Raw genomic sequence first — 55,672 nt, forward strand, 5'->3', positions numbered from 1 at the left:
GCGGCCACCACCGCCGACGAAGGACTGCGCATGATGATGCTGATCGCGGGATCTTTCCTCGCCGGTGGCCTCGTGTTCGACGTCACACGGTGGCTCGTGCGCCGCAACCGGCCCCCGTCCGACGAGTGACTCCAGCCCGGGCCGTCGTCCGTCAGGGCGACGGCCCGGCACCATTCGCCGACGGCTCAGGCGGAGACGCGACGGACGCGCGACCGGGTCTTCTGCACGATCCAGCACACGACGTAGATCGTGAACGACAGCGTCGTGATGTACGGGCTCACCGGGAGGGTGCCGGCGAGGGCGAGCAGGATGCCGCCGACCGCCGAGACGAAGCCGAACAGCGCGGCCAGCAGCGGCACCGCGACCGGACCCGCTGTGACCCGCATGGCCGCGGCGGCCGGTGTCACCAGAAGCGCCATCACCAGCAGAGCTCCGATGATGTGCACGCTCACCGCGACGATCAGGCCCAGCAGCACCATGAACAGCAGGCTCACCGCGCGGGTCGGCACACCGCGGGCCGCCGCCGACTCCGGGTCGAGCGAATCGAACCGCAGCGGGTTCCACATCACCAGCAGCCCGAGCAGCACGACGAGGCTGATGCCGATGAGCCACCCCAGGTCAGGGCTCGACACCGACACGATCTGACCGGTGAGGAGGCTGAAGCGGTTGGCGCTGCGTCCGTCGTACAGCGACAGGAAGAGGATGCCGAGGCCGAGGCCGAACGGCATGAGCACACCGACGATCGAGTTGCGGTCACGCGCCTTCGCACCGAGCACGCCGATGAGGATCGCCGCGACCAGTGCCCCGCCGAGTGAGCCGAACACCACGCTGCCGCCGAAGAGCAACGCGGCCGCGGCACCGGCGAAGGAGAGCTCGCTGACCCCGTGGACCGCGAAGGCGAGGTCGCGCTGCATCACGAACACGCCGATCAGGCCACCGACGATACCGAGCACCGCACCGGCAATGATCGAGTTCGCGAGCAGGGCGACGAGCTCGCCGTAGTCCTGGAAGGAGAAGATGTCGTCCCACCCGACGGCAGGGACGAGGAGGGCGGCGGCGGTCATGCGGTCCCTCCGTGGTCGTGGTCGTCGTGCAGGTGGTGGGGCTCGGCGTCGGGGACACCCACGACCACGAGCCGGTCGCCCGCTCGGAGCACGAACACGGGTGTGCCGTACAGGTCGCTGAGCACGCGCGTCTGCAGCACCTCGTCCGGGGTGCCGAGCAGGAAGCGCCCGCCGGCGATGTAGAGGATGCGGTCGACCCGGCCGAGGATCGGGTTGATGTCGTGCGTCACGAACAGCACCGCCGCACCGCGCTCGCGCCGCTGGCGGTCGATGATGTCGGTGACGCCCACCTGGTTCGCGAGGTCGAGGTTCGACAGCGGCTCGTCGCACAGCAGCAGGGCCGGTTCGTCGGCGAGCGCCTGTCCCACGCGGAGCCGCTGCTGCTCTCCGCCCGACAGCAACCCCACCCGACGGTCGGCGTAGTGCACGGCGCCGACCGCGTCGAGCAGTGCATCGACCTTCGCGCGGTCGCCGCGGTGCGGGAACGGGAGGCCGAACCGGCTGCCCTGCACGCCGAGCGCCACGAGATCCCTGGCACGCATGCTGGTGTCGGGAGCGATCGCGCGCTGCTGCGGGATGTAGCCGATGCGGGCGCTGCCGCGGTGCACGGGCTCACCTGCCACGCGGATCGTGCCGCGGGAGAGGGGCTGGAGGCCGAGGATGCTGCGCAGGAGTGTCGTCTTGCCCGACCCGGAGGGTCCGAGCACGGCGATGAACTCCCCCGGCTGCACCGTGAGATCGAGGCCCGACCAGAGCTCGCGGTCTCCGCGGTGCAGTGCCCCGTCGGCGATCTCGAGCACGGGCGCCGCGCGGTCGACCGCGCCGCTCACGACTGGACGGCGGCGGCGAGGCTCTGGATCGCGTCACGCATCCACTCAGAGTACGACGATCCGTCCTCCAGCAGCTCCGTGAAGGCGACCACCGGTACTCGGGCGTCGTCCGCGGCCTTCTCGACCCGCTCGGTCTCGGCACCGCCCGTCTGGGCGTTGGTCAGCAGGGCGGTCACCTGTCCGGACGCGATCACATCGAGCGACTCGAGCAGTACCGCCGGCGCGACGTCGCTGCCCTCCTCGACCGACTCGGCGAAGCCCTCGGGCGTCACGTCGGTGAGACCGGCGGCCGCGGCGAGGTAGCCGGGCAGCGGCTCGGTCAGGAACACCGTCTTGCCCTCGGCGGAGGCCTTGAGCGTCTCGAGGTCGGACTCGAAGCCCTCGAGCTCGGCGACCAGCTCGTCGGCGTTGGTCGCGAACGTGTCCGCGCCGTCGGGGTCGAGCGCCGTCAGCTCGTCGGCGATGGCCTCGACCACGTGGATCATCGTGTGCGGGTCGAACCACACGTGCTCGTTGAAGCCCTCGATGTGGTCGTGGCCATCGTGGTCGTGAGCCTCCTCGCCCTCGGCATGCTCGTGGTCGTGCGACTCGGCGGCGGCGTCGTCGTCGGCGTGGGCGTCCTCCTCATGGCCCTCGTTGCCGGGGAAGTCGTGGGAGTACTCGACGGCGGTGACGACGTGCGGGTCCTGGGCGTCCTGCAGCAGGCTGTCGATGAAGGCGTCGTAGCCGCCGCCGTTCTCGACGACGAGGTCGGCTTTCTGGAGCGTGAGCCGGTCGCGGGCGCTGGCCTCGTAGGAGTGCGGGTCCTGGGAGGCGGAGGTGATGATCGACTCGACGTCGACGCGGTCGCCGCCGATCTGCGCGGCGATGTCGCCGTAGACGTTGGTGCTCGCCACGACGGTGATCGTTCCGTCGTCGCCTTGTCCCGACGCGGCGGGGCTGGAGCATCCGGCCAGCGAGAGGGCGGCGACGGAGGCGAGGGCGAGAGCGAGCGCGGGCTTCTTCATGATGCCAGCGTAAACGCTAATGAGAACCATTATCAAATCGAACGCTCCGCGGACGGGAAAGGCGGAGAGCGTGCGACCACGCCCTCCGCCTTTCGTCACCCCCGACTCACCCCACGAGCCCCCGCGGCGCGATCCATGCGGTCGCCTCCGCGGGCAGCGCGGAGCCGTCCAGCGCCACGGTCGACAGCACCGCGTCCTCCGCGGCCGCTCCGAGCTCGAAGGGCTCCGTGCCGAAGTTCGTCACGACCTCCCAGCCGTTCGGACGACGGAACCGCAGCACGTCCGCACGACCCGTCTCCCTCCACTCCAGGCTCTCGCCGGTCTGCAGCAACCGCCGCAGCCGCAGAGCCTCGCGGTAGAGGTTGAGCGTGGAACCGGGGTCGGCATCCTCCACCTCGACCGCAGCCGCGGCGAACCACGCGGGCTGAGGCAGATGCGCGCCGCCCTCGCCGAACCCGTACGAGCTGCCCGACGCCGTCCACGGCAGGGGCACACGGCACCCGTCGCGACCGAGACCATCGAAGTCGGCCCCGCGGAAGAACCCGGGGTCCTGCCGCTGCTCCGGCGCGATGTCGGCCACCTCGTGCAGCCCGAGCTCCTCGCCCTGATACAGGTACGCGCTGCCGGGCAGGCCGAGCAGCAGCAGGGTCGCGGCGTGCGCCCGGCGCAGTCCGCCCTCGCGGTCGAGTCCGTCCTCCGGGCCGCCGGCACGCACCCACTCCGTGCCCTGCTTCACCGCGCGACCGCGCAGCGGAGGAAGGCCGTACCGCGTGGCGTGGCGGGTCACGTCATGGTTGGACAGCACCCAGGTGGTCGACGACCCTGCCGCGTGCGCCTGGGCGAGGTTGTCGGCGATGATGCGCTGGAAGTCGCCCGCATCGAAGTCGGCCACGAGCAGATCGAAGTTGAACGCCTGGCCCAGCCCCTCCGCGGAGGCGTACTTCGCCCGGCGCTCCGGCGTCTCCACCCACGCCTCGGCGACGGCGGTGCGCGGCGGGTCGTACTCGTTGAACACCCGACGCCACTCGGCGTAGATCTCGTGCACGTCGTCGCGGTCGATCATCGGGTGGGTGCCCGAGGAGCGGTCCATCGCGTCGAGCTGGGCGCGCGACGGCAGCGGCTCGGTGAGGTCCTTCGTGAGCATGTGGGCGACGTCGATGCGGAACCCGTCGACGCCGCGGTCCGACCAGAAGCGCAGTGTCGTCAGGAAGTCCGCGCGCACCTCGGGGTGGTCCCAGTTGAGGTCGGGCTGCTCGACCGCGAAGTTGTGCAGGTACCACTGACCGTCGGCTACGCGCTCCCAGGCGCTGCCACCGAAGATCGAGATCCAGTCGGTGGGCGGCTCCGCACCGTCGGGCCCCGTGCCCTCCCGGAAGATGTAGCGCTCCCGCGCGGCCGACCCACGCCCCGCGGCGAGCGCCTCCTGGAACCACGCATGCTGGTCGGAGGTGTGGTTGGGGACGATGTCGACCACGACGCGGATGCCGCGCGCGTGCAGCGCCTCCACCATCGCGTCGAAGTCGGCCAGCGTGCCCAGGCGCGGGTCGACGTTGCGGTAGTCGGCCACGTCGTAGCCGCCGTCGGCGAGTTCGGACGGGTAGAAGGGACTCAGCCACACCGCGTCGATGCCGAGCTCGGCGAGGTAGTCGGCACGGGAGACGATGCCGGGGAGGTCGCCCAGTCCGTCGCCGTCGGCGTCGGCGAAGCTGCGAGGGTAGATCTGGTAGACGGCGGCCTGGCGCCACCAGGTCGCGGTCTTGTCGTCTTCGCGGGTCTCGGTGAGCAGCGAATCGGTCATGAGGGGTTGGAACTCCTTGCTTTCTTGCGGTGGTCGGTGTCAGCCCTTGACGGCACCCTGCGTGACGCCCTCCATCACCCAGCGCTGAGTGAAGAGGTAGGCGACGATCGCGGGGGCCATCGCCATGAGGTACGAGGCGAAGGCGACGTTGTAGTTGTTGCTGAACTGGTTCTGGAAGAGGTTCTGCCGCACCGGCAGCGTCTGCAGTGCCGGGTCGGAGATGATGAGCGACGGCATCATGAAGTCGTTCCAGGCGTAGAGGAACGCGAAGATGCCGACGGTCGCGCTCATGGGCGCGAGCAGCGGGAAGATCAGCCGCCAGAAGGTCTGCCACGTGGTCGCCCCGTCGATGCGGGCGCTCTCCTCCAGCTCGATCGGGATCGACCGCAGGAACGCCGTGAACAGCAGCACGCTGAAGCTCAGCTGGAACATCGTGGCGAGGATGATCACGCCGAACGGGTTGTCGAGTCCGACGCGTCCGGTGAGCTGGATCTGCGGCAGCGCCACGACCGGGAAGGGGATGAACATCGCCGCGAGCAGGTAGAAGAAGGAGTACCGGAACAGCCGGCGGTCCCAGTTGCGCACGATCGCGTACGAGGCGAAGGCCGCGAGCACGATCGTGGCGACGACCGTTCCCGCCGTGACGAGCAGGGAGATGCCGGCACCGACGGGGAACTTCGTGAGGTTCCAGGCCTGCACGAATCCGTCGAAGCTGAACGGCGCGGGGAACGAGAACGCGTTGCCGTCGACGGCCTGACCGGTGGTCTTGAACGCCATCGAGATCGTGACGTACAGCGGGATGAGGACCGTCGCGGTGCAGAGGATCAGGATGATGGTGCCCGACCAGTTGACGCGCTCCATCTTCTCGCGCTTCTTCCGGCCGCCGGCCGGGGCCGTGGTGAGGGTCTGCGTGGTCATCAGAACGTGTTCCTTCCGCGGGTCAGCGAGAGCTGGAAGACCGAGATGAGCACGGCCACGATGAAGAAGATCGTGGCGTTGGCCATCTGGTAGGCGTAGTCGCCGCCGTTGAAGCCCGCGATGATCGTCATGGCCACGCTGCGGGTGGCGGTGCCCGGTCCGCCGTTCGTGAGGCCGACGATGATGTCGTAGGCGTTGAGGAAGCCCTTGAACCCGAGGATCACGTTGATCACGACATACCCGGCGACGAGCGGGATGGTGATGCGGGTGAGCTGCTGCGTGCGGCTGGCCCCGTCGATGCTGGCCGCCTCGTACACCTCGCCCGGCACCGACAGCAGACCGGCGATGTAGATGAGCAGCGTGCCGGGCACGGCCTGCCACGCGGTGACGATGACGATCGCGACCCACGCGAGGTCGGGGTTGGCGAGCAGGCTGGTCTGCAGCCACTCGATCCCCGTCGCGGCCCCCGCCGCGGGCAGCGAGTTGGAGAACAGGAAGTTGAAGACGTAGGCGATGATGATGCCCGAGATCACCATCGGGATCACGAAGATCGTCCGCAGCCCGGTCTTGAAGCGGATGCGGGAGGTGAGCCCGACCGCGAGGAGGAACGCGATCACGTTCACCACGATCACGGTCGCGATGGAGAAGCCGAACGTGAACAGGTAGCTCTGCAGGATCGCGGGATCGCTGAACAGGGCGATGTAGTTGGTGAGGCCGTTGAAGCTCCATTCACCGATGCCGATCGAGTCGGTGAAGCTGAAGAAGATGCCGATCACGCCGGGGACGGTGATCGCGAGCGTGAAGATCACCAGGGTCGGCAGCAGGAAGAGGTAGTAGATCGGCTCGACGCGGCGGGTGTGCCGGCGGAGCTTCCGCTCGCCGCCCGTCACGATCGCGGTGGTGCTGGCACCGGTGTCGGTGGCGGTGGTGGTGGTCATGGCGCGGACTCCTCTGTCTCGGCCGATGCGGAATCCTGCGAGGTCGGGATGGGAGCGCGGAAGGCGATACGGGCCCAGTCGGCGTCCATCGTGCGGAGGATCGACGACGGCGCGGCGCCGAGCACCATGGCCTGCGCATAGTTGAAGATCGGCAGGGTCTTCGGAACGAGCACGGACGGGCCCTGGTAGATCTTGCCGTCGTCGTAGTACGGGATCATGCCCTCGATGCGCGGGTCGTCCGGCGCTGCCGCGTCGGTCGTCGGGGTGAATCCGAGCTGCGAGGCGTTGTACTCCTCGATGTTCTCGGGGAGGTAGAGGTACTCGAGGAAGTCGCGGGCGGCCTCCTGGTGCCGGGACTCCACGGGGATCATCGCCGCGAGGTCCATGTTCACCCGCACCGCGAGGTCGTCGGGATCGTCGGTCATGGGCAGCGGGAAGGTGCCCAGGGGCAGATCGGGAGCGGTCTTCGCGATCTCGCTGAACGCCCACGGCCCCTGCAGGTACATCGCCGCCTCGCCCTTCGCGAAGGCGAGGTTGCCGTCGCCGTAGCCGCGACTCGCGGCGTCGTCATTGGTGTAGTCGTTCGCGAGCTGCATCATCTTGTCCATCGGCTCGGCGAAGTCCTTCTGGAACGACACCTCGGAGTCGGGACCGACGTCGGTGCCCTCGGCGGCGAGGGCGTCGAAGAATTCGAGCACGTCGAGGGAACCGCCGACCGCGTAGTCGTACCAGCCCTGCGCCACGGTCCAGTCGTCTTTGAAGGTGCCGTAGAAGGGGTCGATGCCCGCCTCGCGCAGCTGGTCGCACACGGCGATCAGCTCGTCCCAGGTCTGCGGCACCTCGAGCCCCTGCTCGTCGAAGATCTGCGTGTTGTAGATGACGGAGGCGGCCATGACCGAGTACGGCAGGGCACTCGTTCGGCCCTCGCACGAGCCGTACTGGTCCATCAGCGGCTGCAGGTCGTCGCGGATGCCCGCCGCAGTCTCGGTGTCGGAGAGGTCGGTGAGCGCGCAGCGCTGCACGAACCGGGCGACCTCGTAGTTGTAGTTCGCGAGCATGATGTCCGGCGGGTTGCCACGGACGAAGCTGGCAGAGACGACGTCGACGCCCGAGGTGTCGATCTCGACGCGGACGTCGTTCTGGGAGGCGTTGTAGTCCGCGACCAGGTCGGTCATGAACGGGATGGCCTCGCGCTTGCTGAAGGTGAAGCGGATGGTCTCCGGCCCGTCCCCTGCCGCGCAGCTCGTGAGCGCGACACCGGCGAGAACCAGGCCGAGCGCTCCGGCGATCCCGCGCAGCGGGCGTGTTCGTCGTGCAGACACCGTTGTCCTTCCGTCGGTAGATCTGCGGACTAAATCTAGTGAGCGAATCTAGTCCGTCAGGAGGTACTGTCTCATCTGGGCGACAGAAAGGTCAAGGGGAGTGGCGGAGGTCTCGGCGGGATTGGGCACCGGGCGCGCGAGCGTCGGCGCCGTCCTCGACTTCGCCTGGACCGCCAGCGAGTTCACCGCCACCGAGGCCATGGCCGGCACCTCCCTCACCCGCTCGACCGCGATCGACGCGATCGACACCCTCGTGGGCGCCGAGGTGCTGCGCGAGCTGCCCAACGCCAGGGCCACGGGCGACTACCGCGCCGGACGCCCCGCCCGACGGTTCGCCCTCTCCCCCGACCTCGGCGTGGTGATCGGCGTCGACGCGGGCGACACCCACCTCGCGGTCACGGTCGCCGACCCGCTCGACCGCACGCTCGTGCATCACCGCACCGAGCTCGACCCGACCCAGAGCGCCGAGGCCCGCCGGGCCACGATCGTCGAGCGGATGCAGGCCGCCCGCAGCGAGGCCGGGGTCGACGCGGACCACGTGCTCGCGGTGTGCGTCGGCGTCGCCGCCCCGGTCGACCGCGACGGCATCTCCCCGCCGCACCCCCAGGGTTTCTGGGAGCGCACCAACCCCGGCCTCGCCGCGGCCCTGCACGACTGGGCACCCGTGGTCGAGGTGAAGAACGACGCCCAGCTCGCCGCGATCGCCGAGGGCACGCTCGGCGCCGCGCAGGACTGCCGCGACTACGTGGCCCTGCTCGCCAGCGAACGCTTCGGCGGCGGAGTCGTCGTCGACGGGCACGTGCTGCACGGGGCCCACGGCGGCGTGGGCGAGGGCGTGGTGTTCGACCACATCGTCGGCGTCGGCTCGGCGTTCGGGCTCCGCTATGCCCTGCAGGACCAGGCACGCGCCGCCGTCGAGTCGGGAGAGGCCGCGACCGACGGCTCCCTCGGACGGCTCGTGGCGGACGGCCCCGTGGAGCCACGGCTCGTGCTCACCCTCGCCGCCTCCGGCGACCCCGACGCGCTGCGGGTCGCCGAGCGGGTGGGCGCCACGGTCGCCCGTGTGGTCGGCGTGCTCGGCAGCATGTACGACCCCGCCCGCGTGATCGTGTGCGGCGCGGTGGCCGAGAGCGTGGAGCCGGTGCTCGCCGCCGCCCGCCGCATCCTCCCCGCGGAACTGCACCTGCCGGCGCCCGAGATCCTCGCGTCGTCGCTCGGTGCAGAGGTCGTGTCGGTGGGCGCCGTCGCGACCGCCCGCCGCGCCGCCCGGGAGCACGCCGTGCCGCTGCTCGCGGCCCGGCGCCTGCGCACGACCGCCTAGAGCGCGACCGCCCAGGTCACGGGGTGCGGGGCGACGCCGCCGTCGCCTCCGGCGGCTCGGGAGTGTGCGCCTCGGCGGTCTCGTCCGCGCGCGACTCGACCGCCGACGCCTCGGCGGCCAGGTAGCGGGCGGCAAAGGAGTCGATGCGGCGAGGGGTGGCCGTGAGCGCGACGACCGCCCGGCCGGTGCCCGGCTGCACCGTGAACTGAGCCTGCGACCCCCAGGTGCCCCCGGTGTGCTCGATCACGGGCGCCGGACCCGAGCCCACCAGGAACCAGCAGAGCCCGAGCTGCAGGTCGTCCTTGAGGCGGTGGTGCGGGGTGACGGCCAGGCGCAGTCCCTCGGCGACCTCCGCGGACGCCGGGCCGAGCAACGCGTCCGCCAGCCGCTGCAGGTCGTCGAGCGTGGAGGCGTACATGCCCGCGGCCGGCATCGCGTCCTTCAGGTAGGGCAGCCCGACGCCCTTGCCGTTCGTGGGCCGCTCCACCACATCCGGACCCGCGGTCGGCCGATCGAGTCCGGTCCTGGTCATGCCGAGCGGATCGAGGAGCCGCTCGCGCATCAGCTCCGCGAACGGCACCCCGGTCACGGCGGCGAGTGCGTCGCCCAGGAGCCCGACGCCCATGCTGGAGTAGCGGAAGCGGCCGTCTCGACGCGCGCGTCCGGCGCTGGCCGACAGCAGCTCGCGGTAGTGGTCGTCGTCCACACCGCGCCACGGGTCCTTGACGCTGAACCCCAGCGCGGTGGCGAGTTCGCGTCGCGCGAGCCGCCGCGGCGTGTTCGGCAGTCCGGAGCGATGGGTCGCCAGGTCGAGCAGCGTGGGCGCGGCCCCTCGCCACGGAAGGGGCTCACCGCGCGCGTCGTCGATCGGCTGCTCCGCGTCCACGTCGCCGGCGGCGAGGAGCACGCCGAACAGGGAGCCCGTGAGCGCCTTGCTCACCGAGCCGATCTCGAAGCGCGCGCGTGTCGCCTCCACCGGATAGGCCACCTGCGTCCACTCCCCGGAGCTCCCGCGGAGGGCTGCCGCGACGGAAGCCTCAGCCGAGCCGGCGAGCGTCGCCAGCTCCGTCGCCGGGTCTGCGAACCCCTCGCTGCGCTGCATCGATCATCCCCTGCCGTGTGGTCGTGCGCTGTGCTTCCACCGTAGGGAGGGCCTGCGGGCACGCACATCCACCGGCAGGCGGACCCGCACGAAGGGTCGGCGTTAGTGCTTGATCGGCTAAAGCACTTCTGATGTAGTTGAGTCACTCAAGTAAAGGAGCACCCATGCCCGCATCGCCGACCGTTCCCCCGCGCATGAACGCGATCGTGCTCGACCAGTTCGGAGACGAGGACGAACTCCGGTCGCGCGAGATCGCCGTCCCCGAGATGGGCCCGAGCGACGTGCTCCTCCGTGTGCACGTCGCCGCCGTGGCCTCGTGGGACGCCCTCGAGCGCCGCGGCGATTACGACGGAGTCTTCGGCATCCCGTCGCGCTTTCCCTACGTGCTCGGGTGGGACGCGGCGGGGACCGTGGCGGCGGTCGGCAGCGAGGTCACGCGCTTCGCGGTCGGCGATCGGGTCTATGCGGCATCCACCCCGGTGCCGCGCGGGGGCTTCTACGCAGAGTACGGCGTCGTCGACGAAGAGCACGTCGCGCACGTACCCGCGCGTCTATCCCTCGAGCAGGCGGGCGTGGTGGCGTGGGACGCCCTCACCGCGCAGAGCGGCCTCGATGCACTCGACCTCGACCGCGGACAGACGCTCCTGGTGTTCGGCGCCAGCGGCGGCATGGGGCACATGGCGGTGCAGCTGGCACGCCAGCGTGGCCTGCGTGTGCTCGCGGCGTCGTCCGGCGCGGATGGTGTCGCCCTCTCGCGCGAGCAGGGTGCCGACGCGGTCGTCGACGGTCGCGCGGAGGACGTGCTGGTCGCGGCGAAGGAGTTCGCCCCGGACGGCATCGACGGCGCCCTGGTCACGGCGGGCGGCCCCATGGCGGAGCGCGCCCTGCAGGCCCTCGCGCCGTCGGGGCGGGTGGCGTGGCCGCACGGGGTCCATCCGCTGCCCGTCACCGCGCCTGCCGTGCCGATCCTCTCGTTCGACGGCGACCGCTCGCGAGCCGCGCTCGACCGCCTCAACGCCGTCATCGAGTCGGGGTCGTTCACGCCCCACGTCGCCCGGCGATTCCCGCTGTCGCAGGTGCGGGATGCCCACCGCGCGCTCCGCGATCACTACGTCGGCAAACTGGCGCTGATCATCCGCGACCACGGGCTCCTCCCGCCGGCGGTCGCGGGTCGGCCGTAAGGTGTGTCCGTGATCACCTGCGTCGTGACGTACACGGTCGACCCCGCCCGCATCGAGGCATTCGAGAGGTTCGCCCGCGCGTGGATGGATCTCGTGACTCGCCACGGCGGCATCCACCACGGGTACTTCCTGCCGTCGGAGGGGAAGAGCGACGAGGCGCTGGCGCTGTTCACGTTCCCCTCGCTCGCAGCCTACGAGGTCTACCGCGAGCGCTTCGGCGTCGATCCGGAGTTCATCGCCGCAGACCGGATCCGCGACGAGAGCGGCTGCGTCCTCCGCTACGAGCGCACCTTCATGCGCCCACTGCTGCCCGCGGAGGCTCCCGAGCTTCGCGATTGATTGATCACCTCAAGCGTTTAGGATCGGGGCATGGCAGTCACCCACCGCGTCGCGACCGCGACCACGGAGGCAGAAGAGGTTCTCCTCGACCTGGTGAACGCGTACGAGCAGGCGTTCGACCGCGCCGCCGAATCCGTCGGACTCAGCGCTGCCCAGGCTTGCGTCCTCGGGCGGCTCTCCCGATCCCGGTCGATGGGCGGGCTCGCGGTCGAGCTCGAGTGCGACGCATCGAACATCACGCAGATCGTCCGTCGCCTCGACGGCGCGGGCCTCACCTACCGAGAGGCCGCCGCCGAGGACAAGCGCGTCCGGATGGTGGCCCGCACCCCGAAGGGCGACGCTCTCGACCGCGACTTCGGGCGTGCCTTCTCGTTCGCACGGGAGGCGCTCGCGCGACTGTCCGACGAGGAGCAGGGCCTCCTCACCGCGCTCCTGCGCAAAGCGCTCCCGCCGGCGGGAGACCCGAGGCCTGACTCAGTTATGAGTCGGCCCTAATCCTGATCCAGATCCGTCGCATTTGCGCCAGGCGCAAACTGAGCTCGTCAGGAATACCATGTCGGCGGGATCGTCAAACTAAGTGATCCGATGCGACGCCTGCTCGCTTCGGGGCACTGGAGTCCACCGCTTAGGTATCCGGAATCACTACCGGGATGAGACTCAGGGTCACGATCTGCGCCGCGATGGCTGCCCAGGCGGAGATCGCATCATCCTCTGCCTCGTCAGTAAGCGCCCCTCAGCCCCTGCGGCTCAACGAAGCCGCCGAACACGAACCGGCCAGCGACGCTCTCGGAGAAGAGCCGGGCACTCCCCTCACGTGAGAATCAACCGGCCTCGCCGATAACATCAGCTCAGCTAGCTCGAACAGGACAGTAGAATCGGGGATCGACGCGGTAACGTCGTCCGGCGCCGCAACTGAAGACCATTCGCCGATCAGAGCAGCGCCTCAGACTAGCCGCAACTGACGACCGCGTAGCGGCCGGTTGACGTCGCCGTCTTTACGAGTTGGCCATTGACGTAGATGTTGCAGGTGATGCTGTCGCCGTCCATGATCTGCGCGTTGAAGTTTCGGTACCCTGAGGCCGTCGGCCAAGACATCCGCCACGGAAGTGGGGTGTCACCCGCCTGGCTGATACTAAAGCTGTTCGGCGGAACCCAGGTGACTGTGCCGCGACTCCCGTTCGAAATAACTTCGTACACGGTGGACGGTGGCTCGAGTGTGATGGTCACAGTGCTGCCTGGTTCGACGACGGTGCCCGCGGCAGGGTCTTGACCCGCAACCGCCTGCGAGCTGGACTTCGAGCCAGTCACGGTCAGCTTGGCGTTCGAGAGTTTAGTGGTCGCGGCGAGGTCCGGCATCCCGACGACGCTCGGTATCTGCACCCCCCAGGACAGTGTGACCGTACTGGCCACGGGAAGCTTGCCGTCAATGATCTCCGGTTCGGTCGCCGTCACGACCCAGGAGGGGTCGTACGGGTCGCCAGGGTCAGAGGTCACCACCGCCAGGAACCCGGCGGCCGTGAGCGTGTCCATCGCTCCCTGCAGGTTAGTACCGATAACCGCGGGGGCGTCGACGCGGGGGCGCTCGAGTGTGACCTTAACGTTTGATCCGGCGGTCGAGGTTCCGCGCTCGGCTTGGGTGAGGACCGTCCAGTCCTCGTGTCCGTCGACGACGGTGTCGGAGATGTCAGACGGGAGCACCTCGAGTGCGACTTCGGCGCCTGCGTCGACCGCATCGCCATAGGTCATCCCTTCCATGTCCGGGATCGACACTTCGGAAGGAACCACCTCAAGTGTTATGACCTGGTCCGCATGAACACGCTCGTCACCGGCTGGGATTTGAGAAGTCACCACGCAGAACGTCGGCCCGCGGTCGTCGTCTTCGCAGAACGAAGAGTCCGAGTGGAAGACGCTCCGGAGCGCGACGCCATCAAGCGCCGCCGTCGCGTCCGCGAGGCTTTGCTGTTCGACGACGGGGACCGACACCCGGGTGACTTGGTCGACGATGATTAACGCGACGAGCCCGAGCGCGACCACTCCTACGACGATAACTCCGCCGATAAGGATCGAGCGCTTACGGATCCGGGAACGAATGCGGCGCAAGAGCGTGCCGCGTTCAGTGGCTTGTGCTTCCGGATCGTCACTGGGTACCTGCTTGTCGGGTCCTGCTCCCGAAGACTCATCCACCACCGTTGCTCCTTAGGTCCAGGGGTAGCTGGGGCGGGAGTGCCGGCATGTGCGACCCGGCCCTCCCCTGCTCGCGCGTCATTTAATCGTGACGAAGACGGTGTCGGCGAACATGCCGGGGTTGATGGCGAGGACGCCATCAGCAGGGGTGGGCACCTGGATGGCGTTGTTGCCCGTCGCGGAAGCACCCGTGTAGAGGGTGGACATGGTGTCGAGGGCGTCGGGGGCGACGACGAGCTTGTCGAACGGATTCACCGTCACGCCCGCGGCGGTGACGTACTCCATACCGACAAACGTCGGCATCCCGCCTTCGGGGTCGTCGCCGATGAACGTGACCGTGTAGTTGATGAGGATGTACTCGGTACCCGCGTCGGGCGCCTCGTTGAACATGTTCTCGTTCACGATTTGATCCGTCGCACCAAGCGTGACGGAGTTCACGATGACGGTCCATTCGTCGGAGGAGAACGGGACACCCAGCGGAAGCGGGTTCTCGCGAGTGCCAGCCTCGGCCGGCTTCTCTTCCTCAGCCGCCGCGGCACCCGTCTCCTCCGTGACGGTGGTCGGTGCACCGACCTGGACATCGGATCCGCCGAATGCGTCCGTGAAGGCCGTCGCGACGACGACGGTGAAGACGATGACGCCGACGATGGTACCCACGATGGACACGATGATGGCAGTGACACCCTGCCACTTCACCTTGCCCTTCAGGAACAGGGACACGATCCCCAAAATGAAACCGATGGGAAGGAGCACCCAACCGACGATGAGAGCGCCCGGGATGCAGGCGAAGACGAAGCCGACGGCCGACACAATCAGAGCAATCAGCGCCAGGACGTTGCGCTGATTGACGGGGGCCGGCGGGTAGGCAACGCCTGGTGCGGGCTGTACGTATGCTGGCGCATCGTGCCGGGCCTGGCCGTGCGTGGGGGCGACTGGTGCGGGCTGCGGGTCGGGGGCCGGGGGCGGGACGTTGGTCATGATTCTCCTATGGCTGTGTTCTCGCGGGGGCGCGCGCGAATGGCGCGGGACCGCGGCCCCCGTGAAACCCCCAAAGCCCAGTCGGGCACCTTCAACGTAGCGGCGGACTCAGACGTTTCACAGTGAATTGATATAACGATATGGGTGCAGCGGCCAGCGTGCCCTGCCTGCTGATGCGGCCCTACACGTGGGGGCCTGGCTGTCGGGATACAACTCCGCCTTCAATCCCTGCCTGACTTCATCGAGAAGCTCAAAGAGGTTGCCCGCGGCGTGCACGAAGTTCTCTGCTATTGCGCGCGAAGGGAGCGTCAGTACATCCGAGACCAAGATGCTCCTTCTGCAGGTTATGCAAGTGGAGAGCAATTCTCCTCACCTCAGTGGTCACCACGCCCCGTTCGCTCAGGGCCTCGACGACCGCGGCGACGTTGCGTGAGTGGTTGTCGCTGAACCCGAGCATTCGTCGATGTCCAGGGTGGTTTCTTCTAGTCGGTCCCAGGCGTTGGTCATTGCGATGACATTCGGATCGACACGCCCTGAGCGCGGCAGCCATACAGTGTTTCGAGGCTCGCATGTCTCGCGCGGGGGCCCCTTGCCGTCCGCAGAAGCGACGGCACTGACAGACGCGTCCGCGAGCTCGCGTGCTTCGTACTCGAGTTCCGCGCTGGCGCCGGAGCCCGTCGCCTTCCGAAGGCGCTCCAACATCAGTTATGGGTCAGCCTTTGTCCTGATCCAGATTCGTCATATCTGAGCCAGGCAAACACTGGAGTCGCTGAGAACCCCGTTCGGCCGGGAGCGTCAAACTATGTGATCCGGTGTAGCCCGCGCCGAAGACATGGGCCTAGCGTCCAGATCGTCGATCCTGCCAGCAGGCACATCGGACAGACTAAGGAACCACCGCACGGACAACAACGGGCGGGTCGTCCGGTACTGGAGTTGCCCATCGCGTCACATGAGCGATGCCAAGTGGGATAAGTCCCACGTGGGCTATAACGAACGCGTCTCTGAACACAGTTACCGCTCCCCGGCGAGTACGTGAGGTCGCATGCGTGGCAATGACGTGCTCCCGCAACTCCTTGCGGGCGGCGTGCTTCGATGCACTGTACTTCCACGCATCGACCTGGCTCACCTTCTTCGAAGCGACCGCCACTCCAGCGAACGCGAGCACCGCAAAGATCTCGATGACAAGGCCGACGAACCACATCAGTCCACGAGGAGCGCGGGCTCCTCCAGGACGGAGGCGACGTCGGCGACGAAGCGGCTCATGCCGTCGCCGTCGATCACGCGGTGGTCGAACGAGCCGGCGACCGTGGTCACCCAGCGCGGACGCACCTCACCGTCGACGACCCACGGCTTCTGACTGATCGTGCCCATCGCCACGATGCCCGCCTCGCCCGGGTTGATGATCGGCGTTCCCGCATCCATCCCGAACACACCGATGTTCGTGATGGTGATGGTGCCGCCCTGCTGGTCGGCCGGAGGCGTCTTGCCCTCCCGCGCCGTCAGCGTCAGCCGGTTCAGGGCTCGGGCGAGCTCCTTCATGCTGAGGTCCTGGGCGTCCTTGATGTTCGGCACGAGCAGGCCGCGCGGCGTGGCGGCCGCGATGCCCAGGTTCACGTAGTGACGGACGGCGATCTCGGCCCCGGCCTCCGTATCGATCCACGCGGCGTTCACCATCGGGGTGCGTCGCACCGCCCAGATCACCGCGCGCGCCATGAGCAGCAGCGGCGAGACCTTGATGTCGGCGTAGTCCGGCGACGCCTTGAGGCGCTTCACGAGCTCCATCGTGCGGGTCGCGTCGACCTCCTTCCACACCGTCACGTGCGGGGCCGAGTACGCACTCTGCACCATCGCCGACGACGTGGCCTTGCGCACGCCCTTCACCGGGATCGATTCGGTGCGGTCGTCGCCCGCCGCCGAGGGCCGGGTGGCCGTGAGGCCCCGCGCCAACCCGGACGGCGCCGCCGACGGAGCGGGCACCGTCTCCTCGCGCACACTCCCCCACTCGGGCGTCTCGATGTTGCGGAACACGCTGGCCTGCGAGGCGTGCTTCACCACGTCGTCCCGGGTGACCTCGCCGTCCGCACCCGTCGGGGTGACCGTGGTGAGGTCGACGCCGAGGTCGCGGGCGAGCTTGCGGATGGGCGGCTTCGCGATCACGCCCACCGACGACCGCACGGGGCGCTCGGCCGGACGCTTGCGGCGCGACGTCGCCCCGCCGCCCGAACCGTAGCCGACCAGCACCGAGCCGCCACCCTCCTCGGGAGCGGGTGCTTCGGCCGTGACGACGGCGCCGGGACCGGCGTCATCGCGGGCGTCCGTCACGAACGTGATGATGGGGGTCCCGACCTCGACCGTCGCTCCCTCGTCGACGAGCAGCTCACCCACGACGCCCGCGTGCGGAGAGGGCAGCTCGACCAGCGACTTCGCGGTCTCGATCTCGCAGATCACATCGTTGATGGCGACCCGGTCGCCCGGTGCCACCTTCCACGCGACGATCTCCGCCTCGGTCAGACCCTCACCGACATCGGGAAGGGGGAAGTTCTGCGTGCTCATGCGTGATCCTCTCGTGGACCGGATTCAGTAGGCGAGGGAGCGGTCGACGGCCTCGAGGATGCGGTCGGCATCCGGCAGGTACGCGCCCTCCAGCTTGGCGGCAGGGAACGGCGTGTCGTAACCCGACACCCGCAGCACGGGCGCCTCGAGCGCATAGAACGCGCGCTCCATCACGGTCGCCGCGATCTCGCTGCCGAGGCTCGTGTGACCGGGAGCCTCCTGCGCGTAGACCATGCGGCCGGTCTTGCGCACCGAGCCCAGGATGGGGTCGTAGTCGACCGGCGACAGCGACCGCACGTCGACGACCTCGCAGCTCGTGCCCTCGGCCTCCGCGAGCGCCGCGGCCTGCAGCAGCGTGGTGACCATCGCGCCGTGGCCCACGAGGGTGACGTCGCTGCCGGTGCGGACCACCCGGGACGAGTGCAGCGGCACGGCCGACGCGTCGAGCTCGACCTCCCCCTTGGGCCAATACCGGCTCTTGGGTTCGAGGAAGATCACCGGGTCGTTCGACGCGATGGCCTCCTGGATCATCCAGTACGCGTCGTTCGCGGTCGACGGCGACACCACGCGCAGACCGGGGGTATGCGTGAAGTACGCCTCCGGACTCTCCTGGTGGTGCTCGACCGCGCCGATGTGGCCGCCGTAGGGAATGCGGATCACGATCGGCAGGCTGAGCGAACCCGCGTGGCGGTTAGTGAGCTTCGCGAGCTGCGTCGTGATCTGGTCGAACGCCGGGAACACGAACCCGTCGAACTGGATCTCGACCACCGGACGGAACCCGGCCATCGCCAGGCCGATCGCGGTGCCGACGATGCCCGACTCCGCCAGCGGCGTGTCCAGCACCCGCCGGTCGCCGAAGTCGCGCTGCAGGTGCTCGGTGATGCGGAACACGCCCCCGAGCTTCCCGATGTCCTCACCCATCAGGAGGACCTTCGGGTCGTCCTCCATCGCCTTGCGCAGCCCCGCGTTCAGCGCCTTGCCGAGCGGCATCGTCTCCAGGGTCACCGGGCGTCTCCTTCGAACGAGGCCTCGTACTGCGCACGCCACGCCTTCTGCTGATCGATCAGCGGGTGCGGGTCGCTGTACACGTGGTCGAACATCTCGTCGGGGTCGGGCATGCCGAGGGTCACCGCGCGCGCGCGCAGATCCTCCGCGGCGTCGGCCGCCTCCGCGTCGACCTCGTCGAAGAACCGCGCTGAGGCGCCGCGATTCTCCAGGAACGCGCGCATGCGCACGATCGGGTCGCGTCCCTCCCACATCAGCTCTTCGTCGTTGCCGCGGTACTTGGTGGGGTCGTCGCTCGTGGTGTGCGCACCCAGCCGGTAGGTCACGGCCTCGATCGCGCGCGGACCGCCGCCCGCGCGTGCCTCGTCGAGCGCCACGCGGGACACCGCGTAGCTGGCGAGCACGTCGTTGCCGTCGACGCGCACGCTGGGAATGCCGTATCCGGCGCTGCGCTGCACGAGCGGCACGCGCGACTGCGTGGTCACGGGCACCGAGATCGCCCAGTGGTTGTTCTGCAGGAAGAACACCGTCGGAGCCTGGTAGCTCGCGGCGAAGACCATGGCCTCGTGCACGTCGCCCTGGCTGGAGGCTCCGTCGCCGTAGTAGACGATGACGGCCTCGTCCCGCTCGGGGTCGCCGGTGCCCGAGCGTCCGTCGAACGCGACCCCCATCGCGTAGCCCGCCGCGTGCAGCACCTGCGACCCCAGCACCAGGGTGTACAGCCGCGTGTTGCCGTTCTTCGGGTCGGTGGGGTCCCAGCCGCCGTGCGAGACACCGCGCATCAGCTTGATGATGTCGAGCGGGTCGACGCCGCGGATGCGCGTGACCGCGTGCTCACGGTACGACGGGAAGATCGTGTCCTGCGCGCGGGCGGCGCGACCGGAGCCGACCTGCGCCGCCTCCTGGCCGCGGCTCGGGGGCCAGAGGGCGAGCTGCCCCTGGCGCTGCAGATTCGTCGCCTGGGTGTCGATGGCCCGGATGCTCACCATGTCGCGGTAGAACTGCTCGAGCTCGGCGTCGGGGATCGCCTCGACGAGCGGCAGATACTGTTCGGCCTCCGCCGTGGGCGCGACCTTTCCGGTCTCGTCCAGCACGCGTACGAGGGGGGTCTCTGGGGTGCTCACGGGCCCCACGCTACCCGTGCCGGCATTCCGGGTCACGCATACCTAGGGCCCCCTCGTATCTTCGCGGAAGCCCGAGATTGCGCGGATCCCGGGGTGTCAGCGCTGGGCTGCGGCGACCTCCAGCACGCGGTCGAGCGACTCCTCCTCGCCGACCGAGATGCGGATCCCGTCGCCCGAGAAAGGCCGCACGATGAGGTCGGCGGCCACGAAAGCGGCGGCCACCTCGTCGGTGCGCTCCCCGGTGGGCAGCCACACGAAGTTGGCCTGCGAGTCGGGCACGTCCCAGCCGAGCGCGCGGAGCCCGGCCACCAGGCGCTCACGGCGCTCCACGATGACCGCGACGCGCTCGAGCAGCTCATCCTCGGCGTCGAGGCTGGCGATCGCGGCGCTCTCGGCGGCGGACGTGACCGACAGCGGGATACCCGTGGTGCGTGCCGCGTCGAGCACCTTCTCGTGCCCGATCGCGTAGCCCACGCGGAGACCGGCCAGGCCGTACGCCTTGGAGAAGGTGCGGAGCACGACCACGTTCGGGTGCCGCTCGAACACGCGGGCGGCGAGACCGTCGACGGCGTCGGGTGCGGTCACGAACTCGGCGTACGCCTCGTCCAGGATCACGAGCACGTCGGCCGGAACGCGGTCGATGAAGCGGTCGAACTCCGACGCCGTGATGATCGGGCCGGTCGGGTTGTTGGGCGTGCACAGGATGATGGCGCGCGTGCGGTCGGTCACCGCCGCGGCCATCGCGTCGAGGTCGTGCCGCGCATCGGCCGTGAGCGGCACCTGCACGCCGGTCGCCCCGGCCACGAGCGGCAGGCTCGGGTACGCCTCGAACGACCGCCACGCGTAGACCACCTCGTCGCCGGCCGACGCGGTCGCGAGGATCAGCTGGTGCAGGATCGACACGCTCCCCGAGGCGACGTGCACCTCGTCGGGCCGCACGCCGTAGCGCGCCCCCAGACGCTCCCGCAGCCGCCCGGCCGTGGCGTCCGGGTAGCGGTTGATCGGGGTGGTGCGCTGCAGCGCGTCGACGACCGAGGGCAGCGGCTCGAACGGGTTCTCGTTGCTGGACAGCTTGAAGGCCTCGGGCCCCGCCTGCTTCCCCTGCCGATACGGCGCGAGGGCGGCGATGGCGGGACGGATGCGGGGCAGGATGGGCTCGGTCACGCGTCGAGTCTAGGCTGACAGCTCACGGTCGCCGTGGGACACTGAACGGACTATGCGCTTCATCATCCGCGTCGTCGTCAACGCCTTCGCCATCTGGGTCGTCACCCTCATCCCGGTCCTTCAGGTGACCGTGACCGCCTTCCCCCCGGGAGAGACCCTGCAGCTCGTGCTCACGCTGCTCGCGGTAGGCGCGATCTTCGCCCTGGTGAACACCATCATCGGCACGGTCGTGAAGGTCGTGGCCTTCCCGCTGTACATCCTCACGCTCGGGCTCATCGGCTTCGTGATCAACGGCTTCCTGCTGTGGCTGACGGCCTGGATCACGAGCAGCTTCGGCTGGGGGCTGTCGGTCGGCTCATTCTGGTGGGGCGTGCTGGCCGCCCTGATCATCTCGATCATCAACGGGATCTTCGGCGCCATCCTGCGTCCGCAGAGCAAGCGCTCGCGCCGCGACTGACGTGGGGCCGTTCGAGCCGCAGCCCCTCGGCGAGCGGCAGGGACGAGATGCGGCGGCGGGCGTGACGCGGCGCGCCGTGGTCGCCGCGGCCTGGAGTGTTCCCGTGGTCGCGGCCGTTGCCGCGGCCCCGGTCGCCGCGGCGAGCGCGACCCCGGAGCTGACGGCCTGGACCGTGACCGCGTGCGAGTCCGCCGACCGCATCACCCTCATGCTGCGCAACGACACCGCGGATCCCCTCCAGACGTACCTCGAGCTCACCGCCGACGGCGCTCAGCCGGACGCGGGCCCCGGCCCCCTGCTCTCCCCGGGGGAGACCCGCCCGTTCGGCTTCAGGCTCGTGCCCAACGGCGGGTACACGATCCGCGCGAGCACCGACGGGGGGCTCCGGTTCCAGCAGCGCGTGGAGCTCGACTGCGCTCCGCTCGGACTGACCGCGCGGATCGACCCGGACGACGGCTCCGGCGTGCTGACCGTGCACGTGCGCAACGACTCGACGGCGCCCATGACCGTGACCGTCGCGTTCGACCTGGGCAGCGACGGCAGCCCCGAGTCCACGGACACCGTGGTGCTGGCGCCCGGCGAGGAGCGCGCCCTGCCCTACCCCGCCCCGCAGACGGACTTCACCGTGCGGGTGTCGAACGACCAGGGGTACGCGCTCGTGGAGTCGTTCGCGTTCGCCTAGCCGCACCGTGGCGGACCGCAGCAGTTCATCCGACGCGTTCGGCACGGTACTCCGTACGCTCCACCTCGGTGGCCTCGCCCAGTTCGGTCCAGTACCGGCCGAGGGCCTCGGCGCGCGGGTCAGACGACGCGTCCACCAGGCGGGCGGTCTCCTCGTACTCCTCGATCCCGTGCGACCCCAGTCCCAGATCGTCCGGGCCGGGCAGCGGTTCGACGAGCCTGCTGGCCGTGAAGCTGTCGGCCGAACCCGTGCCCTCAGCGGAGCCGCCCGTCGCGAGCCGGGAGACCACATCGTCGGCATGGCGCAGCTGCACGAGCGTCTGATCGTCGTCCAGCGTCGGCTCCGACGGACTGCCCGCCGTGATCTGCAGCTCCACGTCGAAGTCGCTCTCCATCGCGACGTGCGCGGCGATCATGCCCGACTGCGAGTACGCCACGACGTCCACACGATCCCCGGGCTGCGCCCCGGACGCGGCGAGCGCATCGAGGGTCGCCTGGTACGACGCCGACCGCGTACCGGCGTACAGCTGCACGTTCGAGCGCATGTCCCACGGCTCCGTCCCGGTCGGCGCGAGCGACACCGACCGCGTGCCGGAGAGATACGCCACGTAGCGGGTCGCACCGTCCTTCATCGTGTAGCGCTCGACGGCCACCTGGGCGCCGCCGCTCTCCGGAAGACGGCGCAGCGCCGCGGTGAGGTCGGCAGGAGCCCGCGGCGCGGACCGGGCGACCGCCGTCACGCGCACCGGATCGGCGTGACCCCGGAGGCGCTCCCCCGGCTGCACCTTCGCGAAACCGGTGGTCGAGCCGAGCAACTGGGTCACCGCCGCCGCCGGAGCCACCGACGGCCCGAGCCCGCCGAGGAGCAGCCCGGGGCCGAGGAGCGGACGGGTCGTCCACTGCAGCACGAGCGCGGTCGCGACGAGGCCGAGAGCCGGGTCGGCGGCGAGCAGACGGTCGAGCCGAGCCTGCGCCGCCGTGGCCGCGCCCGCATCCGTGTGAGCGAGCGCCTCGACCTTCGCCCGCAGCTCCACGATCTCGAACACGTCGGCCGTGCGTCGCGCTCCGTCCGCCGCGTGTGCGAGCTCGGCGGCGACCTCGTGCAGCACCTGGGCCGCGGCGCGCAGCGCGGGGAGCGGCACCCCCTCGAAGGCCTCGGGATCGGACGACACCGCGACTCGGGCCTGCTCGACCGCCGTCGCCGCTCGTCCGCACGCCCCCGCGGCCGCGGCGATCCGCGCAGCCACGGCCCGCAGCTCCTCGGTGTCGACCGCGATCACTCCGCCGTGGTCGATGCTCAGCCCGCCCACCGGTCGCCTCCCAGGCAGTGGTCGCGCACACCGCGGAGCCGTTCGACCTCGGCAGACGCGGCGTGGTGCTGCCGCTCGATCCCCTCGTGCAGCGCCCGGAGCGCTGCGGACTCCCACGCCGTGTCGTCGACCACCGCGCGCAGCGTGCCGACGGCGTCGTTCAGCGCGTGCAGCGCATCGCCCAGATGGCTCGAGGCGCGGATGCGGGCCCAGACGTGCGGTGGAGTGTCGAAGGTGGTGGCGGTGAACGCGGTCATGGCTCCACCCTGCGCGAGCGCCGACATGGCTCCCGACCCGGTTCGCAGCGCCCGTGAAGAGATCGCGCGGATGCACAGACGTGCAGGAAGGGCGGGTCCCGCGAGGCCGCCGCTGTGCAGGAGGCGCCCCGACCGGCAGAATGGTCACCGTGACAGCCCAGGATCCCTTCCGCGTGATCTTCGTCTGCACGGGCAACATCTGCCGCTCCCCCATGGCCGAGGTCGTGTTCCGCGACCTCGCGGAACGCCAGGGCCTCGGCGCGCGGATCGTCTCGCGCAGCGCGGGCACGGGCGACTGGCACCTGGGCGAGCGCGCCGACCACCGCACGATCGACTCGCTCGCGCGCCGCGGCTACGACGGCTCGCAGCACCGCGCCAAGCAGTTCACGTTCGCGTCGTTCGCGGAGAACGACCTCGTGGTCGCGCTCGACCGCACGCACGAGCGCATCCTGCGGGAGTGGGCGCGCGACGAAGACGAGGAGGGCAAGGTCACGCTCCTGCTCTCGTTCGACCCGAACGCGCCGAGCCCCGACGTGCCGGACCCCTACTACGCGGGCGCCGAGATGTTCGATTCGGTGCTCGGTATGATTGAGACCGCGACGCGGGGGCTGTTCCGCCAGCTCGAACCCGCTCTGCGCCCGCCCCGCACGCCCCGACTCTGAGGGGCCCGATCAGGAGGACTCCCCTGACTTTCCAGCCCTCGCTCCCGCCGCAGCCCCTGAGCCCCCTCGACGGTCGCTACCGCGGTGCCGTCACCGGACTCGCCGACTTCCTCTCCGAAGCCGGGCTCAACCGCGCGCGCGTCGAGGTCGAGGTGGAATGGCTGATCGCGCTCACCGACCGCTCGCTCTTCGAGACGAGCCCGCTGTCGGACGCCGACAAGGAGCGCCTGCGCGCGCTGTACCGCGACTTCGGCCAGGCCGAGATCGACTGGCTCGCCGAGAAGGAGGCCGTCACGCAGCACGACGTGAAGGCCGTGGAGTACCTGGTGCGCGACCGTCTCTCGACGCTCGGACTCGACGCGATCGCCGAGCTCACGCACTTCGCCTGCACGAGCGAGGACATCAACTCCGCCTCCTACGCCCTCACCGTCAAGCGCGCGGTCGAGGAGGTCTGGCTCCCGGCCCTCGACACCGTGATCGCGAAGCTGCGCGAGCTGGCGGTCGAGCACGCCGACGCCGCGATGCTGTCCCGCACGCACGGCCAGCCCGCCACGCCCTCGACCATGGGCAAGGAGCTCGCGGTGTTCGCGTGGCGGCTGGAGCGCGTCCGTGCGCAGATCGCCGGCACCGACTACCTCGCGAAGTTCTCCGGCGCGACCGGCACCTGGTCTGCACACCTGTCCGCCGACCCCGACGCCGACTGGCCCACCATCGCCCGCGAGTACATCGAGGGCCTGGGGCTCGGCTTCAACCTCCTGACGACGCAGATCGAGTCGCACGACTGGCAGGTCGAGCTCTACGACCGCGTGCGGCACGCCGGTGGCATCCTGCACAACCTCGCCACCGACATCTGGACGTACATCTCGCTCGGCTACTTCGCGCAGATCCCGGTCGCCGGTGCCACGGGCTCGTCGACCATGCCACACAAGATCAACCCGATCCGCTTCGAGAACGCCGAGGCGAACCTGGAGATCTCCGGCGCCCTGTTCGCGTCGCTCGGGCAGACCCTCGTCACGAGCCGCCTGCAGCGCGACCTCACCGACTCCACCACGCAGCGCAACATCGGTGTCGCGTTCGGGCACTCGCTGCTCGCGCTCGACAACCTGCGCCGGGGACTCAACGCGATCTCGCTCTCGCGCGACGTGCTGCTCGCCGACCTCGACGGCAACTGGGAGGTGCTGGCCGAGGCGATCCAGACGGTCATCCGGGCCGAGGTGGTCGCCGGGCGCTCCACCATCACCGACCCGTACGCGCTGCTCAAGGAGCTCACGCGCGGGCACCGCGTCGGCGCGGCCGAGCTCGCGGCATTCGTCGAGGGTCTGGAGATCGGCGACGCCGCCAAGCAGCGCCTGCTCGCCCTGACCCCCGCGACCTACACGGGTATCGCCGAGCGCCTCGCCCGCTGAGCCCGCGCGCGGTCAGCCGGAGTACGACTCCACGCGGTCGCGCGGCATGAACGACGCCGCGAGCAGGGTGAGCAGCGCGGTCACGGCGACCGCGATGAACACCCCGACCGACGCGTGCACGATCGTGCCGGGGTCGTCCGGCCCTGCCCCCTGGGAGATGATCGCGTTCGAGATCGCCCCGAACACGGCCACCCCGACCGCGCTGCCTGCCGAGCGGGCGAACGCGTTCATGCCGGTCACGGCACCGCGCTCACCCCACTCCACCGACGACTGCGCGGCGATCAGGGTCGGCGCCGCGCTCCACCCCAGGCCGAAGCCCAGCACGAACGCGATCACGGCGAGCACGTACGGGTTCGGCCACGACGCGACCGAGGCCAGGACGATCGCCGCGACCGAGGCGATGCTCATGCCGATCAGCGTGGTGCGGCGGAAGCCGATGCGCAGGTACAACCGCCCCACGTTGGCCGCGGCGATGGGCCACCCGAGCGTGAGCGCGGCCACGGCGAGGCCCGACAGCAGCGGCACGATGCCGAGCGAGCCCTCCAGGTAGGTGGGCGCGAAGCTGGTCACGCCGATCATGAGCGCCCCCACGCCGAGCGACACGAGGGTCGTGGTGAGGATGAGCCGGCGCGAGACGAGCCGCAGGTCGACGATCGGCTCCGGTGCCCGCCGCTCCACCAGCGCGAACAGCACCAGGGCCGCGATCCCCGCCCCGAAGCACAGCGCGCTCGGCGCCGACAGCCACTCCCAGGCGTTGCCGCCCTCGAGCAGCCCGAGGATCACCCCGGTCAGGCCGACCGTCAGCAGCACGGCCCCGAGGTAGTCGATGCGGTGCCGTTGCGTCTGCTTCTGCTCCGTGTACCTCCGCAGCAGCACCCACGCGGCGAGCAGGCACAGGGGGATGTTGATCAGGAAGATCCAGCGCCACGCGTCGAGCTGGGCGAACACGCCGCCGAGGGCCGGTCCGACCACCGACGACACCGCCCACACGCTGGCGATGTAGCCCTGCACCTTCGCGCGCTCGGCGACCGTGTAGATGTCGCCGACGATCGTCATCGACATGGGGGCGACGGCTCCGGCGCCGAGCCCCTGGACCACCCGGAACGCGATGAGCGCCGGCATGCTCCACGCGAGACCGCAGAGGATCGAGCCGAGCAGGAACAGGGCGATGCCGAGCAGGATGATGGGCTTGCGTCCGACCGTGTCCGCGAAGCGCGAGTAGATGGGCACGCTCACGGCCTGGGCGAGCAGGTACACCGAGAAGAGCCACGGGAACTGCTGGTAACTGCCGAGGTCGCGCACGATGCTGGGCACGGCGGTGGCCAGGATCGTGGCGTCGATCGCGATGAGACCCGTCGAGAGCATCAGCGCCGCGAGCACCGGTCCGCGTTCCGAGCGGAGTCCGACGGAGGCGCGATCGATGGGGGTGCTCACGTCAGGCACAAGCCGCCCGCCCGCCGGAGTATTCCGACGGACGGGCGGCCGAGGGTCGTCACTTCGCGGTGCCGGAGCGCCCGGGGGCCTGGTCGTCACTGTCGGGCTTCTCGCCCGGCTCGGCGTCGTACAGCACCGGCCGGTCGATGGTCTTGGTCACATCGGCCGGGTCGACCGCGAGGATCAGCATCGCGAGGATCAGCAGGGTCACGATGAACGCGGAGCCACCCACGACCAGGCTCAGGGCCAGCGGCGTGAGCCCTTCGTACGTGCCGTTCGCGATGGCCGTGTTCACGCGCAGGGTGAAGGCACCGGTCGACACCAGCGTGACCACCATCGCGAACACGCCGCAGCCCAGCGCGATGCCGAGCAGGTGGAGCGGACGCAGGATGTCCCGCCGGGTGGGCTTCTCGTCGCTCATCGCTCTCCTCCGTGCTGGACCGGCTCGCTCTGGTCGTCGTGGGGGACCTCCGGCGCGTCGGCGCGCTTCGGGGTCAGTCCCGCAATGCCGAGGAAGACGGCGACGATCGCCGCGTAACCGCCGAACATGCCCACGCCCAGGATGATGCCGGAGAGCACGAACGTGCCCGCCGCGTCGATCGTGTACTCCTGCACGAACCCGGCCGGGATCAGCAGCATCACCACCGCCAGCAGGAGCGTCAGCGCGCCGACCGTGATCGCGTCGCGGGCGAGCATCCCGCCGACGCGACGCGCCCGGATGCCCGCGAGCAGCTCGATCCCGCCGCTGAGCACCGCCCACGAGATCACCACCACGAAGAACACGTCGTCCGTGCGCCAGGCGGGGACGCCGCTCGCCATGCCGGCGAGGGCGCTCACCACGGCGAGCAGGATGGAGGACCAGCGCGAACCCGCGGGCAGCACCAGCCAGGCGGCCAGCACGTGCACGAGCGCCGTCACCAGCACGAACCCGCTGAACACCGACAGCCCCACCGGGGCGGAGTGATCCGACGAGAAGGTGATCATGAGGGCGGCGACGGCCGCGAACAGTGCGCGCAGCAGTTGCACGTGGCGCATGGTGAACGCGCGAGCAGGGGCAGACATGCAGAGTCCTCCGGGGTTTCCCCCCAGTCTACGCGGGGGCGGGAGACGCCAGCGCCGGGCGGATGCGCGTGAAGCCCGGCGGATCTCCCCAGATCGATTGCCGGGCTTCACGACATACGCAGCACGGGGGGCGTCACTGCGTCGGGCCGGACGGTCGCGGGGTCGGGCACCTCCCCCACACGTCAGAGCCCAGTGACCCACGTGCTCGCTCGGTCCCCTGAAGCGTGCTCGCGCGGTCTTATGCTCACTCTAGGGAAGTGTTCTTCACATACCGGACGGGGGGTTGTGATGGAGTACACGAACGGTGGCGTGCCGCGCCCACCCGGGCGCAGCGCCTTCGCCAGGGCACTGCGCGACGCGATCAACGCGAGACCCGTGACGCTCTCCTGGCTGCAACGCCAGCTCAAGGCACGCGGCAACCGGGTGTCGATGGCCACGCTGAGCTACTGGCGCTCCGGGTCTCGCCGGCCGGAGGGCGCGCAGTCGCTCGCGGCCCTGGCCGACATCGAGGACCTGCTCGGGCTGGAGGACGCCGCGCTCAGCAGTCTGCTCCGCCCCAACCGCACCGGACCGCTCGGGGTGAGCGGCTTCCCCATCGACCACCGCGAGATCGAGCAGGCCGTGATCGACGCCTACACGGCGATGGGCAGCCCGTACCCCGACACGTCACGCGAGCTGACCACGCACTCGGTCACCGACGTCGACGAGCGAGGCAACGTGTCCTTCTGCTCCACCAGGAGCATCGTGCAGTCCACGACCGGCACCATCCACGCGATCCCGTTCCTGGAGATCATGCCGGGGCTGCCCTCCCCCGCCCCCATCCTGCGGGCGGTGTCGGGCGGCCGTTTCACCCGCCACTACTCGCACCCGGGCGGCGAGGTGCACGGCGCGCTGTTCGAGCTGGACGTGCCGCTCGAGGCGCCCGACACGGCGATGGTCGAGTGGTCGGTGGAGTACCCGCCGGGGTCGCCGCCGTCGCGCGACACCGGGCACGCGGTGGGCCGCCAGTGCCGGGAGCTGCTGGTGTGGACGCGATTCCACCCCGACGCGGTGCCCGACTGGTGCGAAGAGGTCGTGGAGACCCCGGACGGCCGCTCGGTCTCGCCCGTCCCGCTCACCCGCGGCACCTCCGTGCACCAGGTGCGGCGCGCGTTCGGCCCGGGCGCCCTCCAGCTGCGCTGGGGGTACGGGCCCGCGGACGCGGAGGTTCAGCCGGGCTGATCGCCCGTCGCGACCGGACGACCGGGGGTGTTCGACCACTGGCTCCACGAGCCGGGGAACACCCGGGCGTCGATGCCGACCTCGTGCAGCACGAGCGCCGTGTGCGCCGCGGTGACGCCGGAGCCGCAGTACGCCGCAACAGGGGTGCCGCGGGTGACGCCGACCCCTTCGAGCGTGGCGAGCACGGTGTCGCGGTCGAGCACCCGGCCGTCCGCATCGAGATGCAAACCGGTCGGGAGGTTGATGGCACCGGGGATGTGTCCGGCCACCGGGTCGAGCGGCTCGGTCTCGCCGCGGTAGCGCTCGGGCGCGCGCACGTCGAGGAGCACGCCCGACTCCGGGAACGCAGCGGCCTCGTCGATCGTGAGGGCGTCGTCGCCGATCTCGTCGAGCACCACATCGCCCGGCTCCGGGATCACGTCGTCGGTCGCGGTGTCGTACCCGGCGGCCGTCCAGGCGCGGAGCCCGCCGTCGAGCACGCGCACACGAACACCGGCCTGCCGGAGCAGCCACCACGCGCGAGCCGCCGCGAGCCCCTTCGTGTCGTCGTACGCCACGACCGTGTCGCCCTCGCGCACGCCCCACCGGCGCGCGGCCGCCTGGAGCGTGGCGGTCGACGGCAGTGGGTGGCGCCCCTCGTCCGGCTCGCCGTGCGTGGACAGCTCCGTGTCCAGAGCCGCGAACACCGCGCCGGGGATGTGACCGGTGAGGTAGTCGGCGTGCCCGGCCTCCGGTCGATCGAGACGCCAGCGCACATCGATCACGCGGACGGGCGCCTCACCGGCGAGGAGGTCGTGCAGTTCGGTCGCGGAGACGAGGTCGCTCATGCTGCGAGGCTACCGACTCCCCGTGCGTCTTCGGTTCGTCGCGTCATCCGACGACACGACCTCCTCCCGTCGGGAATAGAGGCGGGCGGCGGGCGTTGCACCCCGCATGATTGAAAGTTCAACCGTCGCGTCGGCCGCCACCGAACGGACCCGCGTGCGGGTGCCGCTGCGCTTCGGCGACGGGTACACCACCACGGCCGACGTCGTGACCTTCGACGGACTGGTCGACGGACGCGAGCACCTGCTGCTCGGCCTCGGCGACTGGCGCGCGGCGCTCGAACGCGCGGCCGAGGGCGGCGATGCCCCGCTCGTCCGCCCGCACAGCGAGTGCCTCACCGGCGACGTGTTCGGCTCCGAGCGCTGCGACTGCGGCCCCCAGCTGCGCGAAGCGGTCGAGCGGATCGCCGAGCAGGGCGGGTTCCTGCTGTATCTGCGCCAGGAGGGTCGCGGCATCGGCCTCTACGCCAAGCTCGACGCCTACGCGCTGCAGGACGCCGGTCTCGACACGTACGAGGCGAACGTCGCCCTGGGTCACGGCGAGGACGAGCGCGACTACACGGTCGCCGCCCAGATGCTCCGCGGCGTCGGGGTCGACGGCATCCGTCTGCTGAGCAACAACCCCGACAAGGCCGTGCAGCTCGAGGCGCTGGGCATCCGCGTGACCGAGCGCGTGCCCACCGGCGTGCACCTGTCGGAGTCGAACTCGCGCTACCTGCAGGCCAAGCGCGACCACACCGCGCACACGATCGACCTGTCGGCGGCGTGACCGGCGGGGAGGACACCATGACGGCCCAGCGCTCGGAGCGGCGGCTCGACGACACGGAGATGGCGACGTGGCTGCCCGTCATCCGCTTCGTGCAGCTGCTGCCCCAGGTGCTCGACCGCACGCTCAAGGACGAGGTGGGCCTGAACCACGCACGCTACGCGATCATGGTCACGCTCGCGGGGCGCGACGACGGCGCGGTGACCATGACGGAACTCGCACGCATCGCCGGTCTGAGCCGTTCGCGGCTGAGTCACGCGCTCGACTCGCTGGAGGAGCGGGGGTGGGTCGAGCGCACGTCGTGCAGTACTGACAAGCGCACGCTGTCGGCCGCGCTCACCCCCGCGGGCAGGGAGATGCTGCGCACCGCCGCCCCCGTGCACGTGGAGCAGGTGCGCGAGCTGGTGCTCGACCCGCTCACCCCCGCGGAACGCGAACAGCTCCAGTCGATCCTCACGAAGCTGCTCCCGCGTGTGACCGCGGCGCTCTGAGGCGTTCTGCTCTGAGCAGAACGCCTCGAACCCCGCCGAGCGCCCGGATTATCGTGAGGCATGGCCGACATCGTCCCGTTCCCCCGCGCTCCCCGTCCCGCCCGTCCCCAGCCGAGCGACCCCGAGCCGCTGTGGCGGCAGCTGCTGGGCGACCAGCTCCGCCGTCGGCGGCACGACCGTGAGGAGACCCTCACCGCCACCGCCGAGAAGGCCGGGGTGTCGCCGCAATACCTCTCCGAGGTCGAGCGCGGGCTCAAGGAGCCGTCGAGCGAGATGATCGCCGCGATCGCCGGAGCCCTCGACACGAGCCTGGTCGAGCTGACCAGCGCCGTGGCCGACGACCTGCGCGCGACTGCGGCCCCGGCATCGGCATCGGCTGCGGTCTCGGCCTCACGCGGCGCGTTTGCCCTCGCGGCCTGACCCCACCGGGCGGCGCCCGGTGTCGCCGTCGCCCCGCCCGCACGTCCCGCCCGCACGCGCCGCCCGGTGGAGCCCCGGGGCCGACGCGGCACCGCGGCGCCGGCCCCGGGTCCGGGCATCACCCCGCGTCGCGCGGCCCGAGCACGGTGTCGATCAGGCCGTACTCCTTCGCCGCCACGGCCGTGAACACCCGGTCGCGGTCGGTGTCGACGCGGAGCTCCTCGAGGGTGCGACCGCTGTGCCTGGCCAGGATCGCCTCCATGTCCGACCGCACCCGCACCACCTCGTCGGCCGCGAGGATGAGGTCGGGGATCGCACCCCGCGACTGTCCGGCGGGCTGATGCAGCACGATGCGCGCGTGCGCGAGAGCGGCCCGCTCCCCCGGCGCCCCTGCCGCGACGAGCAGCGCCGCTGGACCGATGGCCTGGCCGACGCAGGTCGTGGCGATGCGGGGACGGATGTGCTGCATCGTGTCGTAGATCGCGAGCGCCGCCCCGGGATCGCCGCCCTCGCTGTTGATGTAGAACTGCACCGCGGAGTCGGGGCTGTCGGCGTCGAGGTGCAGCAGCTGTGCGATGAGCGCGTTCGCCACGCCCGCGTCGATGCCGGTGCCGAGGTAGATGACGCGTTCGGCCAGCAGGTGCGAGTACACGTCCATGACCCGCTCGCCGCGGGGGTGCTGGGCGATCACGTTGGGGATCGTGTAGCTGCTCATGCGTCCGCCCCCAGTCCCACGCGCGCGCGGCGTCGCGGCATGATGTCGGCCGTCGACTCCACGATCCGGTCGATGAAGCCGTACTCCTGCGCCTGCGTGGCGGTGTACCAGCGGTCGTGCAGGGAGTCCTCGAAGATCCGCTCCACGGGCTGACCGGTGTCGTGGGCGATGAGTCCGAGCACGGTGTCGCGCATGTGACGGAGGTCGTCCGCCTGCGCTTCGATCTCGACCGCGGATCCGCCGATTCCCGCTGAGCCCTGATGCATGAGGATGCGCGCGTGCGGCAGCGCCCGACGCTTGCCCGGTGTGCCCGCCGACAGCAGGAACTGTCCGGCGCTGCACGCGAGGCCGAGCGCGAGGGTCGAGACGTCGTTGGGCACGAGCCGCATGAGGTCGCGGATCGCGAGCATCGACGGCACGGACCCGCCGGGAGAGTGGATCCACAGGGCGATGTCGGCGACGGGGTCTTCTGCCGAGAGGCTGAGCAGCTGCGTCATCAGCAGCGTGCCGTTGTCGTCGTCGAGGGCGCCGTCGAGCACGAGCACGCGCTCGTGGAAGAGCGCGCGCCGGGCTTCCTGGCTGAACTGGGGTATGGGTTTCTCGTCGCTCATGACCCCAGCCTCCGCCGCTCCGGGAGCCGGTGGGTCGGTCTCCGCCGTGGGCGGATCCGCCGTGGGCGGAGGACGTGTGCGCTGCCCGAAAGCCGCGCGTAACACCCCCGACTCACGACGCTCCTAGCCTCGAGCACATGGCGAGACAGAAGGCACCGGAATGGCAGTGGTCGGAAGACGGGATCAACTTCCGCACCCGCAAGTGGGTGCGCCCCGAAGACCTCAACGCGAACGGCACGCTGTTCGGCGGCAGCCTGCTGAAGTGGATCGATGAAGAGGCGGCGATCTACGCGATCGTGCAGCTGGGCAACTACCGCGCCGTGACGAAGCACATCTCCGCGATCACGTTCGAGGCGTCGGCGGTGCAGGGCGACCTGATCGAGATCGGCCTGCAGGCGACGCGGTTCGGCACCACGTCGCTGACGATGCGCGCGGTCGCCCGCAACATGATCACCCGCAAGCGCATCCTCACGATCGACGAGATCGTGTTCGTGAGTTTGGACGAGGACGGGATGCCGACCCCGCACGGCTATCGCGAGATCACCTACAACCGCGATCGCATGCCCACGGAGCGCATCGCCACCGGGACGGTCCGGCTGCCGAAGCTCTGAGCGGACGCCGCCGGGGGGAACGGCGTCCGCTCAGAAGAGAAGGGGTCAGGGGTCAGGCGGCCAGGGCGAGCGCGCGGCGGTGGGTGATCCGGTGCCCCACCCAGAACCCGATCGCGATGAGCCCGGCGAGCGCGACCCCGAGGATCCACGGGAGCATCGACGGCGCGGCGCCCGCGGTGGCGGTGGCGAGCGTGCCGGAGCCGTCGGCGATGCGCCCGTTGCCGGAGGCGAGGTCGGCCGCGCCCGCTTCGAGCGTCCCGCCGCCCGCGGCCAGGTCGCCCGATCCGTCCGCGACCGCGTCGGCTCCGGCGCTCAGCTCGCCCATGCCCGTGTGGAGGGCACTCGCGCCGGACTGCAGCGTGCCGATGCCGGTGGCCAGGGTGCTGGCGCCCTCGTCGAGCCGGCCGGCGCCGTCGTCGAGTCGCACGGTGCCGGCGTGCAGCGCGGAGGCACCGGTCGAGAGCGTGCCGAGGCCCTGCGTGAGCTTCGTCGCTCCGGCGCTGAGCTGGGCGGTTCCGGCCTGGAGCGCCTGCGTGCCGGCGACGAGCGCGGGGGCACCCTCCGGGGCGACCAGGGCGACCGTTCCTGGCCAGCCGAGTGCGGGGTCGCCGTTGGCGATGGCGTTGACCCCGGCCGTGACGCGCGCGGCACCGTCGGCCGCGCCGATGAGTCCCTGCGCGAGCGACGGTGCGGCGGCGGCCGGGGCCGCGAGGGCGTCGACGGCCTGATCGACACCGGCCGCGAGCTGCGCGAGCTGCTGCAGCTGCACGTTGGTCGGGTCGGCGGCGAGCATCCCGGCGAGGCTGTCCGCGAGTTGCTGCGATCGACCGGGGGCGGCCGTCGCGGCGTTCTGCAGCGCGGTCTTCGTGTCGGGATGGGCGAGCGTCTGCACCGAGGTCGTCACTCCGGCGCGGAGGGTGTCGCTCAGCGTGGTGGCACCCGCCAGCACGCCGGTCGTGTACTGGTGCGCGCCCGTCACGCCCGCCGACAGCCGGGTGGCGCCCGCGACGAGCTGCTGCGCGCCCGCATCGGCTGCGGCGGCACCGGCCGCGAGGTCCTGCGATCCGGCGAGCGCGGTCTGCGCGCCACCGCTCAGGCGGCTCGCACCGGCCTCGGCGTCCGCGGTGCCCGCGGCGAGGTCGCCCGCACCCGCAGCGAGGGCCGTGGCTCCCGCCGCCGCGGTGGTGGCACCGTCGCTCAGCTTCTGCGAGCCGTCCTCGGCGCTCGCGGCACCCGCGGCGAGGTCCTGCGTGCCGTCGGCGAGGGTCTGCGCGCCGTCGGACAGTTCGGCGGCACCGGCCGCGAGCTGCGCCGACCCGTCTTCTGCGGCGGTGGTGCCGTCGGCGAGCTCTGCGGCACCGGCGGCGATCTTGCTCGTGGTGGCGAAGAACAGCAGGATCATGGCGGCCAGCAGCAGGCTGAGCACGATCACGGCGATGCGCATGCCGAGGCCGTGCGCGTGGGGTGTTGCACTCGTCATTGAGGACTCCCGGGTGGTGTGTGGCGTCGTTGCCACGGGCGACTGTAGGGCCCCGGTCCCCCGCCGCACCGGAATTGCCGGACGATACCAAGTCCCAGCGCACGCGGGACTCAGTTTCTTGTGGTGGATGCACAAAGCGGCGTCCGCGCCCCCACCCCGCGAACGCCGCCCCGCGCCGTCGCCGCTAGCCCGGCAGGGAGGCGCCGCGGCCGGCCACCGCGACCGGGCCGGCGCCCTCGCCCGTCGAGCGCTCGGCGAGCACCGCGAACGCGCGGTCCAGGTCGGCGATCAGGTCGTCCGCATTCTCGAGGCCGATCGACAGCCGCAGCACGTCGGCGGCGGGTCGTGCCTCCGGGGGCACCGGACGATGCGTGAGAGCGGCAGGGTGCTGGATCAGCGAGTCCACGCCCCCGAGCGACACGGCGTGCGTGAACAGCGAGGTCGCCGACGCCACCGCCGACGCCGCCGCGTACCCGCCCCGCATCCGCATCGCGATCATGGCGCCCGTGCCGCGCATCTGCCGGCCGAGGATCCCGCGGGGATCCCCGTCGAGCCCCGGGTAGAAGACCTCGGCGACCTCTGGTCGGTCGATCAGCCACTGCACGAGGCGGCGAGCAGTGTCCTGCTGCTGCCGCACGCGCACGGGCAGCGTCGTGAGCCCGCGGTGGAGGAGATATGCGCCGAGCGGGTGCAGCAGCCCCCCGGTCACCGCACGCACTCGGCGCAGCGCTTCTGCGGTCTCCTCGTCGCAGGCGACGACACCGGCGATGACGTCGCCGTGGCCGCCGAGGTACTTGGTGGCGCTGTGCAGCGACATCGCCGCGCCCAGGTCGATCGGGTTCTGCAGCACCGGGGTGGCGAACGTGTTGTCGACCACGACCGGGACGCCGCCGGCCTGGCGCACCACGTCGGCGATGTCGGCGATGTCGAGCGTGGGGTTGGCGGGCGTCTCGACGACCACGAGCCCGGTGTCGGGACGGATCGACGCGGCGACCTCCTCGGGGCGGCAGTACGTGGTGTCGACGCCGAGCAGCCCCGAGCCCAGCAGGTGGTCGGTGCCGCCGTACAGCGGACGGACCGCGACCACGTGGCGGGTGCCCGTCGCACCGGTGCGGGCGAGGATCACCGCGGTCATGGCGGCCATGCCCGACGCGAACGCGACCGCGGCCTCCGCGTGCTCGAGCTCGGCGAGGGCCTCCTCGAAGTGCGCGACCGTGGGGTTCCAGAGTCGGGCGTAGACCATGCTGCCGTCGGCGGGCGGACGGCCCCCGGTGGCCATGGCCTCGTACGAGTCGCCCCCGCGCTCGACATCGGGCAGCGGGTTGGTGGTGGACAGGTCGATCGGCAGCGCGTGGACGCCGAGCCCCTCCAGGTCGGAGCGGCCGCTGTGGACGGCGATCGTGTCGGGATGCAGCGGTGCGGTCATGCCTCCACGTTGCCGGAAACGTGAGAGAATCGCCGGAATTCGACAGCATCCGCGGGAACGGAGGCCTCATTCGATATTCTGTGCAACATCCGGCGGGTGGGAGGGCGGCACCTTGGCGAAAGCGCAACTCGACGAGACCGATCTGGAGCTGCTCGCGGCGCTGACCCGCGACGCGGAGATCACGAACAAGGCTCTCGCGCATCGGCTGGGGTTGGCCGAGTCCACGTGCGCGCACCGCGTGCGGGCACTGCGCGAGCGCGGCATCATCCGCGACACCCGTGTGCGGGTCGACGGCGCGGCGCTCGGATACCCGCTGCAGGCGATCATCAAGGTGCGCCTCGCCAATCACACCGGGCCGAAGGTGACGGCGCTCTTCGACGCCCTCGTCGCGGTGCCCCGCGTGCTGCAGGTGTTCCACGTCGCGGGCGTCGACGACTTCCTGGTGCACGTCGCGGTGGAGGATGCGACGGCGCTGCGCGACATCGTGCTGGAACACATCACGATCCACCCGGTCGTGCGCGGCACCGAGACCCAGCTCGTGTTCGAGCTCCGCGACGGCACCGGCCTGCTCCCCCGCTAGCTCAGCGGCGCGGGGCGTGCCGTCCGGCGGGCCGACGCGGAAAGATGGAGTGCACGCCAGCAAAGGAGCACCATGAGCCGCAGTGCCACCGCCGCCACGAACGCCGTCCGCGAGATGCGCGACTTCCTGTTCGAGCACGCCACGGACTATGCCGCCGCGCGGGCGGGATTCGCGTGGCCGCAGGTCGACGAGTTCAACTTCGCCCTGGAGTGGTTCGACGTGGTGGCCGCCGAGAATCCGCAGCGCCCCGCCGTGCAGATCGTCGACGCCGACCTTCGCCTGCGGTCGTGGACGTATGGCGAGCTCTCCGCCCGCTCCGACCAGGTCGCATCCTGGCTCGCGGGGCTCGGCATCCGCCGCGGCGACCACGTGATCGTGATGCTCAACAACACGATCGAGCTGTGGGAGGTGATGCTGGCGATCACCAAGATCGGGGCGGTGTCGATCCCGACGTCCACGCTGCTGTCGGCCACCGACCTCGCCTATCGCGTGGAGCACGGCCGCGCCAGCGCCGTCGTCACCCTCGGGACTCTCGCCGAACGGGTCGACGATCTCGGCCCCGACATCCTCCGCATCGGCGTCGGCGAGGCCCCGCCCGCCTGGGCCCGCTACGCCGACTCCGCCGCCGCGCCCGCCGCGTTCGAGCCGGACGGCCCGACCCCCGCGTCCGACACCGCACTGCTGTACTTCACCTCGGGCACCACGAACCGGCCGAAGCTCGTGCAGCACACCCACGTCTCGTATCCGGTCGGGCACCTGTCGACCATGTGGTGGCTCGGGGTCCGCCCCGACGACGTGCACCTCAACATCTCGTCGCCCGGGTGGGCGAAGCACGCGTGGTCGAGCTTCTATTCGCCGTTCCTGGCCGAGGCCACCGTGTTCGTCTACGACTACGCCCGGTTCGACGCGAACACGCTCATGCAGGTCATGGACACCCACCACGTGTCGACGTTCTGCGCCCCGCCGACCGTGTGGCGCATGCTCATCCAGGCCGACCTGGGCCGCCTGACGCACCCTCCGCGCGAGCTGGTGGGCGCCGGCGAGCCCTTGAACCCCGAGGTCATCGACCGGGTGCGGGAGGCCTGGGGCGGCACCATCCGCGACGGTTTCGGCCAGACCGAGATGACGGCGTGCATCGGCAACTCCCCCGGGCAGCCGGTGAAGATCGGCTCGATGGGCCGCCCGTTGCCGGGATACCCGGTGGTGCTGCTCGACCCCGCCACGGGCGCGGTGGTCGAGCGGGAGGGCGAAATCGCGCTCGACCTGTCGCGCGCGCCGCTCGGACTCATGGCGGGGTACTACGACGACCCGGAGAAGACGGCGGAGTCACGCGCCGGCGGCTACCACCACACGGGCGACATCGCGGTGCGCGACGACGACGGCTACCTCACCTACATCGGGCGCTCCGACGACGTGTTCAAGGCCTCGGACTACAAGATCTCGCCGTTCGAGCTCGAGTCGGTGCTCCTGGAGCACGAGCTCGTGGTCGAGGCGGCCGTGATCCCCAGCCCCGACCCGACGCGGCTCGCGGTGCCGAAGGCGTACGTGTGCCTGACCGCGGATGCGGCGGACGAGACGGCCGCGGCGCGATCCGTGTTCGCGTACGCGCACGAGCGCCTGTCGTCGCACCTGTGGGTGCGGATCATCGAGTTCGTGCCGGAGCTGCCGAAGACCATCTCGGGCAAGATCCGTCGCGTGGAGCTGCGGGCGCGCGAGGCCGAGCGCGTCGCGTCGGGCGACGACTCACGGCAGCACCGCGACCGCGACTACCGCTGAGCGCTCAGGAGACGACGGCGACGGGCGACGTGGGCGTCGACGACGTCGCCGCCTTGACGACCGCGGCGACCTTCGGCGTCCCGGTCTTCGCGGGAGCCGCGGCCACCGGAAGCGCCTCGGCCGGCGCCTCGCTGCGGCGCGTCAGCCCCGCGGCGCCCACCATGCCGCGCACGACGCCGCCGATCGTGAGCATCAGCACGAGCGCGGAGCCCGAGATGATCAGCGGCAGCCACTGGCTGCCGAAAGACGCGGTGACGCTCAGCAGCGCCCCGACGATCCAGACCCCGACGGCCCCGCCGGTGAGACCACCGGCACCCCGCGCGATCGCGATCCCGGCGACGATCGCGCAGATCACGGCGATCGCCGCGCCCACGTATCCGATCGGAATCAGGACCGCTGCCAGCTCGCTGGCCACCCTCAATGTCGTCATGTTGACCCCCCGGTCTGCGGAATTCCCGCATTCTCGACACTAGAAGTGTGTCCCCTCCGGGCCATCCGTCTCAAGTCCGATCCGCATCATCCTCCAGAGGGATATATCGGCTGGATCGGCAACGCACACGAACGCCCCGCGGCCCTGGCGAGGACCGCGGGGCGCTCCGGAGGCATGCGGTCAGCGGCGAACGGGCCAGCGCAGGCGCCGAGGGCGCACGACCCGCACCGGTTGCGTGACCACGGCGTCGACGACCATCGAGCCGTCGGTGGGCCCGACGATCGCGATCGCCGAGGTCTCGGTCGCCTCGGCCGGAGCGACCGGGAGCTTCGCGAGACCGCGGTGGGCACGGACGTACGCGGGCACCAGCAGCAGGATCGCCCCGACCCAGGCGAGCGGGTTGCTGAGCGCGACGCCGTCGAAGCCGATCATGGCCCCGAGCACCACGGCCGCCCCGACGCGCATCACCAGCTCGATCACGCCCGTCACGGTCGGCACGAGCGTGTGCCCGAGCCCCTGGAGCGCACCGCGGAGCACGAACAGCATGCCCAGTGCCCAGTAGCCGCAGCCGTTGATGATGAGCATCCGGTGCGCCATGTCGACCACGCCGTCGGAGCCCTCTCCGACGAACAGCCGCACCATGGGAGCGCCGAACGCGATGAGCAGTCCGCCGAGCACGATCGCGGCGGCCACCGCCATCCACGTCGCCTCGACCACGCCGCGGCGGATGCGGTCGGGCCGCCGTCCGCCGTGGTTCTGCGCCGCATACATCGACACGGCGAGCCCGAGCGACGAGAGCAGGGCGACCGCGAGGCTGTCCACGCGCGAGGCCGTGGTGTACGCCGCCACCGCGTCGGCGCCGAGGGTGTTCAGTGCCACCTGCACCGTGAGCGTCCCGATCGCGATGATCGACGCCTGGAAGCCCATCGGCAGGCCGAGACGCAGATGCTCCGCGATGTCGGAGCCGGTGATGCGCCAGTCGGCGCGGCGCAGGTGCAGCATCGGCAGGCGGCGCCGCACGAACTCCAGGCACAGGATCACCGACACGGCCTGCGCGACCACGGTCGCCAGGGCGGCCCCCGCGACGCCCCACTCCAGCGGCCCCACCATCAGGACGACGAGCCCCACGTTGAGCGCGCACGACACCGTGAGGAACACCAGCGGGGTCTTGGAGTCGCCGATCGCGCGGATGATCGCGGAGAGGTAGTTGAAGAACATGGTCGCGCCCGCGCCGAGGAAGCTGATCTGCGTGAACACCGTCGCCTCGGGCATGAGCTCGGACGGGGTCTGCAGCAGCGCCAGGATCGGCCCGGCGATGAGCGGCGCGACCACGGTGAGGATGACGCTGGTGATGCCGCTCAGCAGCACCCCGGTCGCGACCGAGCGGCGCACGGCGGCATCGTCTCGGGCGCCGAAGGCCTGGGCGACCGGGATCGCGAAACCGCTCGTCAGGCCCCACGCGAACCCGAGCAGCAGGAACAGGAGGCTGCCGGTCGCGCCGACCGCCGCGAGCGACTGGACGCCGAGGTGGCGCCCGACCACGATCGCGTCGGCGAACTGGTACAGCTGCTGCACGACGTTGCCGAGCAGGAGGGGGATCGAGAAGGCGAGGATGACACGCCACGGACGGCCCGTGGTGAGGGTGGTGGCCATGAAGAGCGGCTCGCAGAAGACGAAGGGCGGATCGGGGAGCGACCAGTTTATCGAATCGTTTCGGGACGAGGGAACACCGGGGGGGGGCGGAATGCCGGAGCTTCTCTGCCGATTTCGGGCGAGCGCACCGCGGTGGTTACTCTGCATCAGTCGCCGGCACGCGAGTGTCGCGGCGTGTCGACGAAGACCGGAGGAGACAGCGTGACGAAGGAAGACACGGGGGCGATCAACAGCACGGGGGCCACCGCCGATGCGGGGAGCGAGCAGCACCTGCGGCGGGCACTGAGCAACCGGCACATCCAGCTGCTGGCCATCGGCGGCGCCATCGGCACCGGCCTGTTCATGGGAAGCGGCAAGACGATCTCGGTCGCCGGGCCCTCGGTGATCTTCGTCTACATGATCATCGGGTTCATGCTGTTCTTCGTCATGCGGGCGATGGGCGAGCTGCTGCTGTCGAACCTCAAGTACAAGTCGTTCAGCGACTTCGCGAGCGATCTGCTCGGGCCCTGGGCCGGGTTCTTCACCGGCTGGACCTACTGGTTCTGCTGGGTGGTCACCGGTGTCGCCGACGTGATCGCGATCGCCGGATACACGGATGCGCTCATCCCCGGTGTCCCGCTGTGGATCCCCGGCCTGCTGGTCGTGGTGATCCTGCTCGCGCTGAACCTGCCGACCGTCGCCGCGTTCGGCGAGATGGAGTTCTGGTTCGCGCTCATCAAGATCGTGGCGATCGTGGCTCTCATCGCGACGGGTCTGGTGATGGTGTTCACCGGCTTCCAGCACGACGCCGGCACCGCGAGCTTCTCGAACCTGTGGGAGCACGGCGGCATGTTCCCGCACGGCTTCATGGGCTTCGTCGCGGGCTTCCAGATCGCGGTGTTCGCGTTCGTCGGGATCGAGCTCGTGGGCACCGCCGCCGCCGAGACCAAAGACCCGAAGCGCAACCTCCCGAAGGCGATCAACGCGATCCCGATCCGCGTGCTGCTGTTCTACGTCGGCGCGCTGATCGTGCTGATGGCGGTCACCCCGTGGACCGAGTACGTGGCCGGGGAGAGCCCCTTCATCGCGATGTTCGCCCTCGCCGGCCTCGGCATCGCCGCGACCGTCGTCAACCTCGTGGTGCTCACCTCGGCCATGTCGAGCGCGAACTCGGGCATCTACTCGACCTCGCGCATGGTGTTCGGCCTCGCGCAGGACGGCGATGCGCCGCAAATGTTCGCCCGCCTGTCGAAGCGTCGCGTGCCGCAGAACGCCCTGTTCCTCTCCTGCATCCTGCTGCTGTCGGGCGTGGTGCTGCTCTACGCGGGCAAGGACATCGGCACCGCGTTCGACATGGTGACCACGGTGTCGGCGGTGTGCTTCATGTTCGTGTGGACGATCTTCCTGTGCAGCTACCTGAAGTACCGGCGCACTCGTCCGGAGAAGGCCGCGGCCTCGGCGTTCAAGATGCCCGGCGGCGTGTTCATGGTGTTCGTGGTGCTCGCCTTCTTCGTCTTCATCCTGTGGGCGCTCACCACCCAGCCCGACACGCTGACGGCCCTCCTGGTCACGCCGATCTGGTTCGCGATCCTCATCGTCGCGTGGGTGTTCGTGCGCAAGTCGCCCCATCACATCGCCCGGCACGAGGCGCACATCGCCTACCTGCGCGACGAGACCATCGACGCACACTAGACGCACGCGACTGCGCAGAATCGGCGGGCCCCCGGGAGGGGAGCCCGCCGATTCGCGTGTGACGCCGCGGTTCTGAGGAGTTGCGGCGAGGTCAGACGCTCGCGGTGGCGGACACGGGTGCTGCGACGGGTCGCGCGGCGGGCAGGCGCTTGCGCAGAGCGAGGAACAGCAGCACCATCCCGGCCGTGAGCAGCATGTGGCCCAGTCCGGCGATGCCGGCGATCATCTTGGACGACTCCAGGCCGAGCACCGTCAGGGAGCCGTGCCACAGCAGCATGGCCGAGGTGAGCACGAGTCCGGCGGTGTAGAGCCAGAAGAACCAGCCGAACAGGCGGCTCGCGGAGAGCGTGAACGCCCGCTCCAGCAGCAGCACGATCAGGTAGACCACGAAGCCCAGCACCAGCAGGTGGGTGTGCACGAGCCCGAGCTGCGTCGGGGCGCCCTCGGGGAAGTCGTTGAGCTTGGTGAACTCGCGGTAGAAGAGGCCGGAGGCGACCCCGGCGAGCATGGAGGCGGACGCGGCGTAGAAGAGTCGGCGCATGGGTGTTCCTTTCGGGTCACCCCCAGCCTCCGTCGGGCCGGGAATCCGCGGATCCATCGAACGGTGGAGATGCGGGGCTCAGATCACGCCCGTCTCGCGCGCGATCGCCACGGCCCTGGCGCGACTGTCCGCGCCGAGCTTCTCGAACACGTGCACGAGGTGGGTCTTGACCGTGGCCTCCGTCACGAACAGGGTCTTCGCGATCTCGCGGTTCGAGGCGCCCGTGGCGAGCAGCCGCAGCACGTCGAGCTCCCGGTCGGTCAGACGCACCCGGGGTGCCCGCAGCACCTGGCCGACGCGCTCGCTGAGCTCCGGCGTGAGGACGAGCCCGCCCGACGCGGCCGCACGCACCGCACGCACGATGTCGTCCGGGGCGATGTCCTTCAGCAGGTAGCCCGCGGCGCCCGCCTCGACCGCCCCGAGGATCTCGGCGTCGCGGTCGAACGTGGTCAGGATGAGCACGGCGGGGGCGGGGTCCTGCGCACGCAAAGCCGCCGTGGTCTGCACGCCGTCCATGCCCGCGCCCAGCCGCAGGTCGCACAGCACCACGTCGGGGTGCAGGTGCCGCGCGAGGGCGACCGCCTCCTCCCCCGACGCCGCCTCGCCCACGACCTCCACGTCGTCGCGGTGGTCGAACAGCGACCGCACCCCCGCGCGGACGATGGGGTGGTCGTCGACGAGCAGCACCCGCACCGCGGTCACCGCAGCGCTCCCGTCTCCCGGGGGCCCGCGGTCCGCAGCGGCACGTGCGCCGAGAGGGCCGTCCCGTCGCCCGGGGCGCTCTCCACGTCGAGGCCTCCGCCGAGCTCCCGCAGCCGCGCCCGCATCGAGCGCAACCCGTAGCCGCCGCCCGCCCCCGTCGTGCCGCGCGCATCCCACCGGGACGCGTCGAAACCCGCCCCGTCGTCGACGATGTCGAGCCGCACGGCGTCGCCCGCATCCGCCAGGGTCACCACGACGCGGGAGGCGCCGGCGTGCGTGCGGACGTTCGCGAGGGCCGACTGCGCCGTCCGCAGCAGCGCGATCTCGGCGTCGATGCCCAGCGGCGGCAGCTCGTCGTCGGCGTGCAGGGTCGTGTCGATGCCGGTCTCGTCCGACAGGCGGTCGAGCATCCGCGCGAGGGCGTCGGCGAGCGCGGTGGACTCCAGCTCCGCCGGCATCAGGTCGTTCACGATGCGCCGCGCGTCGGCCAGCCCCTCGGCTGCGAGCGCACCGATCTGCTCGAGCGCCCTGGTGCGCTGTTCCTGGTCGTCGCCCGCGAGCGCCGCGCGTGACAGCATCCCCACCGACGACAGGCTCTGCGCGACGGTGTCGTGCAGGTCGCGCGACACCCTGGTGCGTTCGGCGCTCGCCCCCGACTCGCGCTGCATGCGGGCGAGCTCGTCCTGCACCGCGGCCATCTCCTCCTGCGTGGCCACGAGCGAGGCGATCAGCCGCCGTCGCTCCCGGCCGTCGCGCACCAGCACGAGGTAGCCCCGGGAGATGCCGAGCGCGAAGACCCCGCCCACGAGAGGACCGATCACGTTGGCGTACGTCGTCTCTCCGGTGTGCACGACCGGGGCGAGGATCACCACCGCGAGCACGAGCACGCTGAGGGGCACCGCCCACCGCAGCGGCAGGATGAACCCGGCGAGCAGCCACAGCGCGAACGCCAGCCACACGAACTCCGGCGACACGACCACGGCCCCGAGCCAGATGAGGGTGAGGCCGAGCAGCCACCAGGTCGCGAGGCGCCGGTCGGCCGTGCGCTCGCCGAGCAGCAGCCCGCCGCCGTACCACCCGAGGAACACCAGTCCGAGGGCGAGCACCCACGGCAGCGGCACGCCGTCGATCGCCGCCCTGACCACGCCGACCGCGAGCAGCACCGCGGTGATGACCGCCTGACCCACGCGGATCGAGCCCACCAGTGTCGCCCACGACCACCGACCGGTGCCGGGGCGCGGTGCGGGCTCTGGCGACGACATGCTCACATTCTTCCCCCGACGGCCCGCCCGTGCGTCCATCGTTCGACGGAGGCGGCGGACGACCTCGGTATCGTGAGGCCGTGACCGCCGCCCACCCCTACCCCGCGACGATCGCGGCCCCGGTGGAGCACGAGCTCGTGATCCGCAAGTCGCGCTTCCTGACGCTGGTCGCGCCCGTGGCGTCGGTGGCCGAGGCGGAGACCGTGATCGCGGCCGTGCGCAAGCGCGCGTGGGACGCGAACCACAACTGCACGGCCATGGTCACGGGGCTGCGCGGCGATCAGGCCCGCTCCTCCGACGACGGCGAGCCGTCGGGCACCGCGGGAGTGCCGATGCTGGAGGTGCTGCGCCGGCGGGAACTGACCGACGTGGTCGCGGTCGTGACGCGCTACTTCGGCGGGGTGAAGCTCGGGGCGGGCGGGCTCGTGCGCGCGTACGGCTCCGCGGTGTCGGAGACCCTCGACCGCGCGGCGCTCGTGCACCGACGGGCGTTGACCCAGACCACGGTCGAGGTGCCCCACGCCGACGCCGGGCGCTACGACAACCTGCTGCGGGAGTGGGCGCTGCAGCACGGCGCGACCCTCGGCACGCCGCACTACGGAGAGGCCGCGCGCCTGGAGCTGTGGGTTCCTGCGGAGGAGCTGCCGCGACTGTCCGACGACCTCGCCGCCGCGTCGGCCGGAGCCGTGCGCCTCGAGACCGGCGTCGAGCGCGTGGTCGACGTGCCCGCCTGACCGGCACTCCCGGCGGGCGCATACGCGCGGCGGCTATCCTGGACGCCGCGGTCGCGGAAGGAGAGCGATGTTCGACAGTCCGCTCTCGGCCTCGCCGTACGAGATCCTCGAGGTCGACCCGTCCGTCGACGACGCGGAGCTGCGCCGGGCCTACCGCCTCCGCCTCCGCCAGACGCACCCCGACACGGGCGGCGACGCCGCGGTGTTCATCCAGGTGCAGCGGGCGTGGGAGCTGATCGGCACGGCGGAGGGTCGCGCGGCCTACGACCGCCGCACGGGCGTGACCGACGACGGCGCCGAGTGGAGCGGCTGGCGACCGCAGACCGCGCGCACCGACACCCGTCCGCGGGCGCGGTCGTACGGACAGCCCGGCGGCTGGCGCCGCGAGCGCTACCTCACGCTCATCCGGGAGTGGGCGGGCCACGGGGTGGAGGTGCCCGACCCGTACGCGCCGGCTCTCGTGCGGGCCGCGCCGCGGGAGCTGCGGCGCATGCTGGCCGACGCCCTCGCGGAGGAGGCGACCGCGCGCACGGTGTCCGACCTCGGGATGGGCTTCACCGTGTGGCACGACGTCGCGGCCGGGCAGACGCCCGACGACAAGCTCGACCACGTGGTGCTCAGTCCCTCGGGCCTGTACGGCATCATGTCGGAGGACTTCGGCGGGGTGGTGGGCTTCCGCCGCGGCGAGATCACCGGCCCGAGCCTGGGCACCAGGGCTCCGGTGACGGCGGCGCTCGGCCGGATGCGTCAGGTGGCGAAGGCCGCGAAGGTCAGGTTCGGCGGCGCGATCGTGGTGCTGCCGGACGACGATCTGGCGCAGGCGGTGACCCCGCTCGGCAGCAGCCGCGGGGTTCCGGTCGTGGTGGTGCGGCGCAGTGCGCTGGCGATGGTGCTGCGCCAGGGGGTGCCGGGGGCCAGGGCGATCGGCGGCAACGAGCTGTTCGACGTGCGCACGCGCCTGCAGCAGACCGTCCGGTTCGTCTGACCCTCCGCTCGTCCGCGATCCCGCTCTTGACGCCTTTCGTCAAACCGGTTTACACTCGTCAAACCGGTTCACGCACCCGAGTGAGCCCGACACCCGCGAGGAGGCGGCATGGGCCGCACCACGATCGCCGACGTCGCCCGCGAGGCCGGCGTCACCAAGGCCACCGTGTCGCACGCGCTCAGCGGCAACCGCCCCATCTCCGAGGAGACCAGGGCGAAGGTGCTCGCCGCGGCCCGCAAGCTCGACTGGGCTCCGAGCCAGAGCGCCAGAGCCCTCGCCACGCGCCGCGCCAACGCGATCGCCGTCGTCCTCGCGCGCGACCCCGAGGTCATCGCGAACGACTCGTTCTTCCCCGCGTTCATCGCCGGGGTCGAGTCGGTGCTCGCCGAGACCGAGACCGCGCTCGTGCTCCAGGTGGTGCAGGGTCGCGAGGCCGAGGAGCGCGCATACCGCACGCTCGCCCGCGGCCGGGCCGACGGCGCGCTGCTGCTCGACCTGCGCACCGACGACTGGCGCGTGCCCTTCCTCGACGAGCTCGGGCTGCCCACCGTGCTGGTCGGCGCGTACGACCAGCCCAGCCCGTTCTCGTGCGTGCGCACCGACGACGCCGCGCCGATGCGCGAGATCCTCGACCGGCTCCGCGCCGCAGGGCACACGCGCATCGCCCATGTGTCCGGCCCGCTCGACTACGTGCACTCGGCCGCCCGTGCCGCCGCCTACACCGAGGCCGCGGGCTCCGACGAGCTGCTGCGCGAGGGCGACTTCACCGCCGCGAGCGGGCGCGACGTGACCGAGGAACTACTCGCGCTGCCCGACCGCCCCACGGCGATCCTCTACTCGAACGACACCATGGCCATCGCCGGGCTCTCCCTCGCCCGCTCGCAGGGTCTCGCCATCCCCCGCGACCTGGCCATCTCCGGCTTCGACGACGACCACCTCTCCGCCCACCTCTCCCCCGCGCTCACGAGCGTGTCGTCCGACCCGGCCGCCCGGGGCCGCGCGGCCGCCCGGCTGCTGCAGGAGAGCATCCTCGGCGCCGAACCGCGCACCGAGGTCGTGGACTGCAACGTCGTGCACTTCCGGGAGAGCACCGGCTCCTGAGCCCCCCGCACCACCCATCGCGTCAAGGAGGACACCATGAAGAAGATCCGCGCAGCAGCACTCGTGGGCGCCGTCGCGCTCGTCGTCACCGGATGCTCGTCCGGCGGCGGAGGCGGCGAAGGCTCCGCCGAGGGCACCGGCCCCATCGACATCTGGCTGTCGAACAACGAGCAGGAGGTCGCCTGGGGTCAGGCGGTCGTCGACGCCTGGAACGAGGAGCACCCCGACGAGAAGGTCACCGCGCAGGAGATCCCGGCAGGCTCGTCCTCGGAGGAGGCCATCACCGCGGCGATCACCGCCGGGACCGCGCCGTGCCTGGTCTACAACGTCGCGCCGGCGGCCGTGTCGGGCTGGGTCAAGCAGGGCGGCCTGGTCGACCTCAGCTCGATGGACGGCGGCAGCGACTACATCACCGAGCGCAGCGGCGACGTCGAGCCCTACGCCACGGACGGCAAGTACTACCAGCTGCCGTGGAAGTCGAACCCGGTCATGGTCATGTACAACAAGACCCTGTTCCAGGCCGCCGGGCTCGACCCCGAGGACCCGCAGATGAACACGTACGACGCGTTCCTGGAGGGGGCGCGCGCCATCGTCGACTCGGGCGTGCAGAGCGCCATCTGGCCCGCGCCGACGAGCGAGTTCTACCAGCCGTGGTTCGACTTCTATCCGCTGTACCTCGCCGAGACCGACGGCACCATGCTCGTGGAGGACGGCAAGGCCACGTTCGATTCGGACGACGGCAAGACCGTGGCCGACTTCTGGGCCACCGTGTACGAGGAGAAGCTCGCGCCGAACGAGGCGGCGACCGACGACGCGATGTCCGCCGGCACCACGGCCATGCAGCTCGCCGGCCCCTGGGCCATCCCGTCGTACGCCGAGACGGTCGACGTGGGCTTCATGCCCGTGCCGACCAGCGACGGCCGGGAGAACCCCACCACGTTCGCCGACTCCAAGAGCGTGTCGATGTTCACCGCCTGCGAGAACCAGGCGACCGCGTGGGAGTTCCTGAAGTTCTCCACGAGCGAGGAGGCCGACGGCCAGCTGCTCGAGGCGACCGGCCAGATGCCGATGCGCACGGACCTCACCGACACGTACGCCGACTACTTCTCCGCCAACCCGGACTATGTGGCGTTCGCGGAGCAGGCGGAGAACACGGCCGACGTGCCCAGCATCCCGAACTCGGTGGAGGCCTGGCAGGCGTTCCGCGACGAGTACTCGTCCGCGGTGATCTTCGCGAAGGAGTCGACCTCCGACTTCCTGAAGAACGCCGCCGCGAAGGTCGACGAGCTCGTCGCCGAGTGACATGACCACCGACAACCGACGGCTGCGCACCCGGTGGCTGGGTGCGCAGCCGATCGGCGGCCTCTTCGCGCTGCCGTACCTCGTGTTCGTGATCGCGATCTTCGCGTATCCGCTCGGTTTCGCCATCTACATCGCCTTCCACGACTACTTCTTCACCGCGCCGGGCGCCGAGGTCGACCGGCCCTTCGTCGGCTTCGACAACTTCGTCACGGTGCTCACCGACCCGCGCGTGCTCGGAGCGTTCCGCAACACCCTCGTGTTCCTGGTGATCAACGTGCCGCTCACGGCGGTGCTGGCGCTCGTGCTCGCAGCCGCCCTGAACACCGGCATCCGCTGGGTGGCCGCGTACCGCGTGGCCTTCTACGTGCCGTACCTCACCGCGAGCGTCTCGCTGGTGGGCGTGTGGATGCTGCTGTTCTCGGGCAACGGGCTCGTCAACACGATCCTGGGGCCGCTCGCGCCCGACCCGTCGTGGCTCGTGAACAGCGCGCTGGCCATGCCGATGATCGCGCTCTACGTCACCTGGAAGCAGCTCGGCTTCTACATCCTGCTGTACCTGGCGGCGCTGCAGAACGTGCCGAAGGAGCTGTACGAGTCGGCGGAGACCGACGGCGCCGGCGCCCTCGCGCGGTTCTGGAACGTGACTGTCCCCGGCGTGCGCAGTGCGACCACGCTCGTGCTGATCCTCTCGATCATCACCGGGGCGAACCTCTTCACCGAGCCGTACCTGCTCACCAACGGCGGCGGGCCGGACGGCGCGTCCACCACGCCGGTGCTGCTCATCTACCAGCTGGGCATCCAGCAGCAGAACCCCGACACCGCGGCCGCGATCGGCATGATCCTGGTGGTGCTCGTGGGGATGCTGTCGCTGGCCGCCAACCGCGCGACGAGGGAGCGATGATGCGCCGGAAGAACACCCTGCCCCGCGTGCTGAGCGTGATCGCGCTCACGATCGCGGCGATCGGCTTCGCCTTCCCGTTCTACTTCATGCTGGTCGGCGCGTTCCAGGAGAACCCGACGAACTCGCCCAGCCAGCTCATCCCCACGGGCGGGTGGACGGTCGACAACTTCGTCGCGATCGACTCGCGCATCGACCTGGTCGGCTCGCTCGTCAACTCGATGATCTTCACGCTCGGCGTGCTGCTGGGCACCGTCGTGTTCGGGCTGCTCGCCGGCTATGCGATCGCCCGGCTCGACTTCCGCGGCCGCGGCGTGATCTGGGTGCTGATGCTGCTCGTGCAGATGGTGCCGTTCCAGCTGCTGATGATCCCGCTGTACGTGCAGATCACGCGCAACTACGGTCTGGGCGACTCGTACCTGGGCATGATCCTGCCGTTCCTCATCAACACGACCGCGGTGTTCATCTTCGTGCAGTTCTTCCGGGCGCTGCCCACGGAGATCTTCGAAGCCGCGCGCATCGACGGCGCGGGCGAGATCCGCCTGCTCACCTCGGTCGCGATCCCGCTCATCCGCCCCGTGCTGGTGACCGTGGTGCTGGTCACCTTCATCGGCCCGTGGAACGAGTTCCTGTGGCCGTTCCTCATCACGAAGGACGCGTCGCTGCAGCCGCTCGCCGTGTCGCTCGCGAACTACATCTCCAACGTCGCGCAGTCCACCGCCAACCCGAACGGGGCGATCCTCGCGGGCGCCACGGCACTCGCATTCCCCGTCGTCATCCTGTTCATCGTCTTCCAGCGCTTCTTCAAGGCCACCGACCTCGGCGCGGCCGTCAAGGGCTAGCCAGAAAGGGCATCCATGTTCACCGGAGCATCCTTCCCCCTCGGTCCGTTCACCCCCTACGAGGGGAACCCGATCCTGCGTCCGCGCGGCGACAGCTGGGAGTCGGCGAACCTCTACAACCCGGCGGCCCTGGTCGACGGCGACGAGGTGCTGCTGCTGTACCGCGCGCACGCCGACGACATCGTGTCGCACATCGGGCTCGCCCGCTCCCGCGACGGGGTCACGTTCACGCGCGAGGACGCGCCGATCCTCTCCCCCGCCGAGGACTACGAGCGCTACGGCTGCGAGGATCCGCGCATCGCGCTGATCGACGGCACCTACTACCTCACCTACACCGGCTGGGACCGTCACAGCGCGCAGCTGTGCCTGGCGACCTCGACCGACCTGCGCACCTGGACCAGGCACGGCCCGCTGTTCGACGACTTCGACACCTTCAAGACCATGGACCCGCGCGGGTTCAACTGGTCGAAGGCCGGAGTGATCGTCCCGCAGAAGATGCACGGCAAGTGGTGGATGTACTTCGGCGAGGGCGGCATCTACTGGGCGACCAGCGACGACCTCATCCACTGGACACCCGGCACCCCCGACACCGAGCCGATGTACACGCCCACGCCCGGCACCTGGGACGAGGCGCTGGTGGAGATCGGCACCTCGCCGGTGGTCACCGACAACGGGCTGCTGGTGATGCTCACCAACGGCGCCACACGCACGGTGCACGACGACGGCACGGTCGACGTCGACTACCGCTGCGGGCAGATCGCCATCGACCCGGACGAGCCGACGAAGGTCATCGCCCGGATGCAGGAGCCGTGGCTGCGCCCGCAGAGCTTCGAGGATCTGCACGGCCTGGTGTCGAACGTGACCTTCGTGGAGGGACTGGTGAAGTTCCACGGGAAGTGGTTCGCGTACTACGGCCAGTCCGACACGACCCTGGCCGTCGCGATCCACGACCCCGCGGAGCCGTGGGGCCGCGCGCTGCGCGAGGCCGAGGGCGAGGAGTGAGGCCATGGAGACCACGCGCCGCACCTTCCTGACGCTCGCCGCGACCACGTCCGCCCTGGCGCTGCTGCCCGTCGACGCCGCGGTGGCCCAGGGCACCGCGGCCGGATCGGCCCTCCGCCCGGCCAGCGCCCGCGGTCGCCGCCTCACGAACCTCGCGCACCTGCGGTTCCTGCTGGCCGACGTGCCAGTGGTCGCGAGCGACACGCACACCACCGAGGGCATCGCGGAGCGCCCCGTCGTGCGGGCGCCGTGGACCTACGCCGACACCGACGGCGCGGGCGGCTACCGTCCCGTCGGCGGCGGCACGCGCGACGCCGCCACCGGCTACTGGTCGCAGGGCGCGTACAACGCCGACGACATCGCCCGCGCCGCGGTGGTGTTCCTGCGGGACTGGCGCGCCACGGGCGACCCGCAGAGCCGCGACGACGCCCGCGACGTGCTCCGCTCCCTCGCGTTCCTCCAGACCGTGTCGGGGCCGAACGCCGGACGCGTGGTGCTGTGGCAGCAGGAGGACGGCACACTCACGCCGAGCGCGATCCCGGTGGAGCTGCCCGACCCCTCGGACTCGGCGGAGTCGTACTGGCTGGCCCGCACCGTGTGGGCCTTCGGAGAGGGATACGCCGCGTACCGCACGGAGGATCCCGCCTTCGCGGAGTTCCTGCGAGCGCGGCTGCACCTGTGCCTGGACGCGCTGGCGCGCGAGTCGCTCGGCCGTGCAGGGCAGTGGGTCCGCAGCGACGGACGCGACCTGCCGGCGTGGCTCATCGCGGGCGGCGCCGACGCCACCGCGGAGGCGATGCTCGGGCTCGCCGCCGCCGCGGAGGCCGGAGACGACCGCAGCCGCACGGCCCTGCAGACGTACGCCGAGGGCGTGGCGGCCATGGCGACCGACCCCGATCAGGGCTGGCCGTTCGGGGCCGTGCTGCCGTGGACGGGCTCGCTGGGGTTCTGGCACGCGTGGGGCGCGGCGGCTCCCGAGGCGCTGGCCAGGGCGGGCGGCGTGCTGCGACGCCCCGACCTCTCCGCCGCGGCCGTGGCGGACGCGGCCCGCTTCACGCCGCAGGTGCTGACCTCGGGCGGACCGCACAACGCGTGGGCGCCGCTGCCCGCCGAGGCGCAGATCGCCTACGGCGCACACGGCCGCGTGGCCGGGGCGCTGCAGGCGGCGAGCGCGGGCGGCGAGGGACTGCGGGTGATCGCGGGGCTCGCGGCGGGATGGTTCTTCGGTGCCAACACCGCGGGCGTGCCGGTGTACGACCCCGCGACCGGCGTGACCTTCGACGGCGTCGAGACCGACGGCCGCGTGAACCGCAACTCGGGCGCGGAGTCGACGATCCACGGCCTGCTCACGATGCAGCTGCTCGACGCGAACCCCGACGTGGTACGGCTGGCGACCTCGATCACGGGGCTGTCGTCGTTCGCGGGACTGCGGGCGCTCGACGCCGAGGCCGCACGGCTCTCGCCCGGGTGCACGGTCGAGCGTCCCGCGGACGGCGCGTGGACCGGCGAGGGCAACCTCGCGGGCGGCGCGTTCGTGCGGGTGCCCGAGGGCGAGTGGGTCGAGTTCGACCTCACCGAGCCCGGCGGGGTGCTGCACGGGCTCGTGTGGCGGCAGGCCGCGGACGCCGGGACCGCGGTGTGGGAGGCGCGGCGCGGCGGACGGCGGCTGTGGAGCTCCGAGACAGCGGCCGGGGGCACGGGCGACCGCGGACTCACGGAGGCGGACGGCATGCTCGTGCCGCAGCTTCTCGGCGGCGGACTCCCGGACGGCCCCGTGACCGTGCGCTGCACCAGCCGCGGCGACCTGCGCCTGGACGCGCTGGTGGTGCAACCCCGCGTGACCACGGCGGTGTACGCGACCACGGGCGGCGCGGCGGTGCTGTACGCCAACGCGACCGCGGAGCAGCAGCGCGTGGCACCCCTGGCACCCGGAGCGGGCACGGCCTACGACGAGAGCGGAGCACCGCGCGGGAACGGCACCCCGGGCGGCCGCGTGCGCGTGCGGGGGCGGGGCTTCACGGTGACGCGGCGCTGAGGCCCGCGGCCGCCGGGGCGACTCGCCATGCCGGCATGCTCTTTTTGAGTCACTCAAAAGAACGTGTAGAGTCGAGGACATGGAGACAGACCTCGACTCGGCGCTGCGAGGCGCCGGGCTGCGTGCGACCGCGGGCCGCGTCGCCGTTCTCGAGGCTCTCGGCTCCATGGCCCACACGGATGCGGAGCGCGTCTACCGCGCGGTCTCCGAGTCGCTGCCGACCACGTCGATCCAGTCGGTGCACAACATCCTCGCGGACCTGACGACGGCGGGGCTCATCCGCCGGATCGAACCGGCAGGATCCGCGGCGCTCTACGAACGGCGCATCGGCGACAACCACCACCACGTCGTGTGCACCTCCTGCGGTGCGATCGGCGACGTGGACTGCGTCGTCGGCGAGGCGCCGTGCCTCACCCCCTCCTCCACGGGGGGATTCACCGTCCAGACAGCCGAAGTCACCTTCTGGGGCCTGTGCCCCAGCTGCCAGAACGCCGCGTAGGCCCGCCTCCGACCGCCCGTCCCCCGACGGCGCTGTTCGGCGTGCCCGCGCGCAGAAGGAGAACACCATGTCGAACCCCATCGGGTCGAACCGTCCGGCCACCACGACGCAGACGGGTACGCCCATCGCGAGCGACACCCACTCCCTCACGGTCGGTGCCGACGGCCCCACCGTGCTGCACGACCAGCACCTGGTCGAGAAGATCGCCTCGTTCAACCGCGAGCGGGTGCCGGAGCGCAACCCGCACGCCAAGGGCGGTGGCGCGTTCGGCGAGTTCGTCGTCACGGAGGACGTGTCGCAGTACACCAGGGCCGCGGTGTTCCAGCCCGGTGCCACGTCCGAGACGCTGATCCGCTTCTCCTCCGTCGCGGGCGAGCAGGGCTCCCCCGACACCTGGCGCGACGTGCGCGGCTTCTCGCTGCGGTTCTACACGACCGAGGGCAACCTCGACATCGTGGGCAACAACACCCCCACGTTCTTCCTGCGCGACGCCATCAAGTTCCCCGACTTCATCCACTCGCAGAAGCGCCTGGGCGACTCCGGTCTGCGCGACGCCGACATGCAGTGGGACTTCTGGACGCTCTCGCCCGAGTCCGCCCACCAGGTCACGTACCTCATGGGCGACCGCGGGCTCCCCCGCAGCTGGCGCCACATGAACGGCTACGGCTCGCACACCTACTCGTGGGTGAACGCCGCGGGCGAGCTGTTCTGGGTGAAGTACCACTTCCTGGCACACCAGGGTGTCGAGGCGATGAGCCCGGAGGAGGCCGAGAAGCTCGCCGGCACCGACGCCGACCACTACCGCCGCGACCTGTTCCAGTCGATCGCCCAGGGCGACTTCCCGAAGTGGGACCTGTACGTGCAGATCATGCCGTACGACGAGGCGAAGGACTACCGCTTCAACCCGTTCGACCTGACCAAGACGATCTCGAAGAAGGACTACCCGCGCATCAAGGTCGGCACGCTGACCCTGAACCGCAACCCGGAGAACTTCTTC

Annotated in this window: 56 protein-coding genes (2 of these 56 only partly in view); 27 read left to right on the top strand and 29 right to left on the bottom strand. The window is 70.8% G+C overall.

Translation table 11 applies throughout. The annotated features are described in order from the left end of the window. Positions 1-129, top strand: the 3' portion of a protein-coding gene (locus ACFWCH_RS04440; protein WP_136032077.1) for a hypothetical protein. The gene continues 117 nt to the left of window position 1, outside the view; the window shows 129 of its 246 coding nt (coding positions 118-246); its start codon lies off the left edge, out of view; it ends in the stop codon at positions 127-129. A 56-nt stretch (positions 130-185) separates the two neighbouring features. Here ACFWCH_RS04440 and ACFWCH_RS04445 read toward each other — a convergent pair whose 3' ends face one another. The 7 genes from ACFWCH_RS04445 to ACFWCH_RS04475 all read right to left on the bottom strand — a co-directional run bounded on the left by ACFWCH_RS04445 (position 186) and on the right by ACFWCH_RS04475 (position 7,877). Next, positions 186-1,064 carry a metal ABC transporter permease gene (locus ACFWCH_RS04445; protein ID WP_205828273.1) on the bottom strand — a complete coding sequence of 293 codons (879 nt, stop codon included), beginning with the start codon at positions 1,062-1,064 and terminating at the stop codon, positions 186-188. After that, the gene (locus ACFWCH_RS04450) at positions 1,061-1,894 is read right to left on the bottom strand and encodes a metal ABC transporter ATP-binding protein (protein WP_136032075.1); all 834 of its coding nucleotides are present in this window, start codon (positions 1,892-1,894) and stop codon (positions 1,061-1,063) included. The genes ACFWCH_RS04445 and ACFWCH_RS04450 overlap by 4 nt, the downstream gene beginning before the upstream one ends. Then, positions 1,891-2,901: a metal ABC transporter solute-binding protein, Zn/Mn family gene (locus tag ACFWCH_RS04455; protein WP_378802997.1), complete on the bottom strand. Its 1,011-nt coding sequence runs from the start codon at positions 2,899-2,901 to the stop codon at positions 1,891-1,893. The genes ACFWCH_RS04450 and ACFWCH_RS04455 overlap by 4 nt, the downstream gene beginning before the upstream one ends. 106 nt (positions 2,902-3,007) lie before the next feature. After that, the gene (locus ACFWCH_RS04460; RefSeq protein WP_247637950.1) at positions 3,008-4,699 is read right to left on the bottom strand and encodes a glycoside hydrolase family 13 protein; all 1,692 of its coding nucleotides are present in this window, start codon (positions 4,697-4,699) and stop codon (positions 3,008-3,010) included. Between the two features lie 39 nt (positions 4,700-4,738). Then, positions 4,739-5,617 carry a carbohydrate ABC transporter permease gene (locus tag ACFWCH_RS04465; protein ID WP_136036820.1) on the bottom strand — a complete coding sequence of 293 codons (879 nt, stop codon included), beginning with the start codon at positions 5,615-5,617 and terminating at the stop codon, positions 4,739-4,741. Further along, positions 5,617-6,555, bottom strand: coding sequence for a carbohydrate ABC transporter permease (locus ACFWCH_RS04470; protein WP_205814395.1), 939 nt, complete (start codon positions 6,553-6,555; stop codon positions 5,617-5,619). Before ACFWCH_RS04470 ends, ACFWCH_RS04465 begins: the two co-directional genes overlap by 1 nt. Next, on the bottom strand, positions 6,552-7,877 hold the full coding sequence (locus tag ACFWCH_RS04475; RefSeq protein WP_372490555.1) for an ABC transporter substrate-binding protein: 1,326 nt from the start codon (positions 7,875-7,877) through the stop codon (positions 6,552-6,554). Before ACFWCH_RS04475 ends, ACFWCH_RS04470 begins: the two co-directional genes overlap by 4 nt. Before the next feature lie 100 nt (positions 7,878-7,977). Between ACFWCH_RS04475 and ACFWCH_RS04480 the strand changes: the two genes are divergently transcribed. Beyond that, on the top strand, positions 7,978-9,198 hold the full coding sequence (locus ACFWCH_RS04480) for an ROK family protein (protein ID WP_247637951.1): 1,221 nt from the start codon (positions 7,978-7,980) through the stop codon (positions 9,196-9,198). 16 nt (positions 9,199-9,214) lie between these two features. Here the strand turns inward: ACFWCH_RS04480 and ACFWCH_RS04485 are convergent, their stop codons facing one another. Next, complete coding sequence (locus tag ACFWCH_RS04485) at positions 9,215-10,300, bottom strand: serine hydrolase domain-containing protein (RefSeq protein WP_378802999.1); 1,086 nt, start codon at positions 10,298-10,300, stop codon at positions 9,215-9,217. Between the two features lie 164 nt (positions 10,301-10,464). On the opposite strand from ACFWCH_RS04485, the gene ACFWCH_RS04490 reads away from it, so the two are divergent. The 3 genes from ACFWCH_RS04490 to ACFWCH_RS04500 are packed head-to-tail and all read left to right on the top strand — an operon-like array spanning position 10,465 to position 12,315. Then, positions 10,465-11,481 carry an NADP-dependent oxidoreductase gene (locus ACFWCH_RS04490; protein ID WP_247637953.1) on the top strand — a complete coding sequence of 339 codons (1,017 nt, stop codon included), beginning with the start codon at positions 10,465-10,467 and terminating at the stop codon, positions 11,479-11,481. A gap of 9 nt (positions 11,482-11,490) precedes the next feature. Next, positions 11,491-11,820, top strand: a complete 330-nt coding sequence (locus ACFWCH_RS04495; RefSeq protein ID WP_247637954.1) for an NIPSNAP family protein — start codon at positions 11,491-11,493, stop codon at positions 11,818-11,820. Positions 11,821-11,850: 30 nt separating this feature from the next. Continuing rightward, positions 11,851-12,315 carry a MarR family winged helix-turn-helix transcriptional regulator gene (locus ACFWCH_RS04500; protein ID WP_247637955.1) on the top strand — a complete coding sequence of 155 codons (465 nt, stop codon included), beginning with the start codon at positions 11,851-11,853 and terminating at the stop codon, positions 12,313-12,315. 453 nt (positions 12,316-12,768) lie between these two features. On the opposite strand, the gene ACFWCH_RS04505 is transcribed toward ACFWCH_RS04500, so the two are convergent. The 6 genes from ACFWCH_RS04505 to ACFWCH_RS04530 all read right to left on the bottom strand — a co-directional run bounded on the left by ACFWCH_RS04505 (position 12,769) and on the right by ACFWCH_RS04530 (position 20,828). Continuing rightward, on the bottom strand, positions 12,769-14,007 hold the full coding sequence (locus ACFWCH_RS04505) for a PASTA domain-containing protein (protein WP_247637956.1): 1,239 nt from the start codon (positions 14,005-14,007) through the stop codon (positions 12,769-12,771). A gap of 75 nt (positions 14,008-14,082) precedes the next feature. Next, on the bottom strand, positions 14,083-14,982 hold the full coding sequence (locus ACFWCH_RS04510) for a hypothetical protein (RefSeq protein WP_247637957.1): 900 nt from the start codon (positions 14,980-14,982) through the stop codon (positions 14,083-14,085). A 1,200-nt stretch (positions 14,983-16,182) separates the two neighbouring features. After that, positions 16,183-17,535: a dihydrolipoamide acetyltransferase family protein gene (locus ACFWCH_RS04515; RefSeq protein ID WP_136032052.1), complete on the bottom strand. Its 1,353-nt coding sequence runs from the start codon at positions 17,533-17,535 to the stop codon at positions 16,183-16,185. A 24-nt stretch (positions 17,536-17,559) separates the two neighbouring features. Then, positions 17,560-18,525: an alpha-ketoacid dehydrogenase subunit beta gene (locus ACFWCH_RS04520; RefSeq protein ID WP_168387233.1), complete on the bottom strand. Its 966-nt coding sequence runs from the start codon at positions 18,523-18,525 to the stop codon at positions 17,560-17,562. A gap of 11 nt (positions 18,526-18,536) precedes the next feature. Then, positions 18,537-19,664 carry a thiamine pyrophosphate-dependent dehydrogenase E1 component subunit alpha gene (locus ACFWCH_RS04525; RefSeq protein WP_378803000.1) on the bottom strand — a complete coding sequence of 376 codons (1,128 nt, stop codon included), beginning with the start codon at positions 19,662-19,664 and terminating at the stop codon, positions 18,537-18,539. Positions 19,665-19,760: 96 nt separating this feature from the next. Next, positions 19,761-20,828, bottom strand: a complete 1,068-nt coding sequence (locus tag ACFWCH_RS04530) for a histidinol-phosphate transaminase (RefSeq protein WP_136032044.1) — start codon at positions 20,826-20,828, stop codon at positions 19,761-19,763. A 52-nt stretch (positions 20,829-20,880) separates the two neighbouring features. Between ACFWCH_RS04530 and ACFWCH_RS04535 the strand changes: the two genes are divergently transcribed. Together ACFWCH_RS04535 and ACFWCH_RS04540 are read left to right on the top strand one after the other, a co-directional pair. Then, on the top strand, positions 20,881-21,285 hold the full coding sequence (locus tag ACFWCH_RS04535; protein ID WP_136032042.1) for a phage holin family protein: 405 nt from the start codon (positions 20,881-20,883) through the stop codon (positions 21,283-21,285). 1 nt (position 21,286) lies between these two features. Beyond that, a complete protein-coding gene (locus ACFWCH_RS04540; RefSeq protein WP_378803001.1) occupies positions 21,287-21,967 on the top strand; it encodes a hypothetical protein in 681 nt (226 codons plus the stop codon). Between the two features lie 25 nt (positions 21,968-21,992). Here ACFWCH_RS04540 and ACFWCH_RS04545 read toward each other — a convergent pair whose 3' ends face one another. Together ACFWCH_RS04545 and ACFWCH_RS04550 are read right to left on the bottom strand one after the other, a co-directional pair. Next, the gene (locus ACFWCH_RS04545; RefSeq protein WP_378803002.1) at positions 21,993-23,276 is read right to left on the bottom strand and encodes a hypothetical protein; all 1,284 of its coding nucleotides are present in this window, start codon (positions 23,274-23,276) and stop codon (positions 21,993-21,995) included. Continuing rightward, a complete protein-coding gene (locus ACFWCH_RS04550) occupies positions 23,264-23,533 on the bottom strand; it encodes a hypothetical protein (RefSeq protein WP_136032036.1) in 270 nt (89 codons plus the stop codon). The genes ACFWCH_RS04545 and ACFWCH_RS04550 overlap by 13 nt, the downstream gene beginning before the upstream one ends. A 140-nt stretch (positions 23,534-23,673) precedes the next feature. Here ACFWCH_RS04550 and ACFWCH_RS04555 point away from each other — a divergent pair, with 140 nt between their 5' ends. Together ACFWCH_RS04555 and purB are read left to right on the top strand one after the other, a co-directional pair. Continuing rightward, a complete protein-coding gene (locus tag ACFWCH_RS04555) occupies positions 23,674-24,195 on the top strand; it encodes a low molecular weight protein-tyrosine-phosphatase (protein ID WP_205812681.1) in 522 nt (173 codons plus the stop codon). A gap of 23 nt (positions 24,196-24,218) precedes the next feature. After that, positions 24,219-25,601, top strand: a complete 1,383-nt coding sequence (purB, locus tag ACFWCH_RS04560) for an adenylosuccinate lyase (RefSeq protein WP_136032033.1) — start codon at positions 24,219-24,221, stop codon at positions 25,599-25,601. A 12-nt stretch (positions 25,602-25,613) separates the two neighbouring features. On the opposite strand, the gene ACFWCH_RS04565 is transcribed toward purB, so the two are convergent. The 3 genes from ACFWCH_RS04565 to ACFWCH_RS04575 all read right to left on the bottom strand — a co-directional run bounded on the left by ACFWCH_RS04565 (position 25,614) and on the right by ACFWCH_RS04575 (position 28,097). Next, positions 25,614-26,966, bottom strand: a complete 1,353-nt coding sequence (locus ACFWCH_RS04565; RefSeq protein ID WP_378803840.1) for an MFS transporter — start codon at positions 26,964-26,966, stop codon at positions 25,614-25,616. Positions 26,967-27,093: 127 nt separating this feature from the next. Continuing rightward, positions 27,094-27,456 carry a hypothetical protein gene (locus ACFWCH_RS04570; RefSeq protein ID WP_136032030.1) on the bottom strand — a complete coding sequence of 121 codons (363 nt, stop codon included), beginning with the start codon at positions 27,454-27,456 and terminating at the stop codon, positions 27,094-27,096. After that, positions 27,453-28,097, bottom strand: a complete 645-nt coding sequence (locus ACFWCH_RS04575) for an acyl-CoA synthetase (protein ID WP_136036388.1) — start codon at positions 28,095-28,097, stop codon at positions 27,453-27,455. The genes ACFWCH_RS04570 and ACFWCH_RS04575 overlap by 4 nt, the downstream gene beginning before the upstream one ends. A gap of 288 nt (positions 28,098-28,385) precedes the next feature. On the opposite strand from ACFWCH_RS04575, the gene ACFWCH_RS04580 reads away from it, so the two are divergent. After that, positions 28,386-29,318: a hypothetical protein gene (locus ACFWCH_RS04580; RefSeq protein ID WP_378803003.1), complete on the top strand. Its 933-nt coding sequence runs from the start codon at positions 28,386-28,388 to the stop codon at positions 29,316-29,318. Here the strand turns inward: ACFWCH_RS04580 and ACFWCH_RS04585 are convergent. Continuing rightward, positions 29,306-30,145, bottom strand: a complete 840-nt coding sequence (locus tag ACFWCH_RS04585; RefSeq protein WP_378803004.1) for a sulfurtransferase — start codon at positions 30,143-30,145, stop codon at positions 29,306-29,308. The genes ACFWCH_RS04580 and ACFWCH_RS04585 overlap by 13 nt on opposite strands. Before the next feature lie 106 nt (positions 30,146-30,251). Here ACFWCH_RS04585 and ribA point away from each other — a divergent pair, with 106 nt between their 5' ends. Genes ribA through ACFWCH_RS04600 form a run of 3 tightly spaced genes read left to right on the top strand, consistent with a single transcriptional unit; the run spans position 30,252 to position 31,819 of the window. Beyond that, positions 30,252-30,911, top strand: coding sequence for a GTP cyclohydrolase II (gene ribA, locus ACFWCH_RS04590; protein ID WP_136045103.1), 660 nt, complete (start codon positions 30,252-30,254; stop codon positions 30,909-30,911). Positions 30,912-30,928: 17 nt separating this feature from the next. Continuing rightward, positions 30,929-31,399: a MarR family winged helix-turn-helix transcriptional regulator gene (locus ACFWCH_RS04595; protein WP_378803005.1), complete on the top strand. Its 471-nt coding sequence runs from the start codon at positions 30,929-30,931 to the stop codon at positions 31,397-31,399. Between the two features lie 60 nt (positions 31,400-31,459). Continuing rightward, positions 31,460-31,819, top strand: coding sequence for a helix-turn-helix domain-containing protein (locus ACFWCH_RS04600; protein WP_136032018.1), 360 nt, complete (start codon positions 31,460-31,462; stop codon positions 31,817-31,819). Positions 31,820-31,937: 118 nt separating this feature from the next. On the opposite strand, the gene ACFWCH_RS04605 is transcribed toward ACFWCH_RS04600, so the two are convergent. Both ACFWCH_RS04605 and ACFWCH_RS04610 read right to left on the bottom strand, forming a co-directional pair. Beyond that, on the bottom strand, positions 31,938-32,534 hold the full coding sequence (locus ACFWCH_RS04605) for a ClpP family protease (protein WP_136028998.1): 597 nt from the start codon (positions 32,532-32,534) through the stop codon (positions 31,938-31,940). Then, positions 32,531-33,145 (bottom strand): ClpP family protease, encoded by a 615-nt coding sequence (locus tag ACFWCH_RS04610; RefSeq protein WP_136029000.1) that lies wholly within the window; start codon positions 33,143-33,145, stop codon positions 32,531-32,533. The genes ACFWCH_RS04605 and ACFWCH_RS04610 overlap by 4 nt, the downstream gene beginning before the upstream one ends. A 137-nt stretch (positions 33,146-33,282) precedes the next feature. Here ACFWCH_RS04610 and ACFWCH_RS04615 point away from each other — a divergent pair, with 137 nt between their 5' ends. After that, a complete protein-coding gene (locus ACFWCH_RS04615; protein WP_136029001.1) occupies positions 33,283-33,756 on the top strand; it encodes an acyl-CoA thioesterase in 474 nt (157 codons plus the stop codon). A 52-nt stretch (positions 33,757-33,808) separates the two neighbouring features. Here ACFWCH_RS04615 and ACFWCH_RS04620 read toward each other — a convergent pair whose 3' ends face one another. Next, positions 33,809-35,236, bottom strand: a complete 1,428-nt coding sequence (locus tag ACFWCH_RS04620) for a hypothetical protein (protein WP_378803006.1) — start codon at positions 35,234-35,236, stop codon at positions 33,809-33,811. A gap of 184 nt (positions 35,237-35,420) precedes the next feature. Continuing rightward, entirely contained in the window at positions 35,421-36,662 is a 1,242-nt protein-coding gene (locus tag ACFWCH_RS04625; protein WP_378803007.1) for a trans-sulfuration enzyme family protein, read from the bottom strand. A gap of 112 nt (positions 36,663-36,774) precedes the next feature. Between ACFWCH_RS04625 and ACFWCH_RS04630 the strand changes: the two genes are divergently transcribed. Together ACFWCH_RS04630 and ACFWCH_RS04635 are read left to right on the top strand one after the other, a co-directional pair. Continuing rightward, on the top strand, positions 36,775-37,242 hold the full coding sequence (locus ACFWCH_RS04630; RefSeq protein ID WP_136029008.1) for an Lrp/AsnC family transcriptional regulator: 468 nt from the start codon (positions 36,775-36,777) through the stop codon (positions 37,240-37,242). Between the two features lie 72 nt (positions 37,243-37,314). Then, entirely contained in the window at positions 37,315-39,018 is a 1,704-nt protein-coding gene (locus tag ACFWCH_RS04635; RefSeq protein ID WP_136029010.1) for an AMP-binding protein, read from the top strand. A gap of 4 nt (positions 39,019-39,022) precedes the next feature. Here the strand turns inward: ACFWCH_RS04635 and ACFWCH_RS04640 are convergent, their stop codons facing one another. Together ACFWCH_RS04640 and ACFWCH_RS04645 are read right to left on the bottom strand one after the other, a co-directional pair. Beyond that, positions 39,023-39,448 (bottom strand): hypothetical protein, encoded by a 426-nt coding sequence (locus tag ACFWCH_RS04640; RefSeq protein ID WP_136029013.1) that lies wholly within the window; start codon positions 39,446-39,448, stop codon positions 39,023-39,025. Between the two features lie 180 nt (positions 39,449-39,628). After that, entirely contained in the window at positions 39,629-41,101 is a 1,473-nt protein-coding gene (locus ACFWCH_RS04645) for an MATE family efflux transporter (protein WP_136028574.1), read from the bottom strand. A gap of 225 nt (positions 41,102-41,326) precedes the next feature. Here ACFWCH_RS04645 and cycA point away from each other — a divergent pair, with 225 nt between their 5' ends. Next, a complete protein-coding gene (gene cycA / locus ACFWCH_RS04650) occupies positions 41,327-42,772 on the top strand; it encodes a D-serine/D-alanine/glycine transporter (RefSeq protein ID WP_378803841.1) in 1,446 nt (481 codons plus the stop codon). Between the two features lie 91 nt (positions 42,773-42,863). Here cycA and ACFWCH_RS04655 read toward each other — a convergent pair whose 3' ends face one another. The 3 genes from ACFWCH_RS04655 to ACFWCH_RS04665 all read right to left on the bottom strand — a co-directional run bounded on the left by ACFWCH_RS04655 (position 42,864) and on the right by ACFWCH_RS04665 (position 45,277). After that, a complete protein-coding gene (locus tag ACFWCH_RS04655; protein WP_378803008.1) occupies positions 42,864-43,313 on the bottom strand; it encodes a DUF2871 domain-containing protein in 450 nt (149 codons plus the stop codon). A gap of 78 nt (positions 43,314-43,391) precedes the next feature. Beyond that, positions 43,392-44,015: a response regulator transcription factor gene (locus tag ACFWCH_RS04660; protein ID WP_136028572.1), complete on the bottom strand. Its 624-nt coding sequence runs from the start codon at positions 44,013-44,015 to the stop codon at positions 43,392-43,394. Then, positions 44,012-45,277, bottom strand: coding sequence for a sensor histidine kinase (locus ACFWCH_RS04665; protein WP_206252262.1), 1,266 nt, complete (start codon positions 45,275-45,277; stop codon positions 44,012-44,014). Before ACFWCH_RS04665 ends, ACFWCH_RS04660 begins: the two co-directional genes overlap by 4 nt. A gap of 80 nt (positions 45,278-45,357) precedes the next feature. On the opposite strand from ACFWCH_RS04665, the gene ACFWCH_RS04670 reads away from it, so the two are divergent. The 10 genes from ACFWCH_RS04670 to ACFWCH_RS04715 all read left to right on the top strand — a co-directional run. Continuing rightward, positions 45,358-46,011 carry an IMPACT family protein gene (locus ACFWCH_RS04670; RefSeq protein ID WP_378803010.1) on the top strand — a complete coding sequence of 218 codons (654 nt, stop codon included), beginning with the start codon at positions 45,358-45,360 and terminating at the stop codon, positions 46,009-46,011. 67 nt (positions 46,012-46,078) lie between these two features. Next, the gene (locus ACFWCH_RS04675) at positions 46,079-46,996 is read left to right on the top strand and encodes a DnaJ domain-containing protein (protein WP_136028569.1); all 918 of its coding nucleotides are present in this window, start codon (positions 46,079-46,081) and stop codon (positions 46,994-46,996) included. Between the two features lie 108 nt (positions 46,997-47,104). Continuing rightward, positions 47,105-48,097 carry a LacI family DNA-binding transcriptional regulator gene (locus ACFWCH_RS04680; protein WP_247637968.1) on the top strand — a complete coding sequence of 331 codons (993 nt, stop codon included), beginning with the start codon at positions 47,105-47,107 and terminating at the stop codon, positions 48,095-48,097. A 36-nt stretch (positions 48,098-48,133) separates the two neighbouring features. After that, entirely contained in the window at positions 48,134-49,399 is a 1,266-nt protein-coding gene (locus ACFWCH_RS04685; RefSeq protein WP_136035998.1) for a sugar ABC transporter substrate-binding protein, read from the top strand. A 1-nt stretch (position 49,400) separates the two neighbouring features. Beyond that, positions 49,401-50,300: a carbohydrate ABC transporter permease gene (locus ACFWCH_RS04690; RefSeq protein ID WP_378803011.1), complete on the top strand. Its 900-nt coding sequence runs from the start codon at positions 49,401-49,403 to the stop codon at positions 50,298-50,300. Then, positions 50,297-51,139, top strand: coding sequence for a carbohydrate ABC transporter permease (locus ACFWCH_RS04695; protein ID WP_136028565.1), 843 nt, complete (start codon positions 50,297-50,299; stop codon positions 51,137-51,139). Before ACFWCH_RS04690 ends, ACFWCH_RS04695 begins: the two co-directional genes overlap by 4 nt. A 15-nt stretch (positions 51,140-51,154) precedes the next feature. Beyond that, complete coding sequence (locus ACFWCH_RS04700; RefSeq protein WP_247637969.1) at positions 51,155-52,141, top strand: glycoside hydrolase family 130 protein; 987 nt, start codon at positions 51,155-51,157, stop codon at positions 52,139-52,141. Between the two features lie 4 nt (positions 52,142-52,145). Next, positions 52,146-54,176, top strand: coding sequence for a hypothetical protein (locus ACFWCH_RS04705; protein WP_378803012.1), 2,031 nt, complete (start codon positions 52,146-52,148; stop codon positions 54,174-54,176). Positions 54,177-54,255: 79 nt separating this feature from the next. Next, positions 54,256-54,675, top strand: a complete 420-nt coding sequence (locus ACFWCH_RS04710) for a Fur family transcriptional regulator (protein ID WP_136028563.1) — start codon at positions 54,256-54,258, stop codon at positions 54,673-54,675. Positions 54,676-54,742: 67 nt separating this feature from the next. Beyond that, positions 54,743-55,672, top strand: partial view of a catalase gene (locus tag ACFWCH_RS04715; protein ID WP_136035556.1) — the 5' portion only. It continues 540 nt past the right edge of the window; only the first 930 of its 1,470 coding nucleotides appear in the window; it begins with the start codon at positions 54,743-54,745; its stop codon lies off the right edge, out of view.

The sequence above is a fragment of the Microbacterium sp. NPDC060132 genome (genome assembly GCF_042729675.1).
Lineage (GTDB): Bacteria > Actinomycetota > Actinomycetes > Actinomycetales > Microbacteriaceae > Microbacterium > Microbacterium sufflavum.

Bases quoted from the DNA above. Each gene is read 5' to 3' on its own strand.
- ACFWCH_RS04445 (WP_205828273.1), bottom strand. From the start codon at position 1,064: ATGACCGCCGCCGCCCTCCTCGTCCCTGCCGTCGGGTGGGACGACATC.
- ACFWCH_RS04455 (WP_378802997.1), bottom strand. From the start codon at position 2,901: ATGAAGAAGCCCGCGCTCGCTCTCGCCCTCGCCTCCGTCGCCGCCCTC.
- ACFWCH_RS04460 (WP_247637950.1), bottom strand. From the start codon at position 4,699: ATGACCGATTCGCTGCTCACCGAGACCCGCGAAGACGACAAGACCGCG.
- ACFWCH_RS04465 (WP_136036820.1), bottom strand. From the start codon at position 5,617: ATGACCACGCAGACCCTCACCACGGCCCCGGCCGGCGGCCGGAAGAAG.
- ACFWCH_RS04470 (WP_205814395.1), bottom strand. From the start codon at position 6,555: ATGACCACCACCACCGCCACCGACACCGGTGCCAGCACCACCGCGATC.
- ACFWCH_RS04485 (WP_378802999.1), bottom strand. From the start codon at position 10,300: ATGCAGCGCAGCGAGGGGTTCGCAGACCCGGCGACGGAGCTGGCGACG.
- ACFWCH_RS04490 (WP_247637953.1), top strand. From the start codon at position 10,465: ATGCCCGCATCGCCGACCGTTCCCCCGCGCATGAACGCGATCGTGCTC.
- ACFWCH_RS04500 (WP_247637955.1), top strand. From the start codon at position 11,851: ATGGCAGTCACCCACCGCGTCGCGACCGCGACCACGGAGGCAGAAGAG.
- ACFWCH_RS04510 (WP_247637957.1), bottom strand. From the start codon at position 14,982: ATGACCAACGTCCCGCCCCCGGCCCCCGACCCGCAGCCCGCACCAGTC.
- ACFWCH_RS04515 (WP_136032052.1), bottom strand. From the start codon at position 17,535: ATGAGCACGCAGAACTTCCCCCTTCCCGATGTCGGTGAGGGTCTGACC.
- ACFWCH_RS04520 (WP_168387233.1), bottom strand. From the start codon at position 18,525: ATGCCGCTCGGCAAGGCGCTGAACGCGGGGCTGCGCAAGGCGATGGAG.
- ACFWCH_RS04535 (WP_136032042.1), top strand. From the start codon at position 20,881: ATGCGCTTCATCATCCGCGTCGTCGTCAACGCCTTCGCCATCTGGGTC.
- ACFWCH_RS04550 (WP_136032036.1), bottom strand. From the start codon at position 23,533: ATGACCGCGTTCACCGCCACCACCTTCGACACTCCACCGCACGTCTGG.
- ACFWCH_RS04555 (WP_205812681.1), top strand. From the start codon at position 23,674: ATGGTCACCGTGACAGCCCAGGATCCCTTCCGCGTGATCTTCGTCTGC.
- ACFWCH_RS04565 (WP_378803840.1), bottom strand. From the start codon at position 26,966: ATGCTCTCGACGGGTCTCATCGCGATCGACGCCACGATCCTGGCCACC.
- ACFWCH_RS04570 (WP_136032030.1), bottom strand. From the start codon at position 27,456: ATGAGCGACGAGAAGCCCACCCGGCGGGACATCCTGCGTCCGCTCCAC.
- ACFWCH_RS04575 (WP_136036388.1), bottom strand. From the start codon at position 28,097: ATGTCTGCCCCTGCTCGCGCGTTCACCATGCGCCACGTGCAACTGCTG.
- ACFWCH_RS04580 (WP_378803003.1), top strand. From the start codon at position 28,386: ATGGAGTACACGAACGGTGGCGTGCCGCGCCCACCCGGGCGCAGCGCC.
- ACFWCH_RS04585 (WP_378803004.1), bottom strand. From the start codon at position 30,145: ATGAGCGACCTCGTCTCCGCGACCGAACTGCACGACCTCCTCGCCGGT.
- ribA (WP_136045103.1), top strand. From the start codon at position 30,252: ATGATTGAAAGTTCAACCGTCGCGTCGGCCGCCACCGAACGGACCCGC.
- ACFWCH_RS04595 (WP_378803005.1), top strand. From the start codon at position 30,929: ATGACGGCCCAGCGCTCGGAGCGGCGGCTCGACGACACGGAGATGGCG.
- ACFWCH_RS04600 (WP_136032018.1), top strand. From the start codon at position 31,460: ATGGCCGACATCGTCCCGTTCCCCCGCGCTCCCCGTCCCGCCCGTCCC.
- ACFWCH_RS04605 (WP_136028998.1), bottom strand. From the start codon at position 32,534: ATGAGCAGCTACACGATCCCCAACGTGATCGCCCAGCACCCCCGCGGC.
- ACFWCH_RS04610 (WP_136029000.1), bottom strand. From the start codon at position 33,145: ATGAGCGACGAGAAACCCATACCCCAGTTCAGCCAGGAAGCCCGGCGC.
- ACFWCH_RS04615 (WP_136029001.1), top strand. From the start codon at position 33,283: ATGGCGAGACAGAAGGCACCGGAATGGCAGTGGTCGGAAGACGGGATC.
- ACFWCH_RS04620 (WP_378803006.1), bottom strand. From the start codon at position 35,236: ATGACGAGTGCAACACCCCACGCGCACGGCCTCGGCATGCGCATCGCC.
- ACFWCH_RS04625 (WP_378803007.1), bottom strand. From the start codon at position 36,662: ATGACCGCACCGCTGCATCCCGACACGATCGCCGTCCACAGCGGCCGC.
- ACFWCH_RS04635 (WP_136029010.1), top strand. From the start codon at position 37,315: ATGAGCCGCAGTGCCACCGCCGCCACGAACGCCGTCCGCGAGATGCGC.
- ACFWCH_RS04640 (WP_136029013.1), bottom strand. From the start codon at position 39,448: ATGACGACATTGAGGGTGGCCAGCGAGCTGGCAGCGGTCCTGATTCCG.
- ACFWCH_RS04645 (WP_136028574.1), bottom strand. From the start codon at position 41,101: ATGGCCACCACCCTCACCACGGGCCGTCCGTGGCGTGTCATCCTCGCC.
- ACFWCH_RS04655 (WP_378803008.1), bottom strand. From the start codon at position 43,313: ATGCGCCGACTCTTCTACGCCGCGTCCGCCTCCATGCTCGCCGGGGTC.
- ACFWCH_RS04665 (WP_206252262.1), bottom strand. From the start codon at position 45,277: ATGTCGTCGCCAGAGCCCGCACCGCGCCCCGGCACCGGTCGGTGGTCG.
- ACFWCH_RS04675 (WP_136028569.1), top strand. From the start codon at position 46,079: ATGTTCGACAGTCCGCTCTCGGCCTCGCCGTACGAGATCCTCGAGGTC.
- ACFWCH_RS04680 (WP_247637968.1), top strand. From the start codon at position 47,105: ATGGGCCGCACCACGATCGCCGACGTCGCCCGCGAGGCCGGCGTCACC.
- ACFWCH_RS04685 (WP_136035998.1), top strand. From the start codon at position 48,134: ATGAAGAAGATCCGCGCAGCAGCACTCGTGGGCGCCGTCGCGCTCGTC.
- ACFWCH_RS04690 (WP_378803011.1), top strand. From the start codon at position 49,401: ATGACCACCGACAACCGACGGCTGCGCACCCGGTGGCTGGGTGCGCAG.
- ACFWCH_RS04695 (WP_136028565.1), top strand. From the start codon at position 50,297: ATGATGCGCCGGAAGAACACCCTGCCCCGCGTGCTGAGCGTGATCGCG.
- ACFWCH_RS04700 (WP_247637969.1), top strand. From the start codon at position 51,155: ATGTTCACCGGAGCATCCTTCCCCCTCGGTCCGTTCACCCCCTACGAG.
- ACFWCH_RS04705 (WP_378803012.1), top strand. From the start codon at position 52,146: ATGGAGACCACGCGCCGCACCTTCCTGACGCTCGCCGCGACCACGTCC.
- ACFWCH_RS04710 (WP_136028563.1), top strand. From the start codon at position 54,256: ATGGAGACAGACCTCGACTCGGCGCTGCGAGGCGCCGGGCTGCGTGCG.